Source organism: Variovorax sp. 22077, assembly GCF_052044195.1.
Lineage (GTDB): Bacteria > Pseudomonadota > Gammaproteobacteria > Burkholderiales > Burkholderiaceae_C > Variovorax > Variovorax atrisoli.
The window spans coordinates 110,660-164,879 of the sequence record NZ_JBQEQC010000012.1 but is presented as its reverse complement, the minus strand read 5'-3'; the positions used below and the strand labels follow the sequence as shown (position 1 = coordinate 164,879).

The window sequence follows — 54,220 nt, the reverse complement described above, 5'->3', positions numbered from 1 at the left end:
CCCCTCGCTTCCATTGAATCTGACGCTGCTCAAAGGCGCCTCGCTGGTCGGCGTGTTCTGGGGCGATTTCGCCAAGCGCGAGCCCCAGGCCAATGCGCAGATGATGGCCGAATTGGCTCAGTGGTACGGCCAGGGAAAGATCAAGCCGGTCATCGACAGCACGATGCCCATGGCGGAATTGAAGGCCGCTTACGCTCACATGGGCTCGCGCGGAGTCAAAGGAAAACTGGTGATGGTGAACTGAGCGCGCTGCTCGGCCACACAATAAAAAAGCCCGCTCATGCGGGCTTTTTTATTGGGCATCTGCCCAACGAAAACGAGGCGGGTTACTTGATCTCGTAATCGGAAAGCGACTTGCCCGCAGCCAATGCCTCGGTCACCCAGCGCGGCTTGCGGCCACGGCCGCCAGACCAGGTTTCGCCCGTCGGGCTGCGATATTTGGCGGCTGCTTTTGCCGGAGCGGCGCTGGCGCCGCGCTTGACGGAAGCTGCACGACCGGTCAGTTTGAGGTCGGAGGCAGTCAAACCATATTCCGCGATCTTGCGGCGGACCTCTTCGATCACGCCAGAGCGTTCCTGGTTGCGCAGGTCTTCGGCCTGCTTGCGCAATTGCGCAATCTGCTCGTCGTGCTTCTTGATCTGGGAATTGATATCGGCGAGGGTCGAAGCCATTCTTGGACTCCAGAAAATTGAAAACGGGGCGATTTTAATTCAGTTTACATTTGACACAAGTGCCCCGGCAGCCGAAAAAAACGACGGGACATTGCATTAATGCAACAACTCGCAACGTAAAGCGAGATGCCAAGAGGCGATCGCTTATGTAGAGACTGGGGAGAAAAAGAGGCTTCAGCCTGAAGATCGCAGCGCGTGCGATGGCTGAAAATGACAACGCCGGGACAAACCCGGCGTTTTTTGTTCCTTTGAATGTGCTATTGAGCAATAGCACAAAGGAGATATTTTGGGGTGGCTGATGGGACTCGAACCCACGACGACCAGAATCACAATCTGGGACTCTACCAGCTGAGCTACAGCCACCGAAGAGCCTACGATTATAGCGTTAAAACTCGGCGTTTCGGCGAAAACAATCTTGAGAGGGCTCAAAAGCCACATTTCATCCCGCTACCGCCGACCTGCCCGACGCCGCAGCGTCGGGAATGCTGACCGAGCCGTCGGACCTTTCGTAGGTGCCGACAAGCAGGCCGCTCGCCAGCGCATGCTCGCGCAGGGCATCCACGATCTCGTCTCTTCCGGGACTTTCGGAAAACGCAGCAGGTTCGCCTCCAAGCGCGAACAACTGGAACGCGTACCGGTGAACGCCGTGCCCAGGCGGCGGATCGGGCGGCAGCCACACCGCCTGCAGGGCGGAGTTGCGTCCCACGTGCGTCCCGGGCGCGCCTTCGTTGTCCTGGCTCGGCAAGGCCCCTTCTGCAAGCGTGCCGTTTTCCGGCGCCAGATCCACCACGATGGCGTGCACCAACGGGTTCGGCGTGGGCGAGTCGGCATCTTCCACGATCAGCACCAGCGATGACGCCCCCGACGGGAGGCCACTCCATTGAAGCGGTGGAGATACCCCTTCGCCGTCGGCGGTACAACGCTGCGGCAAGGGCGCATGGTCGGCGAAGGCCATGCTCGCGAGTTCGATCGAACCCATCCCCTCGCGCATGCCCAGCGTGTTGAAGACGATGTTGTCCAGGCCAGCGCGCACGCCCTGCAGCGCCTGGCCGATGACTTCAGGCAGTTTTTCCAGCATCCATAGGGTGTACTGCCACGCCGGGAGCGAACATGTAGGACGCCACGCAGCACCTGCGTCGCGAGCCCCGGCATAAATTCTCGGGCGCTCGGCTCGATGTGCCGCAGCATCCCCGGCGCACGCACCGCTCCGCTATCATGAATGCGCCCCGCGCGGACGGGCCTCGGCTCAGCGCCGGTTCCCCCTTCACCACTCCAAAGGAATATCTTCATGAGCATCGTCTGGACTATCCTGATCGGGTTCGTCGTGGGTCTCGTGGCACGGGCAGTCAAGCCGGGCGACGACTCCGCCGGTTTCATCGTCACGACCATCATCGGCATCGCCGGCTCGCTGATCGTCACGTACGTCGGCCAATCGCTGGGCTGGTACACCGCCGGGCAGGGTGCAGGCTTCATCGCCTCGGTGCTCGGTGCGATCGTGCTGCTCTTCATCTACGGCATGATCAAGCGCAAGAGCTGACCGGCCGGCGCAAAAAAAGAGCAGCAAGGAGACAAGGCCGTGCCGACTCGCGCGCACGGCCTCAGGTGATGCCCCGCAAAGCACGCGCCAAGCATCATGTGTATGTGGTCGAGCTGGATGACCGCGTATGGAACAACGGCCGCTTCAGGCGCGCCAATCCCGACTACCAGCTCGGCAAGCCCTTCGTCTATGTCGGCATGACCGGCCTGGACCCCGACATCCGATTCGACAAGCACAAGGCCGGCATCCAGGCCAACAGCTTCGTGGAGGAATTCGGGCTGCGCCTGCTGCCCGCGCTCTACGAACGCTACAACCCCATGACCTACGAGGACGCGCGCCTCATGGAGGTCGACCTCGGCATCGCGCTGCGCAAGGCCGGCTACGGCGTGTGGCAGGCCTGATACCCGACCCACCCAACCCGGCGATCGGCCGGCACCTCTTCAGGAATAGGTGACCCAGTCCTCATACGCCGGCCCATCCAGGTGCGGCAGCGTGTTGTAGGTGACGAGCATGTGCCGCTTCGGCGTGAACGCGAACTCGGTCACCGAGGTATTGCGGATGCGCAGGTTGAGTTCGATCGTCGTCTCGGCGCTCGTGCCCAGCACGTGGCCCACTGCGGTGCTGATCGGCCCACCGCTCGACACCACCAGCACCTTCGCGCCGTGGTGCCGGTCGCGCACATGGTCGAGCGCCGTCGTCACGCCCGCCAGAAAGTCGACATAGCTGGGCATGCCCGCCGGCGCGGTTCTGCCCTGCATCCATGCGCTCAAGCCTTCACGCAGCAGCCGGAAATGATGGCGGTACATCTCGGGCGTGTCGGGCTTCTGCAGCTTGCCTTCGTGGATGGTCGCGATGACCGCCTCGCTGTCGTACTCGTTGAGGCCCGGCCAGGGCAGCACGTCGTTGCGCTCCAGCCGAAGCCCCTTGGCGATGCCCTCCCACGTCTGGCGATGGCGCTTCAGCGTACCGGTGATCACGGCATCGAACTTCATGCCACGCTCGCGCCAGTACTCGCCGAGGCGAACGGCCTGCCGATGCCCGAGCTCGCTCAGGTTGTCGTAGTCGGCAGCGCCGAAGCTGGCCTGCCCGTGGCGCACGAGATAGAGGGTTCCCATGGCCGGAATTCTGGCAAGAAGCGAACGCACGAGTTGTCCCTCGTGCGACCTGCGTGCGCGTCCGCGGGCACGGGCACGGGCACGTCGACATGAAAAAGGCCCGAGCCATCGGCCCGGGCCTTGTCATGTGCGACTCGCGAAGACGCGATGCGCGTGTCAGCGGCCTGCTGCGACCGGCAGCGTGTCCGCTGGCTTCGGCACGAGGATCTCTGCCTTGTAGCGATCCTTCAGCATGTTGTAGTACGCGGCGTCTTCGGCAGCAGCCACGGACTGGCCCACCTGGGACTGCTCCTGCTTGGCGAGTTCGGCCGGGGGCGGCGTGCGCGGAACGACCTTGGTCACGCGGACCACCGTGTAGCCCTGCGCACCCAGGTCCACGCCCACGAGCGCCGGCAGCTTGGAAGGGTCTGCACGCAGCGCTGCGTCGATGACGGGCAGCGGCTGCGATTGCGCATCGCGGCGCGACACCGTCACAGGCGCACCGAAGGTGGCACCGTCAGCCTTCGCGGTCCACGCGGCGAGCTTTGCTTCGCCTTCGGTCTTCGCCAGCACCGCGGCGCGTTCCGCGACGAGCTGCGCACGGATCTTGTCCTTCACGTCGGCCAGCGGCACAGGGTGCGCCGGCGAGTACTTCGTCACGCGACCGGACGCCAGCTGGCTGGGACCGACCTCGATGGCCTCGGTGTTCTGCTTGCGCTCGAGCGAGTCGGCTGCGAACAGCGCGTTCAGGAAGTTGCGGTTCGCCAGCGGGCCGGTCGCGCCCGGTGCAGGCGTGCGCGGCACGTTGTCGGCCGTGCGGATCGTGAGCTTCAGCTTGTCGGCTGCCGGCTTGAGGCTGTCGGGCGTCTGGTAGACCGCATCGGTGAAGGTCTCGGCAGCCTTCGCGAATTCCTGCGTGGCCTGCTGCGAGCGCATTTCGTTCTCGATGGTCGCGCGCACCTGCTCGAAGGGCGGAACCACTGCCGGCTTGATGTCGGTCAGGTGGATGATGTGATAGCCGAACTCGGTTTCGACGACACCGCTGATCTCGCCCTTCTTGAGAGCGAACATCGCATCTTCGAAAGGCTTGACCATCGCGCCCCTGGTCACGAAGTCGAGGTCGCCGCCCTTCTCCGCCGAGCCTGGGTCCTGCGAATTCTTGCGTGCCACCTCGGCGAAGGTGTTGGGCGCCTTCTTCACTTCGGCGAGAAGCTGCTCGGCCTTGGCCTTGGCCTTCTCGCGGTCCGCTGCCGGCGCGCTCGCCGGGGCGGTGATCAGGATGTGGCTGGCGCGGCGCTCTTCCTTGGTGCCGAAGCGCGATGCGTTCTGCTCGTAGTAGGTCTTGAGATCGGCCTCGTTCACGACCACGCTCTTCTTCGCCGCATCGAGGTCGAGCACCAGGTACTCGATGCTCGCCTGCTCGGGAGCCTGGAACTGCGCCGTGTGGTCCTTGTAGTAGGTCTCGATGTCGGCATCGCTCACCGTCACCTTGGAGGCGAAGGCATCGGGTGCGAAGCGGGCGACCTGGATCTCGCGCGTGTCGTAGAAGGCGTTGATGGTGGTCGCGGCCAGCGCGGGCGGCGTGAAGGCGGTGCTCGAGATGCCCAGCAGCACCTGCTGCGTCGCCATCTCGGCGCGCACGGATGCCTCGTACTGCTCGGGCGTGCGGCCGGTCACGCGCTGGAAGGTGTCGCGGTCGAACTTGCCGTCGGGCGTGCGGAAGGTGGCGAGGCCCGGGTCCTGCGCGAAGATGCGCGAGAGGCGCTCTTCGGAGACGGTCATGTTGGCCTTGGCTGCCGCTGCGGCCAGCACGCGGTCGCGCACCATGCGCTCGAGCGTTGCGTAGCGCATGGCATCGGACTCGAGCAGCGTCGGATCGACGTTGGGCGACTGCTGGCGGATGCGGTCCGTCTCGACGCGGTGCTGCTGATCCCACTCGGGCTTCGTGATGTCGTGTCCTTCGACGCGCGCGACCTTCTCGTCGCGACCGAAGCCCTGATAGCGCTCGACGCCGAACAACACGAACGACGGAATGATCAGCAAGAACAAGATGATCATCACGATCTTGTTGTACTTGCGGAAGGTATCAAACATGCTTGAACACTCTTTTTCGACAGCAGTCGGACGGCAATAAAAAAGGCGAACTTGTGGTTCGCCTTTGCATCGGGTGGTGGTGGGTGCTGAGGGGTTCGAACCCCCGACCTACGCCTTGTAAGGGCGCCGCTCTACCAGCTGAGCTAAGCACCCCACCGGGAATACTCTCCGAGTCTAACGCCTCAGTTCAGCGCGTCTTTCAGCGCCTTGCCGGGACGGAACTTCGGGATCTTGGCTGCCTTGATTTTAATCGCGTCGCCGGTGCGGGGATTTCGGCCGGTGCGGGCCGCGCGTTTGCCTACTGCGAAAGTGCCGAAACCGACGAGCGAAACGGAGCCGCCCTTCTTGAGCGTGGTACGAATGGCGCCGATCGTGGATTCGAGCGCGCGGGTCGCAGCAGCTTTGGAAATGTCGGCGTTCTTTGCGATGTGCTCAATCAGTTCGGTCTTGTTCACAAGGGCCCCTTGTAGAAAAAAAGTTGGTCGGCTTCCGTCAGCTGCGACCTGGCCGCAGACGGTGCGACACAAGAACCCGGCAGGCCTGACGCCTCGGCAGCGCGCTGCCAGCGAGGATTACAACCACTGGTCTGCAGGGTGTCAATAAGACACGAGGCCATGCCGAGCAGCGGAGCGCGCGATTTTAGGGGCGTTTCGTGAAGTCCTTTTTCAAAGGCTCTCAAAGCGCATCGGCGATGGCCCGGCCCAGGTCGGAGGTGCTCGCGTTGCCGCCGATGTCGGGTGTGCGCGGCGCTCCGCTTTGGGGCGCGAGCACCTTCTCGATGGTCGAAAGGATGGCGTCGTGCGCCTGCTTGTGGCCCAGGAACTCCAGCATCATCGCGCCGCACCAGATCTGGCCGATCGGGTTTGCGATGCCCTTGCCGGCGATGTCGGGCGCCGAACCGTGCACCGGTTCGAACAGCGACGGCATGGTGCGGTCGGGATTGAGGTTGGCGCTGGGCGCGATGCCGATGGTGCCGGTGCACGCTGGGCCGAGGTCGGACAGGATGTCGCCGAACAGGTTGCTCGCCACCACCACGTCGAAGAAGTCCGGCCGCTGCACGAAGTGGGCGGTGAGGATGTCGATGTGGAACTTGTCGAGCTTGATGCCGGGATAGCTCTTGCCCATCTCCGCCACGCGCTCGTCCCAGTACGGCATGGTGATGGAGATGCCGTTCGACTTGGTCGCGCTCGTGAGGTGCTTCTTCGGCCGCGACTGCGCGAGCTCGAACGCGAACTTCAGCACCCGGTCCACACCCAGGCGCGACATCACGGTTTCCTGCACCACGATCTCGCGCGGCGTGCCCTGATACATGCGCCCGCCGATGCTGGAGTATTCGCCCTCGGTGTTCTCGCGCACGATGTACATGTCGATCTCGCCGGGCTCGCGCGGCGTGCCGTCGCGGCGCACCACGGGCGCGATGATGCCGGGCATCAGGCGCGCCGGACGCAGGTTGATGTACTGGTCGAACTCGCGGCGGAACATCAGCAGCGAGCCCCAGAGCGACACGTGGTCCGGGATCTTCTCGGGCCAGCCCACCGCGCCGAAGAAGATGGCGTCATGGCCGCCGATCTGTTCCTTCCAGTCGTCGGGCAGCATCTGGCCGTGCTTCTCGTAGTAGTCCCAGCTCGAGAAGTCGAAGTGGTCGAACTTCAGGTCGATGCCGAACTTGCGCGCCGCGGCGTCGAGCACGCCCAGCCCTTCTGGCACGGTTTCCTTGCCGATGCCGTCGCCGGCGATGACTGCGATTCTGTGGGTGCTCATGGCGTGTCTCCTGCGGGTGCGTGTTGCGAAGGTGGAAGAAGAAGAGAGAAGAAAGCCAGGGCTTCGGCGAGCAGTTCGTCAGGGGCCTCTTCGGGAACATAGTGGCCGCAGGGCAGCGCCCGGCCCGACACCTCGGCGGCGCGCTCGCGCCACAGCGCGAGCACGTCGAAGGCCTTGCCGACCGCGCCATGCTCGCCCCACAGCACGCGCAATGGCTGCTCGAGCCGCAGGCCGGCTGCGATGTCGGCGCGGTCGTGCACGAGGTCGATGGTGGCGGATGCGCGGTAGTCCTCGCAGATGGATTCGGCGGTACCCGCGATGGCGGCGCAGCGCTCGTATTCGGCCAGCACCTCGGGCGCGAACGGCGCAAGGCCGGCGTGCCGACCACCCATCACACTGCGCACGTAGCGCGCCGGGTCCGAGGCGATCAGCGCCTCGGGCAGCGGCGGCGGCTGGATCAGGAAGAACCAGTGCCAGTAGGCCTTGGCGAATGCCTCGGAGGTCTGCTCGTACATCGCGAGCGTGGGCGCGATGTCGAGCAGCAGCATGCGCTCGACCGCCCCGGGGTGGTCCATCGCCAGCCGGTGCGCGACGCGGGCGCCGCGGTCGTGCGCGAGGATGCCGAAGCGCTCGAAGCCGTGGTGCCGCATCGCGGCGAGCGCGTCGAGCGCCATCTCGCGCTTGCTGTAGACGGCATGCTCGGCATCCGCCGCCGGCCGGCCCGAATCGCCGTAGCCGCGCAGGTCGACCGCGACCACGGTGAACCGCTCGGCCAGCGCCGGTGCCACGCGATGCCAGATCGCATGCGTCTGCGGATGACCATGGAGCAGCAGCAAGGGAGCCCCCTGCCCGCCGACGCGTCCGTGGATGCGCACGCCGTCGCGCTCGATGTCGAAGGTGGGAAAGGAAAGAAAGGAAGAAGCCGTCACGGCGACGATTGTGCGTTGCGCCCCTCACACCATCAAGCAACAATCGACCAATTCATACTTTCCAATATGGCATGAATCCACCCTCGATGGAAAGAAGCGACCTGGCGCTGGTGCTCGCCATCCGCGACCAGGGCAGCCTCGCGGGCGCGGCTGCCACGCTGGATGTGGTGCCCTCCGTCGTCACCAAGCGGCTGGGCGCGCTCGAAGCGCGGCTGGGCCAGCGCCTGTTCGAGCGCACCACGCGGCGCCTGAGCGCCACGGCCGAAGGCGAGGCGGTCTGCCTGCATGCACGGGCATTGCTCGACGGCTTCGCGGCGCTGGAAAGCGAACTCGGCGAGCGGCAGAACGAGTTGACCGGCACGGTCCGGCTGGCCGCCACCTTCGGCTTCGGTCGGCTCTGGCTCGGGCCGGCGCTGGCCGCCTTCCAGGCTCGGCACCCGGCGCTGCAGATCGAACTGCTGCTCACCGAGCAGTTGCCCGACCTGGGCGCCGAGGGCTATGACGGCGCGGTCTGGCTCTGGGCCGTGCAACAGCGCCACGCAGCCGACTGGATCTCGCGTCGCATCGCGCGCAACCAGCGCGTACTCGCCGCCTCGCCCGACTACCTGAAACGCCGGGGCACGCCTGCCACCATCGAGGCGCTGTCTTCGCACGACTGCCTGGTCGCGCGCGAGAACGGTGACGCCGGCGGCCAGCGCCAACATGCGGTCTGGACCTTGCGCCACGCGCGCGACGGCAGCACGGCCCGCGTGCGCGTGCAGGGGCCATTGGCCAGCAACTCGGGCGAGATGGTGCGCGACTGGTGCATCGCCGGCCACGGCATCATGTTGCGCAGCCTCTGGGACATCGCACCACAGCTCGCAAGCGGCGAACTCGTGCGGCTGCTGCCGCAGTACGCGATGACGGAAGCCGACATCCACTGGATCGCGCCCTGGCGGCCGAAGACTCCGCGCCGTGTGCGACTGCTGGTCGACCACCTCGTCGAGCAGTTCCGAAGCGAGCCCTGGAAGCCGGGCAGGAGCGGAGCGCGCTAGATAGAAGAAGACGACTCAGCGCCCGCCGCTGCGCACCACCAGGCTCACGCCGGCCGCCGTGAGCCCGATGCCCAGCACCGTCACCAGCGTGATCGGCTCGGAGAACAGCAGCCACGCCATCACGGCCGTGCAGGGCGGCACCAGGTAGAGCAGGCTGGTGACGGCAGTGGCGGTCCCGCGCTGGATCAGCATGTAGAGCAGCGAGCTGCCGCCCAGCGACAGCGCCAGCACCGACCAGGCCATGGCGCCACCCGAATACAGGTTCCAGTGGATGCTGTCCGTCTCCAGCGCCGCGAACGGCAGGGTGACGAGCACGGCAGCCGCCATCTGCACGGCGCTCGCGCTGCGCACGTCGCAGGGCGCGACGAAGCGCTTCTGGTACAGAGTGCCTGCGGTGATCGACAACAGCGCCATCAGCGCGAGCGCCATCGTCTGCACGCTGACCTCCCCGCCCTGCCCCAGCTTGCGCAGCACCACCAGCACCAGGCCCGCGAAACCCAGCCCCAGCCCGATCCACTGGCGCCCGGTGATGCGCCCGCCGGTGAAGGAAAGCCAGACCGCCGTCAGCACCGGCTGGATGCCGACCAGCAGCGCCACCAGCCCCGCACCCATGCCCTCGCGCACCGCGGCCCAGACACCGCCGAGGTAGCCTGCGTGCATCAGGACGCCGGTGACGGCCAGGTGCGTCCACTGGGCCCGCTGCTTCGGCCACTCGACCCGCGCGAGCGCGACCCATGCACCGAAGCAGGCCAGAGACAGCGCGAAACGCACGGCGAGGAACTTGAGGGGCGGCGCATACGGCATGCCGTAGCGCGCGACGATGAAGCCCGTGCTCCAGATCAGCACGAAGACCACGGGCATCGCCCGCAGCCAGCCCGAGCCGCCGGCCGGGGTCGCGGGCGTCATTTGGTTCTGGCCCGGATTTCCGGAATGGCCTTCTGCAGGTAGTACACCATCGACCAGATGGTGAGCACGGCGGAGATCCAGATCAGCCACTGGCCCCAGGCGCCAGTGTCGATCACGCCGAACAGGCGCCCGTCATAGAGCAGGAAGGGAATGGCGACCATCTGCACGGTCGTCTTGACCTTGCCGATCATGTGCACTGCCACGCTCTTGCTGGCGCCGATCTGCGCCATCCATTCGCGCAGCGCCGAGATGGCGATCTCGCGGCCGATGATGATCAGCGCCACGAACACGTCGGCCCGGTTCAGGTGCACCAGCACCAGCAGCGACGCGCACACCAGGAACTTGTCGGCCACCGGATCGAGAAAGGCCCCGAAGGCCGAGGTCTGGTTGAGCCGGCGTGCCAGGAAGCCGTCGAGCCAGTCGGTGGCGGCGAAGACGATGAACATGACCGTGGCGATCAGGTTGCGCATCGGCTCGGCCATCGGAAGATAGAACACACCGACGATCAAAGGGATCGCGACGATGCGCGTCCAGGTCATGATGGTCGGCAGGGTCCAGAACATCGCTTGATTGTGTCATGGCCGCGGTAACCCCCTGCGGAGGTCGCGCGATCGATCGGTCAGTGCAGCGCCTTGTAGATTTCTTCCGCAAGGTCGGAGGCGATGCCCTCGACCGACGCGATGTCCTCGATGCTCGCCGCCGCCACGCCCCGGATGCCGCCGAAACGCTGGAGCAGGCGCGCGCGCCGCTTGGGCCCGATGCCCGGGATGTCTTCGAGCTGGCTGCCGCCCACGCGCACCTTGGCACGCTTGGCACGCATGCCGGTGATCGCGAAGCGGTGTGCCTCGTCGCGGATCTGGGCCACCAGCATCAGCGCGGCCGAGTCCTTGCCGAGGTAGACCTTCTCGCGGCCGTCGGCGAACACCAGTTCCTCGAGGCCGACCTTGCGGCCCTCGCCCTTCTCGACGCCCACGATCAGCGACAGCGGCAGCCCCAGTTCGCCGAACACCTCGCGCGCCATCGACACCTGCCCCTTGCCGCCGTCCACCAGCACCAGGTCGGGCATGCGGGCGGTGCGCGGCTTGGGCGGCGCAGCGCTGCCGTCGCTCTCGGCATCGCCCGGAGGCAGGGCATCGGTCTCGGCGGCCATGACCTCGGCCAGCTTGCCGTAGCGGCGGTGCAGCACCTGGCGCATGGCGGCATAGTCGTCGCCGGGCGTGATGCCCTCGATGTTGTAGCGGCGGTATTCCTTGTTCTGCATGGCGTGGTGCTCGAACACCACGCAGGAAGCCTGCGTCGCCTCGCCCGCGGTGTGCGAGATGTCGAAGCATTCGATGCGGAAGTTGTCGAGGTCGTCCGCAGCCAGCTCCAGCGCGTCGGCCAGCGCACGGGTGCGCGCCTGCTGCGAGCCCTCTTCGGCCAGCAGCCGGGCCAGTTGCAGCTTGGCGTTGGTTTCGGCCATCTCCAGCCAGTGGCGGCGCTGCTCGCGCGGCTGGAACACCGCCGTCACGCGCGAGCCGGCCTGCTGCGAGATGGCCTCGATCAGCTCGCGGCTCACCTGCTCGCTGAGCACCAGCGTGGCGGGCACGGGCACGTCGATGTAGTGCTGGGCGATGAAGGCCTCGAGCACCTGCACCTCGACCGGATCCGCGACGGCGGGCGGCGCGCCCTCGTCGTCGTCGAGCTCGCCGTGATGGATCTGCGCCGCGTCTTCCACGTGCACCGGAAAGTAGGGCCGGTCGCCCAGATGCCGCCCGCCGCGCACCATCGCGAGGTTCACGCAGGCCTTGCCGCCCTGCACCTTCACCGCCAGGATGTCCACATCCTTGTCGGACGCGATCTCGATGGACTGCTGGTGCAGCACCCGCGAGATCGCCGACATCTGGTTGCGCAGTTCGGCGGCCTGCTCGAACTCGAGCTTCTCGGCATGCGCCGTCATGCGCTGCTCGAGCTTGGAGAGCACCAGTTGCGTGTCGCCCATCAGGAAGGCCTCGGCGCTGGCGACGTCCTGCGCATAGGCCTCGGGCCCGATGTGGCCCACGCAGGGCCCGCTGCAGCGCTTGATCTGGTAGAGCAGGCAGGGCCGCGTGCGGTTGGCGTACACCGTGTCCTCGCAGGTGCGCAGGCGAAACACCTTCTGCAGCAGCTGGATCGACTCCTTCACCGCCCAAGCGCTCGGGTACGGCCCGAAGTAGCGGTGCTTCTTGTCGACCGCGCCGCGGTAGTAGGCCAGCCGCGGAAACTGGTGCGACGCGATCTTGAGGTAGGGATAGCTCTTGTCGTCGCGAAACAGGATGTTGTAGCGCGGCTTGAGCGTCTTGATGAGGTTGTTCTCGAGCAGCAGCGCCTCGGCCTCCGAGCGCACCACCGTGGTCTCCATGCGCGCGATCTTCGAGATCATGTGCCCGATGCGCGTACCGCCGTGGTTCTTCTGGAAGTAGTTGGCGACCCGCTTCTTCAGGTTGCGGGCCTTGCCCACGTAGAGCACCGCCCCGGCCGCGTCGAAATAGCGGTAGACACCGGGCAGCTGCGGCAGGGCCGCGACTTCGCTGAGCAGTTGTTCGGAATGCACGTCTGACATGGCGGCTATTGTGGCGCGCGCCATGCGGCCCTGGCGGGCGCCTGCGCGCAAACCCCGACACCGACTGGAACGGAATGTGCTGAAGATTGGGTACGGGCGCGAGGAGCGCCCGTGGTTTTCACACATACCTACTCGGGAAATCTCATGAAAGAAAACAACAACAGACGCGTCGTCTGGTGGCCTCTCACATCCGTCGCGCTTTCGCTGAGCCTGGCGGCCTGCGGCGGCGGCTCCGGCAACAACGATGCGCAGAACACGGCGGCCGCCCTCGCGGCCATCGCTGCAATCAATGCCGCCAACCAGCCGGCGCCTGCGCCTGCGCCGGCCGCACCCGATACGGGTTGCCTGATCCCGAGTGGCAATTCGTCCGTGGTAGTCGGCTCCGGCGATGCCGGCGACCCTGCCGCCCCGGAACCGGCTTCAGGCTACGCGCCCGGTCACAAGCTGGTGTACGCCAAGAACTACATGGTGGTCGCCAACCACCCGCTGGCCACACGAGCCGGCTGCGACATCCTCAAGGCCGGCGGCAGCGCAGTCGATGCCGCGGTCGCGGTGCAGGCCGTGCTCGGACTGGTCGAGCCGCAGTCGAGCGGCCTGGGCGGCGGCGCCTTCATGCTTCACTACGACGCGGCGACCAAGAAGGTGCAGGCCTACGACGGCCGCGAGACCGCGCCGGCCGCCGCCAACGAGAACTACCTGCGCTACATCGACCCGACCGGCGCCGACACCACGCAGCCCAAGCCCGGCGGCGCGCGCGCCAGCGGCCGCTCCATCGGCACGCCAGGTGCGGTGCGCATGCTCGACATCGCCTACAAGGACCACGGCAAGCTACCTTGGAAGGACCTCTTCAGCTACGGCATAACGCTCGCATCCGACGGCTTCTCGATCGGCGGGCGCATGGCAGCCGCCATCTCCGCTTCGGCCACCAGCCTCAAGCGTGACACCGAGGCTACGGCCTACTTCCTGAATGCCGACGGCACCCCAAAGGCGTTGGGCACGAAGATCAAGAACCCGGCATACGCGAAGACGCTCAACGCCATTGCCAGCCAGGGCGCCGATGCCTTCTATACAGGCGACATCGCGCAGGGCATCGTCGACAAGATCGGCATCACGACCGCTGCGAACGACGGCTCGGCCATCACGCCCGGCATGACCACGATGGCCGATCTGGCCAATTACAAGGCCAAGCGGCGAGACCCGGTCTGCGGCACCTACCGCGACTACTACGTTTGCAGCATGTCGCCGCCGTCGTCCGGCGGCATCGCCGTGGTGGCAAGCCTGGGCATCCTCGAAACCTTCAATCTGGGACTGTACAAGCCGACCGCCATCGACATCGAGGGCGGCAAGCCCACCGTGATGGGCGTGCACCTGGTGAGCGAGGCCGAGCGCCTGGCCTACGCCGACCGCGACAAGTACGTGGCCGATACCGACTTCGTTCCACTCCCCGGAGGCTCCGTCGACACGATGATCAATAAGCCCTACCTGCAGGGCCGCGCAAGCCTCATCAGCCTGACAAAGAGCATGGGCCTGGCGAAAGCTGGCGACCTCGGCTCGGTGCCGCTGGGCATCGACAAGACCGAGGAGCACGGCACCACACACTTCACCATCGTCGACAAGCAGGGCAACGTGGTCTCTATGACCACCACGGTGGAGTCCACGCTCGGCTCGTATCACATGACTCAGGGCTTCATGCTGAACAACCAGCTGACCGACTTTGCGTCCAACCCCGACGACACCAGCGTGACTCCGAGCGTCAAGGTAGCGAACCGCGTAGCGCCGGGCAAGCGCCCGCGCAGCACGATGGCGCCGACGCTGGTGTTCAGGAAGAACACCGACGGCAGCATGGGCGAGTTCGTCATGGGCACGGGCTCTCCAGGCGGCGGGACCATCATCCAGTACGTGGTCAAGACGCTGGTGGGCGCGCTCGACTGGGGTCTGGATGCGCAGCAGGCCACGTCGCTGGTCGACTTCGGCGCCACCAACTCCCCCGCCACCTCGGGCGCCACCTACAGTGCCACCAACGTGGGCGGAGAGCATCCCAACGTGAATACCGGCAACAACGGCAACGACGACCCGCTGATCGTCGGCCTGCGCGCCCTGGGTCACACCGTGAACTTCGGTGCCCAGTCGAGTGGCGTGAGTACCGTGATCCGCACCAACGTCGGCGGCAAACCGGTCCTGACCGGCGGTGCCGACCCACGGCGCGAAGGCATCGTGCTGGGCGACACCTTCACGCCCTGAGGTTCCGCAGGGCCCTTGCGGCCCTGAGGGCTCCCCTGCTAGTTACTTCGCGAGCTCGCTGACCAGGCGATACAGGAACTCGCGTCCGTCGTACAGGCGCTGGATCTCGATGCGCTCGTCCAGCCCGTGGGAGCGCGCGTCGGAGGGCTCGACGAAGAGGCCGCTCACGCCGTACATCGGGATGCCGGCGTTGCGCATGAACCGGCTGTCGGTGGCGCCGGTGCTCATGGCGGGAATGACGGGTACGCCGGGCCACATCTGCTGGGTGATCGACTCCACCGTCTTGACGAGGTCGCCGTTCAGCGGCGAGGCAGGGCTGCGCAGCGGCTTGCCCATGTTGCGCACCACGATCTTGTCGTTGCCCACGGCCTGGGTCAGCTGGCGCTCGACCTCGTCCGGATCGTCGTGCGGCAGGATGCGGCAGTTGACCGTGGCCTTGGCCGACTGCGGCAGCGCGTTCTCGGCGTGGCCGGCCTGCACCATCGTCGCCACGCAGGTGGTGCGGAACTGGGCGTTGTAGGCCGGGTTGGCCGACATGCGCTCGATCACCGACGGGTCGGGGTTGCCGCTGCCCACGGCGCGCATGTCGTCGGCGAGCTGGCCTGTGGCGAAGGGTGCGCTGCGCGCGAAGTAGGTCTTGGTGACGTCGGCGAGCTTCACCGGGAAGCTGTAGTTGCCGAGCCGCTCCAGCGCGGCCGAGAGTGCGTAGATGGGGTTGGTCCTTGTCGGCACCGAGCTGTGCCCGCCCACGTCGCGCGCCTCCAGCATGTAGGTGGTGTACATCTTCTCGGCCACCTGCATGCGGTGCAGGTTGGGCTTGCCGCCGCGCAGCTCGCCGCCGCCGCCTTCGTTGATGCCGAACTCGGCCTGCAGCAATTCGGGCTTGTTGTTGATGAGCCAGAAGGCGCCGTTGCTCAGCGCGTCGCCGCGCTCCTCGTCGGCGGTCAGCGCGAGGATGACGTCGCGCCTCGGCTTGAAGCCCTCCTGCTTCAGCTGGCCCACCACGGAGACCAGCGCCGCGGCCATGGCCTTGTCGTCGATGGCGCCGCGCGCGGTGAAGTAGCCGCCGGTCTCCTGCAGCTTGAAGGGATCGGTCTTCCAGTCCTCGCGCCGGGCCTCGACCACGTCGATGTGGGCCAGCAGCAGCAGCGGCTTCTTGCTGCCGTCGCCCTTGAAGCGCAGCACGAGGTTGCCCTTCTTGGGGAAGGGCTCGAATATCTGGATGTCGCCGGGAGCGAAACCCGCTTCGATCAGACGCTTCTCCATGGCCCGCGCCGCCGCGGTGTTGTCGCCGACCGAGTGGGTGGTGTTGATCTCGATCAGCTCTTTATAGATGTCGTGGAAACGCTGCTGCTGCGGCGTGAGCGACTGCGGCGTCTGCGGCTGCGCCGCGGCGGAGGTCATGCCGCAGATGCCGCAAAGCGCCAGCGAGAAGGCGAGCACGGTCTTGGCGGCATGGAAGGTCTGCATCCTCATGGGTTCTCTCTCTCCGGTGGTTGTCGTCCGGTCAGCATAGCAAGCGCCGCGTGCGAACACGGGCACACTCGCGACCATGCAATCCAGCCAATCGAAGCAGTGGGACATCTTCTGCAAGATCATCGACAACCACGGAGACCTCGGCGTCTGCTGGCGCCTGGCTCGCCAGTTGGCCGCCCTGGGCGAACGCGTGCGGCTGTGGATCGACGACGCGGCGGCGCTGGGCTGGATGGCGCCCGATGCGCGCACCGGCCGCGACGGCGTGGAGGTGATCGACTGGCTGGACGCCGCCTCGCTTCGGGCAGCCGTCGCAGGACCGGCGCCCGACGTGCTGATCGAAGCCTTCGGCTGCGACCCGGCGCCGGAGCTGATCGCCCGTTTTGCCGAGGGGCCGGGCCTGGCTTGGATCAATCTCGAATACCTCTCGGCCGAACCGTATGTCGAGCGGCTGCATGGCCTGCCCTCACCCGTCTTCAAGGGGCCTGGCTCGGGCCTGACGAAGCACTTCTTCTACCCGGGGTTCACGCCCGCCACGGGAGGGCTGCTGAGAGAACCCGACCTGATGGAGCGCAGGACCGCCTTCGACCGCGCTCAGTGGCTGGCGGCCCGGCAGATCCCGTGGCGCGATGGCGAGCGCCTCGTCTCCCTCTTCTGCTACGAGCCCGCCGCGCTGGCCAACCTGCTGGAGCGGCTCGCCGCGTCCGGCCAACCCACTCGCCTGCTGGTGACGGCGGGCCGCGCCGCGCAGGCGGTCCGGGCCCTGCGGGGAAGCGCGCCGGTGCCGGACGACCGCGGCGCGCTATCAATTTCATACCTGCCTTATCTCACCCAGCCCGACTTCGACCACCTGCTGTGGTCCTGCGACCTGAACTTCGTGCGCGGCGAGGATTCGCTCGTGCGCGCGCTGTGGGCGGGCGCGCCGCTGGTCTGGCAGATCTACCCGCAGGACGACGACGCCCACCACGAGAAGCTGAACGCCTGGCTCGACTGGATCGGCGCCCCGCCCTCCCTGCGGCTTTTTCACCACGCCTGGAACGGCTTCGGCAATGCGCCGCTGCCCGAGCCGGAAATGCAGGGCCCCTGGCTGCAAACCGCCCTGGAGGCGCGCGCCCGGCTGCTCGCGCAGGACGACCTGGTGACCCAACTGCGGGAATTCGTCACCCAAAAAAGCTAAAATAGTGGGCTTTGCGGATTTCGACCCGGATTTCACCGATCCGGAATGTCTTTCGCTAAACCTGCCGCGGGACATGTACCGCGGGGCCAGCCGACTTGGCAGACGTCCGGACAAGCATCGCGACGACGACCGAACGGCAACCGAAGGCCCCGTGCACCGAGCGGCCAACATCCAGAGACCCTGTTATGAAAATCGCTCAAGAAATCCGCGCCGGCAACGTCATCATGCACGGCAAGGACCCGATGGTCGTCCTCAAGACCGAATACAGCCGCGGCGGCCGCAACTCCGCCACCGTGCGCATGAAGATGAAGAGCCTGATCGCCAACTTCAACACCGAAGTGGTCTTCAAGGCCGACGACAAGATCGACCAGATCGTGCTCGACAAGAAGGAGTGCACCTACTCCTACTTCGCAGACCCGATGTACGTCTGCATGGACACCGAATACAACCAGTACGAAGTCGAAGCCGAGAACATGGGCGACGCCCTGAACTACCTCGAAGACGGCATGGCCGTCGAAGTGGTGTTCTACGAAGGCAAGGCCATCTCGGTCGAACTGCCCACCAGCGTCGAGCGCGAAGTCACCTGGACCGAGCCGGCCGTCAAGGGCGACACCTCGGGCAAGGTCATGAAGCCTGCCAAGATCTCCACCGGCTTCGAAGTGCCCGTTCCCCTGTTCGTCTCGCAGGGCGACCGCATCGAAATCGATACGCGCACCGGCGAATACCGCAAGCGCGTCTGAGCGCCGGTCCAACCGGTCGACCACCACCCCGAAAGAGGCTCCGCAAGGAGCCTTTTTCGTTTCCGGCCCATGACGGGCATGATGGTTGCGACACTGCACAATCAACCCGGTCAATCAGTCCGCTTTCCCATGAACAACACGCACAACCTTCACGACAAGCGCCTGGCCGACGCCTGGGCCACGCTCCACGCCCATGCGGACCAAGGCCTCCCGCTCGACCCCGATCCCTCGCGCATCGCCTTCGCCGATCCCGAGTTCCTGCTGCGCCGCGAAACGCGCGGCATCCGCATGCAGCTCGAACTGATGAAGCCCGACATCGAGCAGCGCGCCCACGGCATCGAGAACACGGTGGTGGTCTTCGGCAGCGCGCGCTTCCGCAGCGAGGAAGACGCCTCGGCCATGATCGCGCAGGCCGATCTCAGCGGCGACACGGTCGCGTCCGAGCGCTGGCGCCGGCTGGCGCGCAACTCGCACTACTACGAGAAGGCGCGCGCATTCGGCAAGCTGGTGGCCCAGTACAGCAACGACAAGGAGCCGCAGGACAAGCTCTTCATCTGCACCGGCGGCGGCCCCGGCATCATGCAGGCGGCCAACCGCGGCGCACACGAAGGCGGCGGGCTTTCGGTGGGCCTGGCCATCGCGCTGCCGATGGAAGAGGAAGCCAACCCGTACGTCACGCCCGCTCTGAGCTTCAAGTTCCACTACTTCGCCATCCGCAAGATGCACTTCATGATGCGCGCGAAGGCACTGGTGGCGTTCCCCGGCGGCTTCGGCACGCTGGACGAACTGTTCGAGGTGATCACGCTGGTTCAGACCAAGAAGTCGAAGCCGGTGCCGATCGTGCTCTTCGGCTCCGACTACTGGAAGCGGCTGATCGACTTCGACTTCCTCGTCGACGAAGGCGTGATCTCGCCGGGCGACGTGAAGCTCTTCGAGTACGTCGACGCGCCGGAAGACGCTTGGGGCGCGATCAAGCGCTTCTACAAGCTCTGACCCGTCAGCTCAGTCGGCGCCGTCGTCCTCGGCGGGGTGCAGCGCCTGCTCCAGGAACTTCGTGAGCGCCCGAGCGCGGCGCTTGCGCTCCGCCGCGCTGGTCTGGCCCATCGCGACCGAGTCGTCGGCCACGCCGTGCAGCGCATTGAAGAGGATCACGGCCGTGAGGGCCGGATCTTCCACGTCCCAGAAGCCGGCGCCATCGCCCTGCCTGAGCAGCGCGACCAGCTGCGTGATGACCGCGTTGTCGTTGCGCATGCGGCGGTCTTCGGGCCGGTACTCGTGGAACACCACGTCGTGCAGCGCGACGTTGTCCAGGTAGGTTTCTAGCCCCGTTTCCACCCAGGCCTTCAGGCGCGCGTGGTAGTTGTCGGGCCGATGCCGGTCCATGGCCTCCTGCAGCCGCGTGCAGAAGGTGTCGACGAAGCGCTGCTGCAGCGCGCCGAGCAGCGCCTCCTTCGACGGGAAATACAGATAGAACGTGCCCTTGGCCACCTGCGCACCGGCCGCGATCTCGTCGATGCTGGTGGCGGCGATGCCTTTATCGATGAAGAGGCGCTCGGCGGCATCCATCAGCGCGCCGGCGCGTGTCTCGGGGGCCTTGGTGCGACGGCGCGGCGCGCCTTCTCCTTCGGGGGATGTGGGAGTCGTGCCGGTGCCGTCGCTCGTTGCCATCTGCTGCCTCAGGAAACAACCGCCACGGCCGCGCGGGCCGAGCGGATCGCCGCGCGCACGGCGGCCAGGTCGAAACGCAGGCCGCGGGGCTCCATCACGCGCTCGCCGATCCAGACGAGTGCATCGTCGGCATCGGCGAAGGTACTGGCAGGCACGCCGAAGAGTTTCTCGACATTCATCTTGCGCATTTTCTCGTACTGATCGGCGGGCACCACGCTCGCCATGCCCATCATATGGCGGCGGATGTCGGCACCGCGCTCCTGCAGCCACTGCTTGGCGCTCTGCGCGCTCCCCTCGGGATGGACCAGCGCATCGGCGTCCGAGAACACCCGCAGCGATGCGAAGGGTTCGCCGCGGTCGAGCCAGCGGTTCTAGTCGTCGGTGAAGGCGCGCATGCCCTCGATTGTCTGCAGCCCCGCCGAAACGCTGATGACGAGGGGCCATTGACTGAGTTCGTGATGGATCATGGAAAGCTCCTTGGAAAAAACTGGACGAAGGCGCGTGCGAAGGCGCAACAGCGGCACATGGGCGGCGGGCATGGTGGAACCGCCCTCAGGTCGCGCGCACAGGCAGGGCAGCGGCGCGGGGCCTCACACACAGGAGCAGGCCCGCGGCCAGCAGGCCCACGATGCCGGCGCAGGCCACGGCAGCATGGAAGCCGCCGGCCAGCGCTGCAGCCAGAAGATCGCGAGCAACGGATGCATCGAGCGCGCCCAGCGCGCTCAGCTCGTGCCGCGCGACCGCCGCAACCGCTGCTTGTCGGGCGCCGGGCAGGCCTGCCTGCGCCAGCGCATCCGCCAGCAGCGAGGTGGCGCGCGTGCTCATCAGCGTTCCGAGCAGTGCAATGCCAATCAGCATGCCGGCCTGGCGCAGCGCGTTCATCGTGGCCGAGGCCATGCCGGAGCGCTGTGCCGGCACCAGCGCCATCACCGCCGTGCTGGTGGCCGGCACGGCAAGGCCGGTGCCTGCGCCGAGGAACACGAACACAAGAGCCAGGAAGGCGTAGGGCGTGCCGGCGGAGAACAGCGTCAGCAGCAGCATCGCGCCGCCGATGAGTCCATAGCCGGCGATCATCAGCGTGTGCACGTCGAAGCGCCTTGCCAGGCGGCCGAACTGCGAGGCGACGATGCCGGTCGCGACGAACTGCGGCACCAGCCGCCAGCCCGTGTCGCTGGGTGACCAGCCCTGCACCTGCTGCAGGAACAGCGAGAAGAAGAACAGGCTGGCATAAGCCGAGAACCCGAGCACGAACGAAGCGAAGTTGGCGACCGAGAAGCGCGCGTCGCGGAACAGCCCCAGGGGCAGCAGCGGCCGCGCCACGCGCGCCTCCACCATCAGGAAGAGCGCCAGGCCGATGGCAGCCGCAACCAGCGCGCTCGCCGCCTGCACCGAGCTCCAGCCGTACTCGCCCGCCACGATCAGCCCGTAGGTCAGCGCACCGAGCCACAGCACGCTGAGCACCTGTCCCGCCGGGTCGAGCGCCGCGTGTTCGGGGTGCGACGTCTCGCGGATGCCCCAGAGGCCCAGCCCCACCGTCAGCACGCCGATCGGGATGTTGATGAGGAAGATGCTCTGCCAGCCCGCGTGGTCCACCAGCAACCCGCCGAGCAGCGGCCCGAGGATCAGCGACAGCGCCGTGAAGGAAGACCAGCCGCCGATGACCCGGGCCCGTTCGGCCGGATCCGGAAACGCATGCGCCAGCAGCGACAGCGCACCCGGGATCATCAAAGCGCCGGCGACGCCCTGCACCGCCCTGCCCGCCAGCAGCGTCGGCAGGCTCCCGGCCATCGCGCACATCGCCGAACCCAGCGTGAACACGGCCACGCCAGCCAGCCATGCGCGCTTGCGGCCGTAGCGGTCGCCCAGCGGGCCGGCCGACAGCATGAAGGCCGAGAGGCACAGGGCGTAGATGTCGATCACCCACTGCAGGCCGGCGAGGTCGGTGGAAAGCGCGCGCTGCAGCGTGGGCAGCGCGACGTTGACGATGCTCACGTCGAGCGTGGCGATGAAGCTGCCGAGATACACCGCGGCAATCAGCGCGAGGCGGCGGCGCGGATCGGCCGCTGCCTGGGCCCGAAGAGGAGAGTTCATGGACGCCTTCAAGGTCGTTGAAGAAGGCGCCGATACTGACTTCAGGTCAGTAAATTGTCAATCAGATGAGAATTATTCTTATCTGAAACATGGCTTTCACGCTGCCGTCAAACCTTCAGCCCCCAGGTCGCTCTAGCCCCCACCGCCACGACACCGCCCACCACCCAGAACACGCCGGCGATGCCGATCAGCGCGCCGAGCGAGCCGAACAGCATCGGCATCGCCACGCTCGACGCGTTGATGGTCATGAGCCGAAGCCCCAGCGCCTCGCCGTGTCGGGCGTGCGGCGTGATCTGGTGGAGCATGCTCATCACCATCGGCTGCACCGCGCCCAGCGCGAAGCCGAGCACCACCGAGCAGATGCCCATGGTCCAGGCCGAGTCCAGCAGCGGGTAGACCGCGAAGACCAGCGCCGTGACCGCTGTCGACGCGAGGATCACGTTGCGCTCCGATGCGCGCGAGGCGATCACCGGCAGGATCACGCGGATCGCCGCCGCCGCGATGGCGAAGGCGCCGAGGATCGAGCCGATCACCGAGGCGCTGATGCCCCGGTCGTGGCCCAGGATCGGCAGCACGAAGGCGTGCACGTCCCAGCTCGACGACTGCAGCCAGTTCACGAACAGGAGGCGCCGGAACATCGGCTCGCGCAGCAGGTCCCAGGCGCGCGTCGGCGCGGCACCCGCCACCGGCGGCGCGGGCGGCTGCTCGTGGGCACCCCGCGCGAGCAGCCAGCAAAGAATGGGCAGCGCCGCCATCACGCCGAAGGAGATGCGAAAGGCCAGCATGTCGGCAGGCGCGCGGCCCGCATGGTCGATCAGCATCCCCGCCAGGAAGGGCCCGACGAAATTGGCCACGGCCGGCGCGATGGCCAGCCAGCTGAACACGCGCTTGAGCTGCGTCGGGTTGGTGGCCGAGCGGCCCACGTGCCGCTGCAGCGCGATCACCGTCGCGCCGGTGGCGCCGCCGGTCAGCAGCGCCGCCAGGCACATGACCGGGAACACCGGGAAGATCACCACCAGCCCGGCGCCCACGACCGCGGCGACCACCGACAGCCACAACGGCCGCTTGAAGCCATGCCGGTCGGCGAAGCGGCCCGCCGGCAGCGCGAGGAAGACCTGGGTCAGCGCGAACAGCGAGATCAGCACGCCGACCGCGGCTGCGCTGTAGCCCTGTTGAAGCGCCAGCAGCGGCGTGGCGAGCCGCATGCCGGCCATGGTCGCGTGCAGGCACACCTGGGCGCCGATCACACGCAGCAGTTCGGAACCTTTCACGGGGAGTTCTCGCCCTCTTCTTTCTCGTTGTTGTCGGCGTCGGTGCCGGAGGCGGTGGGCGGCAGCAGCGCCTGGGCCTGCGCCTCGGGCAGTGCCTCGACCTTGCGCAGCGCCAGGCGCATCTGCCGGGCGCGCGTGTCGGCCTTGTCGATGGTGTCGGAGGCCTTGGCCACCTGCTCCTTGATGCGGGCGACCCATTCGCCGTAGCGCTCGAACTCGGTCTTGACCGCGCCCAGCACCTTCCAGACCTCGGACGCCTGCCGCTCCAGCGCCAGCGTGCGGAAGCCCATGTGGAGGCTGTTGAGCATCGCCAGCAGGGTGGTCGGGCCGGCCAGCGTCACGCGGTGCTGGCGTTGCAGCGCGTCCATCAGGCCGGGACGGCGCAGCACTTCAGCGTAGAGGCTCTCCACCGGCAGGAACAGGATCGCGAAATCTGTCGTGTGCGGGGCCGCAAGATAGTTGTCGGCGATGGATTTGGCCTCGGTGCGGATGCGCGCCTCCAGTGCCTTCGCCGCGAGCTCGACGCCCGCCGCGTCGGCGCGCTCGTGCGCGTCGATGAGCCGCTCGTAGTCGTCGCGCGGGAACTTGGCATCGATAGGCAGCCATACCGGTGCGCCGTCGTCGCCGCGGCCCGGGAAGCGGATGGCGAAATCCACGCGCTGCCCGCTGCGCGGCTTGGTCTCGACCTGCCTGGCGTACTGGTCGGCCGTGAGCACCTGCTCGAGCAGCGCCTCGAGCTGCACCTCGCCGAACATCCCGCGCGTCTTCACGTTGGTCAGCACGCGCTGCAGGCTGCCGACGCCCACCGCCAGCGTCTGCATCTCGCCCAGGCCCTTGTGCACCTGCTCGAGCCGCTCGGCCACCTGCCTGAAGCTTTCGCCGAGACGCGCCTCCAGCGTGGTCTGCAGTTTCTCGTCGACGGTCTTGCGCATCTCGTCGAGCTTGGCGGCATTGGTCTGCTGCAGCTGTGCAAGCTGCGCCTCCATGGTGGCGCGCACTTCCGAAAGCCGCCGCGCGTTCGATTCGCTCAGCCCCTGCAGCTGGTTGTTGAGCGTATCGGCCAGCGTCTTCTGCAGCGAGGCGAGCTGCAGCGCGAAGGCGTCGAGCTGCGCGTTCTGCGTGCGCGTGGCCTCGGCGCCCTGCTGCACCAGCGCCTGCTGGAAGGTGGCGAAGGCCTGTGTGGTCTCCTGCCGCGCGCCGCGCGAGCTTTCCGCGATCTCGCGGCGCAGTTCGCGCTCGGTGCGCTCGTTGGCCGCGCCCAGCGTGGCCAGCATGCGAGTCAGGTCGGCGTTGTCGGGCGGAGGCGGCCGGCGCGCGAGCAGCCAGATCACCAGCACGAGCTGGATGAGTGCGAGTACTCCGAGTCCGACAAGGATCAGCGATGGGTCCAAGGTCCGCGTGCGCCCTCTTCTTCTGCTTGCTTAGTTGCCGGCCGCCGGAACCGGCGTCACGGGCGTCAGCGGGCCCTTGCCGCCGAAGTACGCGATCAGGTTGTCCGCCGCGAGGTCGGCCATGGCGCGGCGCGTGGGCACGGTGGCGCTGGCGATGTGCGGCGTGAGCACCACGTTGGGCACGGTCAGCAGGTCGGGATGCACCTTGGGCTCGCCCTCGAACACGTCGAGGCCGGCGGCGGCGATGCGCTTCTCGCGCAGCGCGACGGCAAGCGCCGCGTCGTCGACGATGCCGCCGCGCGCGATGTTGACGAGCGTGGCGGTCGGCTTCATCAGCGCGATCTCGGACGCGCCGATGGTGTGGTGCGACGCTGGCGAATAAGGCACCACCAGCACCACGTGGTCGGCGGTCTTCAGCAGCTCTTCCTTGCTCAGGTAGCTGGCCTTGCATTCGGCCTCGAGCGCAGCGTCGAGCCTGGAGCGGTTGTGATAGACCACCTTCATGCCGAAGCCGTGCGCGCCGCGCTTGGCGATGCCCTGCCCGATGCGGCCCATGCCGATGATGCCGAGCGTGGAACCATGGATGTCGGAGCCCGCGAACATGTCGTAGCTCCACTTCTGCCACTTGCCTGCGCGCAGGAAGTGTTCGCTCTCGGCGATGCGGCGCGCCGTGGCCATCAGCAGCGCGAAGCCGAAGTCGGCCGTGGTCTCGGTCAGCACGTCGGGCGCGTTGGTGCCGAGCACGCCGTGCGCGGCCATCGCGTCGACGTCGAAGTTGTTGTAGCCCACCGCCATGTTGGCGCAAATCTTCAGGTCGGGGCAGGCGTCGAGCACCGCGGCGTCGATGCGCTCGCTGCCGGTGGTGAAGGCGCCCTGCTTGCCCTGCAGCTTCGCGATCAGCTGCTCCTTGCTCCAGCTCTCGTCGGCCTGGTTCGACTCGACCTCGAAATGCTGCGACAGGCGCTCGATGGTCTCGGGAAAGATCGCGCGCGCGACCAGGATCTTGGGCTTGCTCATGATTTGTTTGTCTCTCAGCGGAAGAAGAGGAAGGTGGACAGGACGAACAGCGGGACCAGGATGGCGCACGACCACGCCATGTAGCCGAAGAAGCTCGGCATGCGCACGCCGCGGCTCTCGGCGATGGCCTTGACCATGAGGTTCGGCGCGTTGCCGATGTAGGTGTTGGCGCCCATGAACACGGCGCCCGCGGAGATGGCGGCCAGCGTGCCGGCGTAGGTGGTCATGAGCGCCGCCGGGTCGCCGCCCGCCGTGTTGAAGAACACGAGGTAGGTCGGCGCGTTGTCCAGGAAGGAGCTCAGCACGCCCGTGGCCCAGAAGTACATCGCCGGATCGGGCTGGCCGTCGGCACGGGTCACGGCCGAGACGATGGCGCCGAACGGCCCTTGCGTACCCGCCTTGAGCATCGCGATCACCGGGATGATGGTCAGGAAGATGCCCGCGAAGAGCTTGGCCACCTCGGCCATCGGGCCCCATTCGAACTGGTTGTCGGCATGCACCTTGGGCGAGGTCAGCTTGTATGAGACCACTGCGATCGCGATCAGCCCGACGTCGCGCACCAGCCCCGGCAGGCCGACCTCGGTGCCGAAGACGTCGAAGACCACCGGCGACTTCCAGAAGCCGCTGAGCAGCACCAGCGCGACCACGCCGCCCAGCAGCCAGAAGTTGGCGGCGCCGTCGAAGCCGATCCGGGGCGTATCGGGCGTGGGGTCGAACGGAAGCACGCCTTCCTTGCGGTGGTAGTGGCGATCGATGAAATAGAACAGCGCCAGCAGCACGGCCAGGATGAAGAGCGTTTCAAACAGGATGTTCTGCGCCGTCCAGAAGAAGCCCACGCCCTTCAGGAAGCCCAGGAACAGCGGCGGATCGCCCAGCGGCGTGAGCGCGCCGCCCGCGTTCGACACGATGAAGATGAAGAACACGATCACGTGCACCTTGTGCACGCGGTCGTCGTTGGCGCGTATGAGCGGCCGGATCAGCAGCATCGAGGCGCCCGTGGTTCCCATGAAGCTCGCGAGCACCGCGCCGATGGCAAGAATGGCCGTGTTCAGCCCCGGCGCGCCGCGCAGGTTGCCGCGGATGTGGATGCCACCCGCCACGGTGAAGAGGGCGGTCAGCAGGATGATGAACGGGATGTACTCGGCCACCAGCGCATGCACGAGTTGCACGCCGGCGAAGCCCACGCCGAAGTTCGCCGCGAAGGGCAGCAGGAATGCCAGAGCCCAGGCAGCCGACACCTTGCCGTAGTGGTGGTGCCAGAAGGCCGGCGCGAGCAGCGGCAGCAGCGCGATCGACAGCAGGATGCCCGCGAAGGGCACGCCCCACAGCGGCGAGAGGCTGCCGCCGTCGAATTCGGCGGCCGAGGCCAGCGCGGGGGACAGGATCAGCGACGCCAGCGCGGCCGCCTTCGGTCGGATCTTCTTTTTCTGCATGGGGGCCGTACCGTACCAGAGAGGTCAGTACAGCCTTCAGGCCGGGGGTTGTTCGATCTCGAACACCTGGCGCAGGTAGGCCAGGTATTTCTCGTCCTCGCACATGTTCTTGGACGGCGTGTCCGACAGCTTGGCCACCGGCTGGCCGTTGCACTCGATCATCTTGATGACGATCTGCAGCGGCTCGTAGCCCAGGTCGTTGGTGAGGTTGGTGCCGATGCCGAAGGCCAGCTGGCAGCGGCCGCGGAACTGCTGGTAGAGCTCGATGGTGCGCGGCACCGTGAGGCCGTCGCTGAAGATCAGCGTCTTGGTGCGCGGGTCGACCCGGTTGGCGATGTAGTGCGCCAGCATGCGCTCGCCCCAGACGAAAGGGTCGCCGCTGTCGTGGCGGGCGCCGTCGAACAGCTTGCAGAAGTACAGGTCGAAGTCGCGCAGGAAGGCGCTCATGCCGTACACGTCGGACAGCGCGATGCCCAGGTCGCCGCGGTACTCGCGGGCCCAGCTCTCGAAGCCGAAGATCTGGCTGTCGCGCAGCCGCGGGCCCAGCGCCTGGCAGGCCTGCAGGTACTCGTGCGCCATGGTGCCCAGCGGGATCATGCCGAGCTTCATGGCGTAGAGCACGTTGCTGGTGCCCGCCAGCTGCGGCAGCCGTGCGCCCGGAGGCGCCTGCACCGGCGGCGAGGTGACGGCGCCCAGCCGTGCGGCCGCCGTGCGCAGCACCTCTTCGTGCCAGTCCTTGGAGAAGCGCCGACGCGTGCCGTAGTCGGCGATCTTCAGGTCGCCGAGGCCGGCTTCCTGCAGCTGGCCCAGCTTGGTCTCGAGGCGGCGGCGGCCTTCCTCGAAGTCGGGCTTCTTCTGCGTGTTGCGGAAATAGACCTCGTTGACGATGGCCAGCACCGGGATCTCGAACAGGATGGTGTGCAGCCACGGCCCCTTGATGCGGATCTCGAGCTCGCCCGAGGGCTGGGGAATGATGTTGATGTACTTCTCGTTGAGCCTGAAGAGCCCGAGGAAGTCGACGAAGTCGCTCTTGATGAAGCGCATGGAGCGCAGGTAGGCCAGCTCGGCATCGCGGAACTGCAGCGAGCACAGCCCGCGCACCTCCTCGCGGATCTGCCCGGCGAACTGCGCCAGGTCGACGCCGGGGTTGCGGCACTTGAAGCGGTACTCGACCCGTGCCCCCGGAAAGTGATGCAGGACCACCTGCATCATCGTGAACTTGTAGAGGTCGGTGTCGAGCAGGCTGTGGATGATCATGGTGCTGTGCGCGTTGTCTCAAACTTTCGGCGGCCGTTCGATTATCACGGGACGCGTCGGCGTCTGCCTACGGGGTCCGAACAGCACGTCCTACCGTCAGGGCGAATCGTTGAAGCCACATTGCTTTCACGGCGGCGGACACAGCCCGCCGGATCAACAGTCCCAAAGGAGATTCGCATGAACAAGGACACCATCGAAGGCAACTGGAAGCAGCTCAAGGGCAAGGTCAAGGAGCAGTGGGGCAAGCTCACCGACGACGACTTCGACGTCATCGCCGGCAAGCGCGACCAGCTGCTCGGCCGCATCCAGGAACGCCACGGCATCAGCCGCGACGAGGCCGAGAAACAGGTCAAGGACTGGGAGTCGCGCGACGGCCGTACGCCCGACTCGCTCTGGTTCGAGCGCTATTGAGCGCCCCCCTCCCCTGCTTGCAGCCGAATTCAAATCACCTCGAAGGAGAACTCCCATGAAAAAACACCTTCTCATGCTGGCCCTCGCATCCACCTGCTTCGTGGCCACCCAGGCCAGTGCAATGACCAAGGACGAGTACAAGGTCGCCAAGGAAAAGATCGAAGCCGATTACAAGGTCGCCAAGACCCAGTGCGACACCATGAAGGACAACGCCAAGGATGTCTGCATGAAGGAAGCCAAGGGCAAGGAAAACGTTGCCAAGGCCGAACTCGAGCAGCAGTACAAGCCCAGCGACAGCAACTCCCGCAAGGTCGCCGAGGAAAAGGTGAAGGCCAACTATGAAGTCGCCAAGGAAAAGTGCGACGACCAGAAGGGCGAAGCCAAGACCGCTTGCGAGAAGCAGGCCAAGGCTGACGAAGCTCAAGGCAAGGCCGACATCAAGGCCATGAAGAAGAGCATGTAAGCCCCTTCCAGGCTTGCCAGCAAAGACGGCGCCCTCGGGCGCCGTCTTTCTTTTTTCTCAGGGGGATTCGGCCCGAAGGGCGTCAGGCCTTGAGCGAGTCGACCACCCGCTGCAAGGCCTCGGGCAGCGGCACCGGGCGCTGCGTGGCGCGGTCCACATAGACGTGCACGAAGTGGCCCTGCGCCGCGGCGGTGTCGGAGCCTTCGGCGAACAGGGCGATCTCGTAGCGCACGCTCGAGCGGCCCGCCTGGGCGACCCGCACACCCGCTTCCACCGTCTGGGGGAAGGCGACAGGCGCGAAGTAGTTGCACTGGGTCTCCACCACGAAGCCGATGGTCTGGCCATCGTGGATGTCGAGGGCGCCCCGCTCGATCAGCAGGGCATTCACCGCCGTGTCGAACCAGCTGTAGTAGACGACGTTGTTGACGTGGCCGTACATGTCGTTGTCGGCCCAGCGCGTCGGGATGCTGCGGAATGCGCGGTAGCCGCTGCGCGCATGGGGGGTGGGTTTGGTGGTCGGGGCGCTCATCGCGCGGCATTCTGCCAGCGGCCTGCACGGGAAGGCGGAACCTTCGCGACCTCCCGCGAGAGCACCGGGAACACCGCCGAGGCCGGATTTAGAAGCCCCCTTCTAAATTGCTGCATGGCAGCAAAAACCACTTGATCGCGGGAACCAGCTGCCTATACTTGAGGCCATGCTGCACCGCAACATTGACGGCGAGACAGCGCAAAGTGAACCGACCACTCAATCATCCCTTCTGGAGATCCCAAATGGCCCTGACCGCTGACCAAATCCTCGCCGCTCAAAAAGCAAACCTCGAAACCCTCTTCGGCCTGACCACCAAGGCTTTCGAAGGCGTCGAGAAGCTCGTCGAACTGAACGTGACCGCCTCGAAGGCAGCCCTGGCCGAAGCCCAGAACACCGCCCAGGCCGCCCTGAGCGTGAAGGACGCGCAAGAACTGCTGACGCTGCAAGCCAGCCTGTTCCAGCCCCTGGCCGAGAAGACCGCCGCCTACAGCCGTCACCTGTATGACATCGCCCAAGGCACCGGCGCCGAGTTCACCAAGGCCTTCGAAGCCAAGGCGACCGAAGCCCAGCAAGCCTTCGTCGGTCTGGTCGACAGCGCTTCCAAGAACGCTCCCGCCGGTTCGGAAACCGCCGTTGCCGTCCTGAAGAGCGCCGTGGCCGCCGCCAACAACGCTTTCGAATCGGTCCAGAAGGCCGTCAAGCAAGCCTCGGACGTCGCCGAAGCCAACTTCAACGCCGTGTCGAGCCAGGCCGTCGCCGCCGCCAAGACCGCCACCGCTTCGCGCAAGCGCTAAGCAATCAAGCGACCGACCACCACCAGTTGTCTCCTTGGGTCCTCACGGATCCAATTCAGGGCCTCATCCTCGGATGAGGCCTTTTTTTATGCCTGTTGCGGCCCGGCGGGGGCCGGTTCCGCGGTGTTCCTGGCCTGTGCTTGGCGTCTTCGATAATGAAAGGCTCATCTCAGGAGACTTTTATGCAGATCGACGGCAAGGTTTTTATCGTGACCGGTGGCGCCTCGGGCCTCGGCGAGGGTACGGCGCGCATGCTGGCCGCCAACGGCGGCAAGGTGGTGATCGCCGACATGCAGGCTGAAAAGGGCGAAGCCGTCGCCAAGGAGATCGGCGGCGTGTTCGTCAAGTGCGACGTGAGCCAGGAAGCCGACGGCCAGGCCGCCGTGGCAGCCGCCCTCAAGCTCGGCAAGCTGGTCGGCCTGGTCAACTGTGCCGGCATCGCCCCGGCCGAGAAGACCGTGGGCAAGAACGGCCCGCACGCGCTGGCCACCTTCAGCAAGACCGTCACGGTCAACCTGATCGGCAGCTTCAACATGATCCGGCTCGCCTCCGACGCCATGGGCAGGAACGAGCCCGAAGCCACCGGCGAGCGCGGCGTGCTGATCTCGACCGCTTCCGTGGCTGCCTACGACGGCCAGATCGGCCAGGCCGCCTACAGCGCCTCCAAGGGCGGCGTGGTCGGCATGACCCTGCCGATCGCACGCGACCTCGCGCGCAGCGGCATCCGCAACATGACCATCGCCCCCGGCATCTTCGGCACGCCCATGCTCTTCGGCATGCCGCAGGAAGTGCAGGACGCGCTGGCCGCCAGCGTGCCCTTCCCTTCGCGCCTGGGCACGCCCGAGGACTACGCCAAGCTCGCCAAGCACATCATCGAGAACGACATGCTCAACGGCGAGGTGATCCGCCTGGACGGAGCGATTCGACTGGCTCCCCGCTGAGCCTTCCGGATTCCGGCACCCCGGTGGTGCCGGTGCGGTCCAGGCGCTCGTACTGCGCAATCACCTGGGCCCCCAGCAGCACCAGCGTGGCGGCGATCTCCAGGCTCAGCAGCACCACGATGGCGGTGGTGAGCGAGCCATAGACCACGTTCACCTGCGAGAGCGTCGAGAAGTACCAGATCAGCACCCGCCGCGTGGCCTCCCACAGCAGCGCGGCCGTCACGCCGCCCAGCAGCGCGTGCCGCAGCGACATGCGCCCGGCCGGCATCACGAGGTAGAGCGAGGTCAGCATGAAGATCTCGCCGCCCAGGCCCAGCAGATAAAGCAGCAGCCCCGAGACGCCCGACAGCGACCAGCTGCGCCCCAGCAGGTCGACGCTTTCCTGGCCCACCAGCTGCAGCGCGCCCGACACCAGCGTGACCAGCAGCAGCCCCACGCAGAGGCAGACGATGTAGATGTAGGGCATGGCCACCGACACCAGGAAGTGCCGCTTGTGGTCGGCCTTTCGGTGGTGAAAGATCACCGCCATCGCGCTTTCGAGCACGCTGAAGGCCAGCGAGCTGAAGAAGATCATCGTCACCAGCAGCACCGGCCCCAGCACGTCGCGGTGGTCGAGAAAGCTCGACAGCTCCGCCACGATCGCCTTCGACTGGCCCGGCAGCAGCCATTCGAGATACCGCCCGATGGTGCGCAGCAGCTCGGCCTGCTCGATGACGTGCGACAGCGCGATCACGCTCACGATCAGCAGCGGCACGATGGAAAGCAGCGCGTAGTACGCCACCGCGCCGGCGAGCAGCAGGCCCTGGTTGGCGCGGAACTCCTTGAGGGCTTCCCAGGCGAATCGCAAGGGGTGGCGCAGCAGCGGCGCGGCGTGTTGCAGGGGATTGGGCGTCGTCATGCGTGGATTCCGGTCGCCATTCAGTATGCCGTCCGACCGTGCGGCTTCGGCCGCTTGCGTATGATTTGCCGCTCTTCGCCTACATGACCATCCCCGCTTCATTCATCCAGGAACTCATCGCGCGAGCCGATGTGGTGGAGATCGTCGGCCGCTACGTGCAGCTCAAGAAGGCCGGCGCCAACTTCATGGGGCTGTGCCCCTTCCACGGCGAGAAATCGCCCTCCTTCTCCGTCAGTCCGACCAAGCAGTTCTATCACTGCTTCGGCTGCGGGGCCCATGGCAACGCGATCGGCTTCCTGATGGAGCATGCGGGCATGGGCTTCGTGGAGGCGGTCCACGACCTGGCCGGCCAGTACGGCCTGCAGGTGCCCGAGGACGACGTCTCACCCGCCGAGCGCGCCCGCGCCGCCAGCCAGCGCCAGAAGCAGGCCACCCTGACCGACGTGCTCGAGAAGGCCGGCGAGGCCTACCGCAAGCACCTGCGCAAGGCCCCCGGCGCCATCGAGTACCTGAAGGGCCGGGGCGTCTCCGGCGAGATCGCCAAGCAGTTCGGCATCGGCTATGCGCCGGCGGGCTGGCGCACGCTGGCCAGCGTGTTCCCCGACTATGACGATCCGCTGCTCGCCGAGGCCGGCCTCGTGATCGTCAACAACGAGGAAGGCAAGCTCAGCGAGGAAGAAACCAAGCGCTACGACCGCTTCCGCGACCGCGTGATGTTCCCGATCCGCAACGTGAAGGGCGAATGCATCGGCTTCGGCGGCCGGGTGCTGGGCGACGAGAAGCCCAAGTACCTCAACTCGCCCGAGACGCCGGTGTTCAGCAAGGGCCGCGAGCTCTACGGCCTCTACGAAGCCCGCGCGGCCTTCCGCGACAAGGGCTACGCGCTGGTCACCGAGGGCTACATGGACGTGGTGGCGCTGGCGCAGCTCGGCTTTCCGAACGCGGTGGCCACGCTGGGCACGGCCTGCACGGCCGACCACGTGCAGAAGCTCTTCCGCTTCACAGAGTCGGTGGTCTTCAGCTTCGACGGCGACGCCGCCGGGCGCCGTGCCGCGCGCAAGGCGCTCGACGGCGCCCTGCCCTATGCCACCGACGTGCGCAGCATCAAGTTCCTGTTCCTGCCGGCGGAGCACGACCCCGACAGCTTCATCCGCGAGCACGGCGCCGAGGCTTTCGCCCGCTTCGTGAACGAGGCCACGCCGCTGTCGCGCTTCATGATCGAGGCCGCCCGCGAAGGCTGCGACCTGACCACCGCCGAGGGACGCGCCCACATGACGAGCAATGTGCGCCCGCTCTGGAGCGCCATGCCTGACGGCGCACTCAAGCGGCAGCTGCTGGGAGAGATCGCGACGCTGGTTCAGCTCGACGCATCCGCGCTTTCGGAGCTTTGGGCATCCACGCCCGGTCCGCGCAAGGCGGGCGGCGCTCCGGCGCAGCAGCGGCGCCACGACGAGCCCCCGGGCTATGGCGACGCGGGCGGAGACGACTACTACCCCGACATGCCCCCGCCGCAGGACTACGAGCCTGCGCGCTATGAAAGCGATAGCAAGCCCAGGTTTCAGCAGCGCAAGTTCACGGGCAAGGGCGGCAAGCGCTGGGGCGGCAGGTTCGAGGAGCCGATCGAGCCCCTGCGCGGGCGCGGCGCACCGCCGAGCCGTCCCGACGTGGCGGTGCGGCTGCTGCTGTCGAACATGACCCAGTGGGAAGCGCTGTCGCACGAGCTCCATGTGATGCTGTGCGACCTGCCGGGCCAGCACGGCGCCCTCTTCACCTGGCTCGACAGCCAGCTGCACGAACACGGCGTGCAGCCCTGGGCAGCGCTGCGCGAAGGCCTGCGCGGGCTCGAATTCGAGCCGCTGGCCGAGCGGCTGATGTCCGTCGCCGAAGCCGCGCCCGTTCCCGAGGGCGAGGAAGCGCAGCACCTGGCCGACGCGGCACGCGAATTGGCCAGCGTGCTCGACTTCATGCTCGAGGAACTCTTGAAAAAGCAGGAAAGCGAGGCAATTGCTGCTTTCGGGAAGGATCCGGATGCGCCGGAGCGTTTCAGGGCCATCCAGGCGAGGCGACTCGAATTGCGTGCCAGATTGCGCTCGTCGGGTTCAGAAACTGCTTGAAATTTGCGCAACACGCTATAATGTAGGGCTTCGCAACTGGCGAAATTAGGCAAGAGCGACAGCAGCACCTCCGGGCCGGCCCCCAGCGCAATGCACTCCAACGGTAGATTCCGGCGGAAAGGGCCAATAACCGCAAGGACTGCACACCAAATGTTCGCCCGACATCTTGCCTGTTGAGGAATCACTTCCTCTTTCCCATTTGTTTCCAGTCCGTGCCTGTGCACGGGCTCGGTGGCGCCGTCCGTGCGACGGTGCATCTGTGATTCCGCTTGTCTTTTCTTGTCGTAACGAGGTCGTATGCCCAGTTCAAAGAAGCCTGCTCCTTCACTCGCAAAAAGCGTCGCCACCAAGCCCGCAGCAGAAAAACCGTTGAAAGCCGGCGCGAAACCGGCAACCAAGACGGCCGCCGCCGCATCCAAATCGGCCGCCGCTACGAAAGTGAAAACCGTGCCCACGAAATCGACCTCCCTCGACGATCCCAAGAAGGCAGCCGCTCCGGCCGCCAAGAAGGTCGGCCGCCCGCCCAAGGCCGCCGGCGCCGCCTCGTCCACCACCGGTGCCAAGCGCGGCCGCAAGCCCAAGGCCGACAAGGAAGCCCCCGAGAGCGACGTCGACCTGTCGGACATCGAGGACGACCTGGCGGGTGACGAACCCGCGGTTGCGGCGACCGAAGAGAAGGTCAAGCCGCTTCGCATGAAGATCAGCAAGGCGAAGGAACGCGCCTTGATGAAGGAATTCGGCCTCGACGAGACCGTGCTCTCCGAGGAAGACCTGGCGAAGCGCCGCTCGCGCCTGAAGACCCTGATCACGCTGGGCAAGACCCGCGGCTACCTCACGCACGGCGAAATCTCCGACCACCTGCCCGACAAGCTGGTCGACGCCGAGACCATGGAAGTCGTGGTCACCATGCTCAACGACATGGGCGTGGCCGTGTACGAGCAGACGCCCGACGCCGAGACGCTGCTGCTGAACAACACCGCGCCCACCGCCACCACGGTGGAAGAAGCCGAGGAAGAAGCCGAAGCCGCGCTCTCCACGGTGGACAGCGAATTCGGCCGCACCACCGACCCGGTGCGCATGTACATGCGCGAAATGGGCACGGTCGAGCTGCTGACGCGCGAAGGCGAAATCGAGATCGCCAAGCGCATCGAAGGCGGCCTGATGGCCATGATGGAGGCCATCTCGGCGTCCCCCGCCACCATCGCCGAGATCCTGCGCCTGGCCGGCGAGATCCGTGAAGGCAAGGTCGTCATCTCGACCATCGTCGACGGTTTCTCCAACCCCAACGAGGCCGACGACTACGTGGCCGAGGAAGACTTCGACGAGTTCGACGAGGAAGACGACGACGACGGCAAGGGCGGCTCCAAGGCCCTGACCAAGAAGCTGGAAGAGCTCAAGAACGAGGCCCTCTCGCGCTTCGACCGCATCGCCGAGCTGTTCGAGAAGGTCCACAAGATCTACGACAAGGAAGGCTACGGCACCCCCGCCTACGCCAAGGCCCAGCAGGCCCTGTCGGACGAGCTGATGACCATCCGCTTCACCGCCCGCACCATCGAGAAGCTGTGCGACCTGGTGCGCACGCAGGTGGACGACGTGCGCAAGAAGGAACGCGAACTGCGCCGCATCATCGTGGACAAGTGCGGCTTCCCGCAGGACGAGTTCATCCGCGACTTCAGCGGCTACGACAAGAACGGCAACCGCGTCGCCTCCAACCTGCTGAACCTGAAGTGGGTCGAGAAGCAGGCCGCAGCCGGCAAGCCCTGGAGCGCCGTGCTCGCGCGCAACATCCCGCCGGTCCAGGAACTGCAGCAGAAGCTCGCCGACATCCAGTCGCGCGTGGTGGTGCCGCTGGCCGAGCTGAAGGACATCAACAAGCGCATGAACGAGGGCGAATCGTCCTCGCGCGATGCCAAGAAGGAAATGATCGAGGCCAACCTGCGCCTCGTGATCTCCATCGCCAAGAAGTACACGAACCGCGGCCTGCAGTTCCTGGACCTGATCCAGGAAGGCAACATCGGCCTGATGAAGGCGGTCGACAAGTTCGAATACCGTCGCGGCTACAAATTCTCGACGTATGCAACGTGGTGGATCCGCCAGGCCATCACCCGCTCGATCGCCGACCAGGCGCGCACCATCCGCATCCCGGTGCACATGATCGAGACGATCAACAAGATGAACCGCATCTCGCGCCAGCATCTGCAGGAGTTCGGCTTCGAGCCCGACGCCGGCATCCTGGCCGCGAAGATGGAGATTCCGGAAGACAAGATCCGCAAGATCATGAAGATCGCGAAGGAGCCGATCTCGATGGAAACCCCCATCGGCGACGACGACGATTCGCACCTGGGCGACTTCATCGAGGACAGCAGCAACACGGCCCCGATCGAGGCCGCGATGCAGGCCGGCCTGCGCGACGTGGTCAAGGACATCCTCGACTCGCTCACGCCGCGCGAAGCCAAGGTGCTGCGCATGCGCTTCGGCATCGAGATGAGCACGGACCACACGCTGGAAGAAGTCGGCAAGCAGTTCGACGTGACCCGCGAGCGCATCCGCCAGATCGAGGCGAAGGCCCTGCGCAAGCTCAAGCATCCGTCGCGTTCGGACAAGCTGCGCAGCTTTATTGATACGCTCTGATCCGGTCTCCCGGTATTTCCCCGACGAGGAGGCGCCCGCAAGGGCGCTTTCTTTTTTGGTACTCGCAGTACCTGCGGTACATGCAATAAGAACAATGGAGCAACCCTGACCATGAATCCCGACGCAGACAAACTCTGGCAGGCCCCGCGCTGGGCGCTTGCCGTGCTGCTGGCCGTGCTGGGCATGCTCGGGCCCTTCTCCATCGACACCTACATACCGGCCTTCTCGGGCATCGCGCGCTCCATCGGCGCGACGCCGGCCGAGATGCAGCAGACGCTCTCGGCCTACCTCTTCGGCTTCGCGTTCATGAACCTGTTCCACGGTGCGCTGTCCGACAGTTTCGGCCGCCGCCCCGTGGTGCTTTGGGGCCTGGCGGTGTTCACGCTGGCCTCGCTGGGCTGCGCGCTCTCGCAGAACATCACGCAGCTGGTGCTGTTCCGCGGGCTGCAGGGCCTGTCGACCGGCGCGGGCATCGTGGTCTCGCGCGCGGTGATCCGCGACATGTTCCCGCCGGCCGAGGCGCAGCGGGTGATGAGCCAGGTCACGATCTACTTCGGCGTCGCGCCGGCCATCGCGCCCATCGTGGGCGGCTTCCTCTTCGTGCATGCGGGCTGGCACGCGGTGTTCTGGTTCCTGGTGGCGGTGGGCGTGGTGCTGTTCGCGGCCAACTACAAGCTGCTGCCCGAGACGCTGCACAAGGACCACCGCCAGCCCTTCCAGGTGCGGCACCTGATGCGCGGCTACTGGAGCCTGTGCTCCGACCCGCGCTTTCTGCTGCTGGCCTTCGCCAGCGGCGTGCCCTTCAACGGCATGTTTCTCTACGTGCTGGCCGCGCCGGCCTTCCTGGGCGACCACCTCGCGCTGCAGCCGCAGCAGTTCTTCTGGTTCTTCCTGCTGACCATCGGGGGCATCATGCTCGGCGCGCGCGCCAGCGGGCGCATGGCCGGCAAGGTGGCGCCCAAGCGGCAGATCCGCGACGGCTTCGTCATCATGCTGGCCACCTCGGTGGTCAACGTGGTGGCCAACACCTTCTTCCAGGCGCACGTGGCCTGGGCGCTGTGGCCGCTGGCGGTGTTCGCCTTCGGATGGGCGCTGATGGTGCCGGTGGTCACGCTGCTGGTGCTCGACCTGCACCCCGAGCGCCGCGGCATGGCCTCGTCGCTGCAGGCGGTGATCGGCTCCACCGCCAACGGCATCGTGGCCGGCGCGGTGGCGCCGCTGGTGATGCATTCCACGCTCGCGCTGGCGCTGACCTCCATGGGCATGCTGGGGATCGGCCTCGTCGCCTGGGTGTGGCTGCACGGGCGCTGGCCCGACATCGGGCGGAAGGTGGCGCACGAGGGCTGAGGGCGAGCATGCGCCTCGAGGCCCTCCTCACCCACGCGCGGGCCTGGCTGCCGGGCCGCACCACCGTCGATGCGCGCGAGCGGCTGCGCGCCGTCGTGGGCGCGGGCATCGGCCTGCTGCTCGCCGCACTGCTGTCGCACTGGCTGGCCGGCCCCCTGCATGCATCGGTCTGGCTGATCGCGCCGCTGGGCGCGAGCGCGGTGCTGGTGTTCGCGGTGCCGGCGAGTCCGCTGGCGCAGCCCTGGCCGGTGATCGGCGGCAACACGCTGTCGGCGGTGGTGGGCATCGCGGCGGCCAACTGGATTCCGAGCCCCGAGCTCGCCGCCGCCGTCGCCGTGGCGGGCGCCATCGGCCTGATGTTCAGCGCGCGCTGCCTGCACCCGCCCGGCGGCGCCGCGGCGCTGCTTGCGGTGCTGACGCACACCACGCATTTCTCGTCGGCGCTCTTCCCCTTCTTCACCAACTCGCTGCTGCTGGTGCTGGCGGGCGTGGTCTACAACACGCTGACCGGGCGGCGCTATCCGCACGTGCAGGTGGCGGCGCGCCCGCCGGGCCCGGATGCGCGCTTCAGCCAGGCCGACATCGACGCCGTGCTGGCGCGCTACAACCAGGTGCTCGACATCAGCCGCGACGATCTCGAATCGCTGATCCGCGAGACCGAGCTGGAGTCGTACAAGCGCCGCCTGGGGACGCTGAGCTGCGCCGACATCATGTCGAAGCAGCCCGTCTCGGTGGAGTTCGGCACGCCGCTGCAGGAAGCCTGGGCGCTGATGCACGAGCGCCGCATCAAGGCCCTGCCCGTCACCGACCGCACGCGCCGCGTGGTGGGCATCGTCACGCAGGCCGACTTCTTCCGCCAGCTCGACCTGCAGCACCACGAAGGCATCGCGGCCAGGCTGCGCGACCTGATCCGCGCGACGCGCACCGTGATGTCGAGCAAGCCCGAGGTGGTGGGCCAGATCATGACGCGCCAGGTGCGCGTGGCCAGCGCCGACCGGCCGGTGGTCGACCTGGTGCCGCTCTTCTCCGAGGGTGGGCACCACCACATTCCCATCATCGACGACGAGAAGCGGCTGGCCGGGATGATCACCCAGTCGGATTTCGTGCGCGCCCTCTACCGCGCCGTGCGGCCGGAAAACTGAAGCGAAAGGAGCACGCACATGGCGTGGATCGTGTTGTTCATCGCAGGCCTGCTGGAGACGGGCTGGGCCATCGGCCTCAAGTACACCGAGGGCTTCACCAGGTTCTGGCCGTCGGTGGGCACCGCGATCTCGATGGTGCTCAGCGTGGTGCTGCTGGGCTGGGCGATGCGCTCGCTGCCGGTGGGCACGGCCTATGCGGTGTGGACAGGCATCGGCGCGGTGGGCACCGTGGCGCTGGGCATCGTGCTGTTCGGCGAGCCGGCCAATGCGGCGCGGCTCGCGTGCGTCGCGCTGATCGTGGCCGGCATCGTCGGGCTCAAGTTCACGAGCGCTGCCTGAGCCCCATTCCCGAGCCCTACTCGAGCGTCACGTTCGCCTTCTTCACCAGCGCCGCATAGCGCGCGGCCTCGCTGCGGAAGTAGCTCGCAGCCTGCTCCGATGTCGTCGGCCTGACGACGTTGCCCTGCTTGTCCATCGCCTCGCGCACCTCGGCGCTGTTGAACGCGGCGACCACCGCGTCGTGCACGCGCAGCACATCCGCCGGCTGCATCTTCGCCGGGCCGATCACCGCGAACCAGCCTTCCACCGCGTAGTTGGGCAGGCCCTGCTCGGCGATGGTGGGAATGTCGGGCGCGGCCGGCGATCGCTGGGCGCCGCACAGGCCGATGGCGCGCAGCGCGCCGCTCCTGATGTGCTGCTGCACCGCCGGCAGCGCCACCACGCCCAGCTCGACCTGCCCTCCGATCATGTCGGTCATCATCGGCCCGGTGCCCTTGTACGGGATGTGCCGTGCCTTCACGCCGGCCTCGTCCATGAACATCTCGCCTGCAAGGTGGATGATGGTGCCGTTGCCCGAGGAGGCGTAGTTGTAGGCGCCCGGCTTCGCGCGAAGCAGCGCGACCAGCTCGGGCACGTTCCTCGCCGGCAGCTTCGGGTTGGCCAGCAGCACCAGCGGCGTCGCACCCACCACGCTGATCGGCGTGATGTCGTTGATCGCGTCGAAGGGCATCTTCCTGAACACCGCCGGGTTGATGACGTGGTTGTTCGACACCATGCCCAGCGTGAGCCCGTCCGGCGCCGCCTTGACGATGGCCGCCGCGCCGGTGATGCCGCCCGCGCCTGGCAGGTTGTCGATCACCACCGGCTGGCCGAAGGCCTTGCCCAGCGCGGGCGCTGCGGCGCGCGCGATGGTGTCCACGCCCGAGCCGGCGCTGATCGGCAGGATCAGGCGAATGGGCTTGTCCGAGCCCTGCGCGAGCGCTGGGCATGCGGCCATCGCAGCGGCGCTGGCGCCGAGGCCGAGCAGCGCGCGGCGGTTCATCTTCAGGGAAGTCTTCAGGGAAGGCGTGTCGTTCGTCGTCATGGTCTTGTCTCTCTTCTTTATGGTTGGGGAGGCGCCTCGTTCAGGCCACCGCCGATTCGGCTCGCATCGCATCGACCTGCTCGGGTGCATAGCCCAGTTCCGCCAGCAGCTCGCGGGTGTGTTCGCCCAGCGTGGGCGGATGCAGCCGCACGCCCAGCCGCTCGCCGTCCAGCGTGATCGGAAAGAGCGTGGTCTGCGCGATCTCTCCGGCGCGTTCGCCGTCGGGCAGGCGGATGTCGGCGAGGCCGCCCGTGGCCTTGAGATGCGGATCGGCGTAGAGGTCCTCGGGCCGCGTGATCGGCGCGAACGGCAGGCCCTTCGCCTCGAAGATCGCCGACAGCTCCGCCGCCGGGCGCTGCGCGAGGCGCTGGCGCAGGTCGGCCAGCAGCGTGGGGCGCATGCGCACGCGGTCGTTGTTGGTGGCCAGCGCCGGGTCGGCCTTCAGGTCGTCGAAGCCGAGTGCGTCGCAGAAGGTCTTCCACTGCGCGTCGCTCACCGCGGCCAGGAAGATCTGCTCGCCGTCCTTCACTGTGAACACGTCGTACAGCGCCCAGGCCGAGATGCGCTCGGGCATCGGCGCGGCCGCCTGGCCGGTGATGGCGTACTGCAGCATGTGCTGCCCGACGAGGAACACGTTGTTCTCGAACAGCGCGGACTTCACCTCCTGCCCCTTGCCGGTCTGCATGCGCTGCATCAGCGCGGCGATCGCGCCGATGGCGCCGAACATGCCGCCCATGATGTCGTTCACGCTGGTGCCCGCGCGCAGCGGATCGCCCGGGCGCCCGGTCATGTAGGCGAGGCCGCCCATCATCTGCACCACCTCGTCGAGCGCGGTGCGGTGCTCGTAGGGGCCGGGCAGGAAGCCCGCGTGATCCACGTACACGAGGCGGGGGTTGAGCTTGCCCAGCGCGGCGTAGCCAAGCCCGTACTTGTCCATGGTGCCGGGCTTGAAGTTCTGCGCCACCACGTCGGCGCTCACGCACAGCCGCAGCGCTGCTTCCAGCCCCTGGGGATTGCGCAAGTCGAGCGCGATGCTCTTCTTGTTGCGGTTGAACATCGGGAAGAAGCCCGCGCCCGCGCCCAGCAGGTGCCGCGTGCGGTCGCCGTCGATGGGCTCGACCTTGATCACTTCCGCGCCCAGGTCGGCCAGCACCATGCCGCAGGTCGGCCCCATGACCATGTGCGTGAACTCGACCACGCGGATGCCGGCGAGCGGCAGGCGCCTGGCTTGCGTATCGCTCGTGCTCATGCCGCGACGCCTTCCGTGGCCGTGAAAGTCTTCGGAAAACCCGCCCGCCAGACGGTGCCCTGCAGCGTCTCGCCTTCGAGCCAGCCGGCCACGCGCCCGCGCAGGTCGAGCAGCCTGGGCAGGTCGACGCCGGTGGCGACGCCCATGCTCTCGAGCATGAAGACCAGGTCTTCCGTGTCGACGTTGCCGCTGGCGCCGGGCGCGTGCGGGCAGCCGCCGATGCCAGCGAGGCAGGCGTCGAAGCGGGTGATGCCGACTTCGAGCGCGGCGTAGACGTTCGCGAGCCCCATGCCGCGCGTGTCGTGGAAGTGGCCGCACCACAGCCGGTCGCCCGCGATGCGCAGGGCTCGCTCGAACAGGCTGCGCACCATCGCCGGATCGGCGTAGCCCACGGTGTCGGCGAGGCTCACGCGGTCGGCGCCGGCATCGAGCAGCGCCTGCATCAGCCGCAGCACCTCCTCGGGATCGACGTGGCCCTGCAGCGTGCAGCCGAAGGCCGTGCCCACGCCGCCGTCGATCAGCGTCTTCGAGCCCGCGGCATCGCGTGCCGCACGGATGCGGCCGACCTCGGCCACCACCTCGTCGGGCGTCTTGCGCAGGTTGGCCAGGCTGTGCGCATGGCTGGCCGACAGCGGCACCACCATCAGGTCGGCCCCGCCATCGATGGCGCGCTCTGCGCCCTTGAGATTGGGCACCAGCACCGAGGCGAAGAGGCCGGGCAGCGTCTTCGCATAGGCCAGAAGCTCGGCGGTGTCGGCCAACTGCGGCAGCAGCCGCGCCGGCACGAAGGAGCCGACCTCGATCTCGCGCTGGCCGGCGGCGTGGGCGCCGCGGATCCATTCGAGCTTGTGGTCGGTGGAGAGCACGCGCGCAATGCTCTGGAGGCCGTCGCGCAGGCCCACTTCGCGGACGACCGCGCGCGGCGGCAGGAAGGCGTGAATCAAGTCTTGTCTCCGTGGTGATGCTGGCTATGGCATCGATGGTAGGAGTTCCGATTCGACTCAGAAGGTATATTTTGGAAGCCATCCGATTCCAAAACGGAACACCATGCGAGACCTCGACCTCACCACCCTTCGCCTCTTCGTCGCCGTCTGCGAGACGCGCAGCATCGCGCGCGCCGGCGAGCAGGCCAGCATCGTCGGCTCGGCCATCAGCAAGCGGCTGGCCCAGCTGGAGGAAACCGTGGGCACGCCGCTTCTGCTGCGCAAGCGCCGGGGCGTGGTGCCCACCCCGGCCGGAGAGACGCTGCTGGAGCACGCCCGCGCGATGCTCGGCAGCGTGAACCGCATCGAGCGCGACATGGCCGCCTATGCCGGCGGCGTGCGCGGGCATGTGCGAATCCTGGCCTCGGCCTCGGTCATGGCCGAGTCGCTGGCGGAGGACGTGGCCGACTTCCTGCAGGACCCGGCGCACCGCAACATCCGCGTCGACATGGAAGAGCGCGTGAGCCCCGAGATCGTGCGCGGCATCCGCGAGGGCAGCGCCTCCATCGGCCTGTGCTGGGACGCGGCCGACCTCGAAGGCCTGGAGCGGCGCGACTACCGCTGCGACCACCTCGCCGTGGTGGCCCATCCCTCGCATCCGGTGGCGCAGCGCGAGAGCGTGCGCTTCGAGCAGGTGCTGAGCCACGAATTCGTCGGCATGCCGGCGCTGAGCGCCGTGCAGCTGATGCTCGCGCGGGAGGCGGCGGTGGCCGGCAAGCCGCTGGTGTACCGGGTGCTGGTGTCCAACTTCGACGCCGCCTTGCGGGTGGTGCGCGCAGGGCTGGCGATCAGCGTGGTGCCGGCGGAGGTGGCGCGGCCTTTCGCAGAAGCCTTCGGGCTGCGGCTGATGCCGCTGACGGACGCCTGGGCGCGGCGGCGCTTCGCGATCTGCTTCCGGGGCGACACGGAGCTGTCGCCCTCGGCGCAGCTGCTGGTGGCACATCTGCAGCGGCGGGCCACGGACTGATTCGATCGAATCCAGAAACTATCCGTTGTCGGTCCTCGGGTTTTTGTTTCGATTCGCGCAACCTAACATTCGAGGCATTCAGCGCTGTCACGCATCCATCCCGAATCGAATCACGCACGGAAAGAACGCCGCCATGCTCCGCAGAACCCTCCTCGCCTCCGCTCTCGCCATCGGTTCCAGCCTCGTCGCACCGCTGACCGCGCAGGCCGCGCAACCGCTCAGGCTCGACGTCTACAACCCCGGCGCGAAGTCGATGTTCCCGGTCTCCTCGGAGATCGTCACCGGCCAGGCCGACGCGGTGCTGATCGACGCCCAGTTCCAGCGCAACGACGCCGAGGCGCTGGTGCAGAAGATCAAGGCCACGGGCAAGAAGCTCACCACGGTCTACATCAGCCACAGCGACCCCGACTACTACTTCGGCCTCGACGTGATCCAGGCCGCCTTCCCCGACGCGAAGATCGTCGCCACGCCGCAGACCGTGGCCGCCATCCAGGCCTCCAAGGACGGCAAGCTCGCGCACTGGGGCCCGATCCTGAAGGACAACGCGCCCAGGGCGCTGGTGGTGCCGCAGCCGCTGGCCGGCGACAGCATCGAGCTCGAGGGCCGCAAGATCCAGGTCGTCGGCCTCGACGGCCCCACGCCCGAGCGCAGCTTCGCGTGGATTCCCTCGCTGAAGGCGGTGGTTGGCGGCATCCCGGTGTCGGCCAACATCCATGTGTGGGTGGCCGACACGCAGACGCCCGAGTCGCGCCGCGACTGGATCAAGACGCTGGGCCGCATCGAGGCGCTGCATCCGAAGACCGTGGTGCCCGGCCACTACCTGCCCAACGCGAACGGCAGCGCGCCCTACTCGCTCGCGTCGGTGAAGTTCACGCGCGACTACCTCAGGGCCTTCGAGGCCGAAGCCGCCAAGGCCAAGGATTCGACCGCGCTCATCGCCGCGATGAAGAAGCGCTACCCGACGCTGCAAGACGTTTCCTCGCTGGAACTCGGCGCGAAGGTGATCAAAGGAGAAATGAAATGGCCGCAATGAACGACGCCCGACACGCAGACGCCACGCTGCACTACATCTTCGATCCGCTGTGCGGCTGGTGCTACGCCGCCGCGCCGCTGGTCGAAGCGGCGCGCGAAGTGCCGGGCCTGAAGGTCGAGTTCCACGGCGGCGGCATGATGACCGGCGCGAACCGCCGCTCGATCACGCCGCAGTGGCGCGACTACGTGATGCCGCACGACCACCGCATCGCCGAGATGACCGGCCAGCCCTTCGGCGAACGCTACTTCGAGGGACTGCTGCGCGACACCGGCGCGGTGATGGATTCCGAACCGCCGACCACCGCCGTCCTCGCTGCCGAGTCGCTGCGCCCCGGTGGCGGGCTGGACATGATCCACAGCCTGCAGCGTGCGCACTACGTCGACGGCCGCCGCATCGCCGACGTGCAGGTGCTGAAGGCCATCGCCTCCGAACTCGGCTTCGAGGCGCAGGCCTTCACATCGGCCTTCGAGCGCCAGTCGGGCGAAGCCACTTCGCGCCACATCGCCGAGAGCCGCCAGTTCCTGCAACGCGCGGGCGGCCAGGGCTTTCCGACCTTCGTGCTCGTGCAGCCCGACGGCAGCGCCGGCCGCGTCGACATCGGCCCATGGCTCGGCCGTGCGGAGGAATGGAAGAAGCAGCTAGCCGCCGTGGCCGAAGCCTCGAAGCCGGCCCCGGCTGCAGCGGACGCGCCGGCGCCGGCCTGCGGCCCCGACGGCTGCGCGATCTGAAGGAAAGGCTCCCGATTACCGCGCCACGCCCAGCAGCCGGTCGAGCACCTGCGGCTGGGAGCGCAGCGAAGCCGCGCTGTCGGTGTGCACGATGGTGCCGTGGTCGAGCACCACCGCCTCGTCGGAGATCGCGAGGATCGCCTGCGGGTGCTGCTCCACGATGATCGCGGCCAGGCCCTCGTCCTGCGTGATGCGGCGGATGGCGCGCAGCAGCTCTTCCACGATGATGGGCGCCAGGCCTTCGAGCGGCTCGTCGAGCAGCAGCAGCCTGGGGTTGAGCACCAGTGCGCGGCCCACGGCCAGCATCTGCTGCTCGCCGCCCGAGAGCTGCGTGCCGAGGTTGGTCTTGCGCTCGGCAAGGCGCGGGAACATCTCGTAGACGCGCTGCGGGTTCCACTTGCCGGGCCGCTCCACCGCCGTGAGGTTCTCGTGCACGGTGAGCGACTTGAAGATGTTGCGCTCCTGCGGCACCCAGCCGATGCCGGCCGCCGCGCGCAGGTGCGGCGCGATCTTGTGCAGTGCCTGCCCGCCCAGCGAGATGCTGCCGCCGTGCTGGCGCGTCGCGCCGGCGAGCGTGTTGATCAGCGTGGTCTTGCCCGTGCCGTTGCGGCCCAGCAGCGCCAGCGTCTGGCCCTCGCCGAGCGTGAAGGCCACGTCGTGCAGCACCACGGCCTCGCCGTAGCCGGCGCTCAGGTTCTCTATTCTCAGCAGCTCAGACATGGGCAGCCTCTCCATGGCCCAGATAGACCTCTTTCACCTTCGGATCGTTGGCGATGGTCTCGGGGTCGCCCTCGGTCAGCAGGGTGCCGTTGACCAGCACGGTCATCCGGTCGGCGAAGCTGAACACCAGGTCCATGTCGTGCTCAATCAGCAGCACCGACACGTCGGCCGGCAGCGCGGCCACGGTCTGCAGCAGCTCCTCGCGCTCTCCCGCGGGCACGCCCGCCACCGGCTCGTCGAGCAGCAGCACGCGCGGCTCGCAGGCCAGCGCGATCGCGATCTCGAGCAGCCGGCGCTTGCCGTAGGCCAGGTGCTTCACCTGCTGCTGCGCCACGTCACTCAGGTGGAACTGCTCCAGCAGCTGAGCCGCGCGCTCGGCGATGGCCTTGCTCGAACCCAGCGGCTTCCACCATTGCGCGCCCGCGCCCTGGTGCTGCGACACCACCAGCGCCAGCGTCTCGAGCGGCGTCATGGAATCGAACAGCTGGTTGATCTGGAAGGTGCGCACCAGCCCGCGCGCCACGCGCTTGTGGGGCGCGAGCCGGGTGATGTCCTCGCCCATCAGCGTGATGCGGCCCTCGGTGGGCGTGAGCACGCCGGTGAGCTGGTTGATCAGCGTGGTCTTGCCCGCGCCGTTGGGGCCGATGAGCGCATGGCGCGCGCCGCGCCTGAGCTCCATCGACACGTTGTTGGTGGCCGTGATGCCGCCGAAGCGCATCACCAGGCCGTGGGTGGAAAGCACGGTGTCGCTCATGCCGCACCGCCCTTCTTGCCGCCTGCGCCGATCCAGGTCCAGGGCTTGAGCAGCCGGTCGCGCCCGACAAGCACCAGCAGCACCAGGATCAGGCCGATCCAGAACATCCAGTACTGCGGCGTCACGGCCGACAGCCAGGTCTGCAGCAACTTGAAGACGATGGCGCCCGCCACGCCGCCATAGAGCCAGCCCACCCCGCCGATGACCAGCATCAGAAGCACGTCGGCCGAGCGGTCGAAGGCCAGCACGTCGAGCGAGGCGAAGCCGGTGGTCTGCGCCAGCAGCGCACCCGCAGCACCGGCGATGCCCGCCGCCACGGTGTAGATCACCACCAGCCGCGACACCACCGGGATGCCGATGGCCATGGCGCGCAGCCGGTTGTCGCGGATGGCCTTCAGCGTGGCGCCGAAGGGCGAATGCACGAGGCGGCGCATCAGCAGGAACAGCACCAGCATCACCGCCAGCGAGTACCAGGCCGCCGTGCGGCCGAAGAGGTCGAACTCGAACATGCCGAGCACCGGCCCCATGACCACGCCCTGCAGGCCGTCAGCGCCGCCGGTGAGCCAGTCGAGCTTGTTGGCGAGTTCGAGCAGCAGCAGCGCCGTGCCCAGCGTCACCATCAGCCGCGTGAGGTCGCTGCCGCGCAGGATCGTCACGCTCGCCACCATGCCCAGCAGCGCGGACAGCACCGTCGCGAACAAGAGGCCGACGATCGGGTCGGGCATCACCAGCTTGGCGAACAGCGCCGCCGCATACGCGCCGAAGCCGAAGAAGGCGGCGTGGCCCAGCGACACGATGCCGGTGTAGCCCAGGATCAGGTCGAGCGACATCGCGAACAGCGCGACGATGGCGATCTCGTTGACCAGCAGCGAGTGCGAGGGCATCACCAGCGGCAGCGCGAAGGCCGCCGCCCAGACGACGAATTCGAGCGGGCGCCAGCGCGCCTTGCGCAGCAGGGCCGACTGGAAATTCGCAACAGAGTTGAGATCGGTCATTTCAGCCTCCGATCCATGCGTGGAACACCGCGGAACCGGCTTTGCCGGCCCGCTGGTGCTGCCCCCCGCAGGGGGGTTGGCGAAGCGACACGAAGTGCGCGAAGACTGGGGGGAGACTCATTTATCTGCCTCCCTTGCGCGTAAAGAGGCCCTGCGGGCGCCACATCAGGATCAGGATCATCAGCAGGTAGACGGTGAACGCGCCCATCTTCGGAATGAAGTACTTGCCCGCCACGTCGGCGATGCCCAGCAGCAGCGCCGCCGCGAGCGGCCCGGTGATCGACGAAGTGCCACCGACGGACACCACGATCAGGAAATAGATCATGTACTTGAGCGGGAAGGTCGGATCGAGCCCCAGGATCTCCGCGCCCAGCGCGCCGCCGAGGCCCGCGAGCCCCGAGCCCACTGCGAAGGTCAGCAGGAACACCACGTTCACGTTGATGCCCAGCCCCGCCGCCACGCGCGGATCATCGACCGCTGCACGCAGCCGGCTACCGAAGCGCGTCTTCGACAGGATCAGCTGCAGCACCACCGTGAGCACCGCGCACACGCCGATGATGAAGAGCCGGTAGTGCCCCATGCCCAGCAGCAGCGCACCGTCGCCGATCTCGGTGCGGCCGCGCAGCCATTCGGGCAGCTGCACGTTCTGCTGCGAGGAGCCCACGAAATAGTCGACCGCCGCCACCGCCATGAAGGCAAGGCCGATGGAGAAGAGCACCTGGTCGAGGTGCGGCTTGCCGTACATCGGCCGGTAGAGGGTTCGCTCCAGCAGCGCGCCGGCCAGCGCGACGACGATGAACGCGAGCGGCAGGCACGCCAGGAACGGCACGCCCAGCTTCTGCATGGCGAACACGGTGAGATAGCCGCCCGCCATGGCGAAGGCGCCGTGCGCGAGGTTGATGAAGTTCATCAGCCCCAGAGTCACGGCCAGCCCGACGGCGAGCACGAACAGCAGCATGCCGTAGGCGATGCCGTCGAAAAGAATGGTCAACATATGAGCGACTCAGCAGCTTGCCGCACGGCGCGACGCCTTCGGGAAACACCCAGGACCCGGCTTTGACGGGCCTGCGGTGTTTCCCCCGGTAGGTGGTTGGCGAAGCGACACGAAGTGCGCGCAGCCTGGGGGCGAGCCTTTATTTTGCTTTGCCGGGGTCCTTGACGCCCTTGATCACGTCGAACTCGACGTTGTAGAGCTGCCCGTCCTTCTTCTCGACCTTGCGCAGGTACACGTCCTGCACGATGTCGCGGGTCTGCGCATCGATCAGCACCTGGCCGCGCGGGCTCTCGAAGACCTGGCCCTTCATGGCGCCCAGCAGCGCCTCGCCGCCGCCCTGGCCCTTGGTGGCCTTGAGCGCCTCGTAGATGATGCGCATGCCGTCGTAACCGCCCACGGCCATGAAATTGGGGCGCATCTTGGGGTTGGCCTTCTCGAAGGCCTCGACGAACTTCTTGTTCAGTGCCGAAGGATGCGCCGTCGAGTAATGGTGCGAGGTGACCACGCCCAGCGCGCCGTCGCCCATGTCGTTGAGCTGGTCGTCGTCGGTCACGTCGCCGGTCGCGATCATCTTGATGCCGGCCTTGTCCATGCCGCGCTCCAGGAACTGCTTCATCACCGCGGCGCCTGCGCCCGAGGGCACGAAGACGAAGAGCGCATCGGGCTTCACGTCGCGCACCTTCTGCAGGAACGGAGCGAAGTCGGGGTTGCGCAGCGGCACGCGCAGCTTGTCGAGCACCTTGCCGCCGTTGAGCTGGAAGCGCTCGGTGAAGAACTTCTCCGCGTCGTTGCCCGGGCCGTAGTCGGCCACCAGCGTCACGACCGTCTTCACGCCGTTCTTCGGCGCCCAGTCGCCCATGGCCACCGACACCTGCGGCAGCGTGAAGCTCGAGCGGATGATGTAAGGCGATGCCTCGGTGATGCTCGACGTGGCGGCGGCCATCACCAGCTGCGGCGTCTTCGACTGGGTGGCGATGGGCGCCACCGCGAGGGCCAGGGGCGTCAGGCCGAAGCCGGCGAGCACGTTGACCTTGTCGTTCACCACCAGTTCCTGCGCGAGGCGCTTGGTCACGTCGGGCAGGCCGGTGTCGTCCTTGACGATCAGCTCGACCTTCTTGCCGGCCACGGTGTCGCCGTTCTGGGCGATGTACAGGCGGGCTGCGGCTTCGATCTGGCGGCCGGTGGAGGCCGACTGGCCCGTCATCGGGAGGATCAGGCCGATCTTGAACTTGTTGTCCTGGGCACTGGCCAGCGACATCGAAAGTGCAAGCGCCGACAGGGCGGCGGTCTGGATGAGATGGCGTCTTTGCATGTATTTTCCTTTGAGGGGCGGAACGCGAACCGGCGCTATTTTCAACACTTTGCAACATCCGGCGCAGCAGGCAATCACCTAGCCGGGCACAGTCGCTGACCTTTGTTGCGCGATTGCCAAATGAACTGCGCGATCATCGCGCAATGCAGTCTTCGACCCGTCACGGGCCGCTTGCATCGGTTGCCGTCAGCTCTCAGCGCGGTAGGCGGAATCGAGCGTGAGCGTACCCACGGCGCGTGACACGCAGGCGCAGATGCGCGTGGCCGACTTCTTCTCGTGCTCGCTGAGGAACACGTCGCGGTGGTCGACTTCGCCGTCGACCGCGATCACGTCCATGGCGCACAGGCCGCATTCGCCGCGCCTGCAGTCCGACAGCGTCTGCACGCCCGCCGCGTCGAGCGCGTCGAGCAGCGTGCAGTCGGCCGGCACGGTGATGGTCAGGTCGTGCCGCGGAATGCGCACCTCGAAGGACTGAGTGGCCAGCCGGCCGCTGCTGCCGAAGGTCTCGAAGCGCAGGTCCGCGATCGGACGGCCCGCCGCCTGCCAGGCGCGCTTGAGGGCTTCGAGCATCGGCACCGGGCCGCACGTGTAGAGCTGCCCGCCAGGCGGCAGCGCGGCGATGGCCGCGGCGAAGTCGATGGGCGCGGCGCCCTCGTGCGCTTCGACGCCCTCGTCTCCCAGCGCCTCGCGCAGGTGCGGCAGGTAGCCGAACTCGTCGGCGTTGCGCGCGCCATAGAGCATCTTCACCGGCGCGCCGGTGCGCTTCGCGTGCGCGGCCAGGCGCTGCGCCATCAGCACCAGCGGCGTGATGCCGATGCCGCCGGCCACCAGCAGGTAGCCCGGCGCGGAAAGGTCGAGCGGAAAGTGGTTCTGCGGCGCGCTCACCTGCAGGCGGTCGCCCACCGCGAGCCGCCACATCGCGAGCGAGCCTCCGCGGCCGTCGTCCAGGCGCTTGACTGCGATGCGCCAGCAGCTGCCGTCGCCTTCGCCCACCAGCGAGTAGGAGCGTGTCTGCACCCTGCCCTGCGCGGTCAGCACCTGAACCTGGAGGTGGGCGCCGGGCTCATGGGCGGCGGCGAATCCGCTGTCGGGGCGCAGCTCGAACTCGCGCACGGTGGGCGTCACGTCGCGCAGCGCGACGACCTGCGCATTCATCCATTGAAGATCGCTTTTCATCGGGAAACACCAGGGGAGAAAAAGAAAGAAGAGAAATCAGCCGCGCCGGCGGATCAGCTGCACGCCCGGCAGCGGACGCTGCTCGGCGGTGGGCGTGCCGTGCAGCGCCTCGCGCAGGTTGCGCCGTGCGATGCGGCTGTGCTCGCGCATCAGCGCCTCGGCGCGCGAGCCCTCGCCGGACTCGATGGCGTCGAGCACCTGCACGTGCTGGTCCTGCGCGACCACGAGCATGTCGCGCGCAGCCGGCGAATTTGCCTGCACCACGACGAAGCCCGAGGGCGATGCGAAAGGCAGGTTGATCACGCGCTCCAATTGCTGCGCGATGACGGGGCTGCCCGCCATCTCGCACAGCAGCGCATGGAAGCGCTCGTTGTGCGTCACGTAGCGCGAGAAGGCGGCGTCGTCGAGCGCAGGTTCGCGCAGCAGTTCGTCGATGCGCTGCAGGCAGGCGCGCGCCTCGCGCAGCACCACCGGCGCTGCGCCGCGCTCGGCGGCGAGCCGGGCGACCAGGCCCTCGAGCGTGCCGCGCAGCTCGATGGCGTCGGCCACGTCGCGCTCGGAGAAGGTGCGCACCGCATAGCCGCCGTTGGGCAGCGCCTCGAGCAGGCCTTCCTGTTCGAGCCGCATGAGCGCGGTGCGCACCGGCGTGCGCGACACGCCGAGCTGCTCGGAGATCGCGACCTCGGCGATGCGCGCGCCGCCGGGCAGCTCGCCCGCGAGGATCATCTCGCGCAGCCGCAGCTGCGCCTTCACGGCCTGCGAGCTGCCGCTGTCGCCGGGCTCGGCGGCAGCGGAGACGGCCGCGACCTTCACACGGCTCACGCGGCCTCCTTCTGGGCCGGACGGATCGGAATCGCCGCGCGCGCGGGCTTCTCCTTCTCGATCATGCGGTCGATGAGCTTGCGTGCCCACATCGAGCCGGCGTCGATGTTGAGGTTGTAGAACTGGTGGTCCGGGTGCTCGTCGATGGCCTTCTGCTGAGCTTCGAGCACGAGCTCGTCCTCGCGGAAGATGCCCGAGACGCCTTCGCGCAGCTCGTGCGTGAGACGCTGCTCGCCCAGGCAGTAGTTGCGCGCGAAGGCCCAGAAGTAGAGGCAGGTCTTGTCGGTCTCTGGCGTGATGGTGTTGAGCACGTAGCCGTTGACGCCCTTGCTGCGGTCGCCGGGGTTTCCGTCGGAGGGCACCGCGCCGCTGCCGGCCTCGGCCACGCCGACGTCGATGTTCACCGTGCACGGGCCTTCGAAGCGGATGATCTGCCAGCGGTCGACCTTGCCGGTGTAGCCGCGCGCATGGCGGATCTGGCTGCCCCAGAAAGGCGGCGGATCGATGTTCTCCATCCAGCGCGTGACGGTGGCCGAGCGGTCGCCGTGCGTGGCGACGAAGGGCGCCTCGGCCACTTCGCGGTTGCCGATGGAGGAGCCGTGCACGAAGGTCTCGTGCGTCAGGTCCATGAGGTTGTCGACGACGAGGCGGTAGTCGCAGTGGACACGGATCATCTTGCCGTCGCCGGCCCAGGCGGGGTCGTCGTTCCAGTGCATGTCGGGGATGAGCGCCGGGTCGGCCTTGGCCGGGTCGCCGGGCCAGATCCACACGAAGCGGTGCTTCTCCGCCACCGGGAAGCTGCGCACGCAGGCCGAGGGGTTCAGCGTCTCCTGGCTGGGCATGTGGATGCAGCGGCCCTGGCTGTTGTAGACGAGGCCGTGGTATCCGCAGACCACCTCGTCGCCTTCGAGGCGGCCGAGCGACAGCGGCATCAGCCGGTGCCAGCAGGCGTCCTCGAGCACGGCGACCTGCCCGTCGGTACGACGGAACAGCACCACTTTCTGGTTGCAGATGGTGCGTGGCAGCAGCGTGTGTCGCACTTCGACGTCATAGGCGGCGGCGTACCAGGCGTTCAGGGGGAAGGCGGTCGTGGGCGTTTTCATGAATACTCAATGTATACAGAAACGGTGAAATTTCCAGCGTTTTCGATCGATTCGAGGGTAAACACCGAGGCCGCTGTATACAGTCATCGTGGTTTCGATGGCGATACGATGCTCCGTTCGTTTCCCCAGATCACGATCACGACGGAGCCATCCATGACACAGCACGCCGCCTTGCCCGCCCGCTACGACCACGTGGGCAGCTTCCTGCGCCCCAAGTACCTGCTCGAAGCACGCGAGCAGAAGGCCAAGGGCGAGATCACGCCCGAGCAGCTTCGCCTCGTCGAGGACAAGGCGATCACCGAGATCGTCAAGTTCCAGGAAGACATCGGCCTGAAGAGCATCACCGACGGCGAGTTCCGCCGCACGTACTTCCACATCGACTTCC

General features: G+C 67.2%; 53 protein-coding genes, 2 tRNA genes and 1 pseudogene (2 of these 56 cut by a window edge). 21 read left to right on the top strand and 35 right to left on the bottom strand.

The genetic code is table 11. The features are described from left to right. Window positions 1–244, top strand: partial view of an NADPH:quinone oxidoreductase family protein gene (locus ACTJLF_RS18895; protein ID WP_440883703.1) — the final stretch only. The gene continues 743 nt to the left of window position 1, outside the view; the window shows 244 of its 987 coding nt (coding positions 744–987); its start codon lies off the left edge, out of view; it ends in the stop codon at window positions 242–244. Window positions 245–326: 82 nt separating this feature from the next. Here the strand turns inward: ACTJLF_RS18895 and ACTJLF_RS18890 are convergent, their stop codons facing one another. The 3 genes from ACTJLF_RS18890 to ACTJLF_RS18880 form a co-directional block, all read right to left on the bottom strand. Next, entirely contained in the window at window positions 327–671 is a 345-nt protein-coding gene (locus ACTJLF_RS18890; RefSeq protein WP_132751610.1) for an H-NS histone family protein, read from the bottom strand. Window positions 672–958: 287 nt separating this feature from the next. Beyond that, window positions 959–1,034 (bottom strand) — tRNA-His (locus tag ACTJLF_RS18885). Between the two features lie 76 nt (window positions 1,035–1,110). Continuing rightward, a complete protein-coding gene (locus ACTJLF_RS18880; protein ID WP_440883688.1) occupies window positions 1,111–1,749 on the bottom strand; it encodes a YbhB/YbcL family Raf kinase inhibitor-like protein in 639 nt (212 codons plus the stop codon). Between the two features lie 210 nt (window positions 1,750–1,959). Between ACTJLF_RS18880 and ACTJLF_RS18875 the strand changes: the two genes are divergently transcribed. After that, entirely contained in the window at window positions 1,960–2,208 is a 249-nt protein-coding gene (locus tag ACTJLF_RS18875) for a GlsB/YeaQ/YmgE family stress response membrane protein (RefSeq protein WP_019655888.1), read from the top strand. Between the two features lie 68 nt (window positions 2,209–2,276). Beyond that, window positions 2,277–2,609 (top strand): hypothetical protein, encoded by a 333-nt coding sequence (locus tag ACTJLF_RS18870; protein WP_354410019.1) that lies wholly within the window; start codon window positions 2,277–2,279, stop codon window positions 2,607–2,609. Window positions 2,610–2,648: 39 nt separating this feature from the next. Here the strand turns inward: ACTJLF_RS18870 and ACTJLF_RS18865 are convergent, their stop codons facing one another. From ACTJLF_RS18865 to ACTJLF_RS18840, 6 genes are all read right to left on the bottom strand, one after another. Continuing rightward, window positions 2,649–3,323 (bottom strand): histidine phosphatase family protein, encoded by a 675-nt coding sequence (locus tag ACTJLF_RS18865; protein ID WP_354324234.1) that lies wholly within the window; start codon window positions 3,321–3,323, stop codon window positions 2,649–2,651. A gap of 156 nt (window positions 3,324–3,479) precedes the next feature. Next, entirely contained in the window at window positions 3,480–5,396 is a 1,917-nt protein-coding gene (locus ACTJLF_RS18860; RefSeq protein ID WP_440883687.1) for a SurA N-terminal domain-containing protein, read from the bottom strand. Window positions 5,397–5,473: 77 nt separating this feature from the next. Next, window positions 5,474–5,549: transfer RNA gene (locus ACTJLF_RS18855), tRNA-Val, on the bottom strand. A 29-nt stretch (window positions 5,550–5,578) separates the two neighbouring features. After that, on the bottom strand, window positions 5,579–5,851 hold the full coding sequence (locus tag ACTJLF_RS18850; protein WP_007830705.1) for an HU family DNA-binding protein: 273 nt from the start codon (window positions 5,849–5,851) through the stop codon (window positions 5,579–5,581). Window positions 5,852–6,071: 220 nt separating this feature from the next. Further along, window positions 6,072–7,157 carry a tartrate dehydrogenase gene (locus ACTJLF_RS18845; RefSeq protein WP_132751677.1) on the bottom strand — a complete coding sequence of 362 codons (1,086 nt, stop codon included), beginning with the start codon at window positions 7,155–7,157 and terminating at the stop codon, window positions 6,072–6,074. Next, a complete protein-coding gene (locus ACTJLF_RS18840; protein WP_132751678.1) occupies window positions 7,154–8,086 on the bottom strand; it encodes an alpha/beta fold hydrolase in 933 nt (310 codons plus the stop codon). The genes ACTJLF_RS18845 and ACTJLF_RS18840 overlap by 4 nt, the downstream gene beginning before the upstream one ends. 86 nt (window positions 8,087–8,172) lie before the next feature. Here ACTJLF_RS18840 and ACTJLF_RS18835 point away from each other — a divergent pair, with 86 nt between their 5' ends. Beyond that, window positions 8,173–9,120, top strand: a complete 948-nt coding sequence (locus tag ACTJLF_RS18835; protein ID WP_440883686.1) for a LysR family transcriptional regulator — start codon at window positions 8,173–8,175, stop codon at window positions 9,118–9,120. Window positions 9,121–9,135: 15 nt separating this feature from the next. On the opposite strand, the gene ACTJLF_RS18830 is transcribed toward ACTJLF_RS18835, so the two are convergent. From ACTJLF_RS18830 to uvrC, 3 genes are read right to left on the bottom strand one after another with little or no spacing between them, the layout of a single operon-like run. Further along, the gene (locus ACTJLF_RS18830) at window positions 9,136–10,026 is read right to left on the bottom strand and encodes a DMT family transporter (protein ID WP_440883685.1); all 891 of its coding nucleotides are present in this window, start codon (window positions 10,024–10,026) and stop codon (window positions 9,136–9,138) included. Beyond that, on the bottom strand, window positions 10,023–10,589 hold the full coding sequence (pgsA, locus tag ACTJLF_RS18825) for a CDP-diacylglycerol--glycerol-3-phosphate 3-phosphatidyltransferase (RefSeq protein ID WP_019655880.1): 567 nt from the start codon (window positions 10,587–10,589) through the stop codon (window positions 10,023–10,025). The genes ACTJLF_RS18830 and pgsA overlap by 4 nt, the downstream gene beginning before the upstream one ends. 56 nt (window positions 10,590–10,645) lie before the next feature. Further along, entirely contained in the window at window positions 10,646–12,607 is a 1,962-nt protein-coding gene (gene uvrC / locus ACTJLF_RS18820) for an excinuclease ABC subunit UvrC (protein WP_440883684.1), read from the bottom strand. Between the two features lie 144 nt (window positions 12,608–12,751). On the opposite strand from uvrC, the gene ACTJLF_RS18815 reads away from it, so the two are divergent. Beyond that, window positions 12,752–14,848, top strand: a complete 2,097-nt coding sequence (locus ACTJLF_RS18815; protein ID WP_295981799.1) for a gamma-glutamyltransferase family protein — start codon at window positions 12,752–12,754, stop codon at window positions 14,846–14,848. 42 nt (window positions 14,849–14,890) lie between these two features. On the opposite strand, the gene ACTJLF_RS18810 is transcribed toward ACTJLF_RS18815, so the two are convergent. Next, a complete protein-coding gene (locus tag ACTJLF_RS18810) occupies window positions 14,891–16,324 on the bottom strand; it encodes a M20/M25/M40 family metallo-hydrolase (RefSeq protein WP_440883683.1) in 1,434 nt (477 codons plus the stop codon). A gap of 76 nt (window positions 16,325–16,400) precedes the next feature. Here ACTJLF_RS18810 and earP point away from each other — a divergent pair, with 76 nt between their 5' ends. The 3 genes from earP (at window position 16,401) to ACTJLF_RS18795 (ending at window position 19,231) form a co-directional block, all read left to right on the top strand. Continuing rightward, entirely contained in the window at window positions 16,401–17,498 is a 1,098-nt protein-coding gene (gene earP / locus ACTJLF_RS18805; RefSeq protein WP_440883682.1) for an elongation factor P maturation arginine rhamnosyltransferase EarP, read from the top strand. A 185-nt stretch (window positions 17,499–17,683) separates the two neighbouring features. After that, window positions 17,684–18,238 carry an elongation factor P gene (efp, locus tag ACTJLF_RS18800; protein ID WP_019655875.1) on the top strand — a complete coding sequence of 185 codons (555 nt, stop codon included), beginning with the start codon at window positions 17,684–17,686 and terminating at the stop codon, window positions 18,236–18,238. A gap of 129 nt (window positions 18,239–18,367) precedes the next feature. Continuing rightward, window positions 18,368–19,231 (top strand): TIGR00730 family Rossman fold protein, encoded by an 864-nt coding sequence (locus ACTJLF_RS18795; RefSeq protein ID WP_132751684.1) that lies wholly within the window; start codon window positions 18,368–18,370, stop codon window positions 19,229–19,231. Between the two features lie 9 nt (window positions 19,232–19,240). Here ACTJLF_RS18795 and ACTJLF_RS18790 read toward each other — a convergent pair whose 3' ends face one another. From ACTJLF_RS18790 to pncB, 9 genes are all read right to left on the bottom strand, one after another. Next, window positions 19,241–19,906, bottom strand: a complete 666-nt coding sequence (locus ACTJLF_RS18790; protein WP_126184985.1) for a TetR/AcrR family transcriptional regulator — start codon at window positions 19,904–19,906, stop codon at window positions 19,241–19,243. 8 nt (window positions 19,907–19,914) lie between these two features. After that, the gene (locus tag ACTJLF_RS18785; protein WP_440883681.1) at window positions 19,915–20,235 is read right to left on the bottom strand and encodes a hypothetical protein; all 321 of its coding nucleotides are present in this window, start codon (window positions 20,233–20,235) and stop codon (window positions 19,915–19,917) included. A 42-nt stretch (window positions 20,236–20,277) separates the two neighbouring features. Beyond that, window positions 20,278–20,445 (bottom strand): hypothetical protein, encoded by a 168-nt coding sequence (locus ACTJLF_RS18780; protein ID WP_440883680.1) that lies wholly within the window; start codon window positions 20,443–20,445, stop codon window positions 20,278–20,280. Between the two features lie 13 nt (window positions 20,446–20,458). Then, entirely contained in the window at window positions 20,459–21,997 is a 1,539-nt protein-coding gene (locus ACTJLF_RS18775; protein WP_132800515.1) for an MFS transporter, read from the bottom strand. A 107-nt stretch (window positions 21,998–22,104) separates the two neighbouring features. Then, complete coding sequence (locus ACTJLF_RS18770; protein WP_019655870.1) at window positions 22,105–23,268, bottom strand: MFS transporter; 1,164 nt, start codon at window positions 23,266–23,268, stop codon at window positions 22,105–22,107. Beyond that, window positions 23,265–24,659, bottom strand: a complete 1,395-nt coding sequence (locus tag ACTJLF_RS18765) for a DNA recombination protein RmuC (protein ID WP_440883679.1) — start codon at window positions 24,657–24,659, stop codon at window positions 23,265–23,267. The genes ACTJLF_RS18770 and ACTJLF_RS18765 overlap by 4 nt, the downstream gene beginning before the upstream one ends. 30 nt (window positions 24,660–24,689) lie before the next feature. Beyond that, the gene (locus ACTJLF_RS18760; protein ID WP_132751687.1) at window positions 24,690–25,676 is read right to left on the bottom strand and encodes a 2-hydroxyacid dehydrogenase; all 987 of its coding nucleotides are present in this window, start codon (window positions 25,674–25,676) and stop codon (window positions 24,690–24,692) included. 14 nt (window positions 25,677–25,690) lie between these two features. Then, on the bottom strand, window positions 25,691–27,109 hold the full coding sequence (locus tag ACTJLF_RS18755; protein WP_440883678.1) for a sodium:proton antiporter: 1,419 nt from the start codon (window positions 27,107–27,109) through the stop codon (window positions 25,691–25,693). A gap of 36 nt (window positions 27,110–27,145) precedes the next feature. Further along, window positions 27,146–28,366 carry a nicotinate phosphoribosyltransferase gene (gene pncB, locus ACTJLF_RS18750; RefSeq protein ID WP_019655866.1) on the bottom strand — a complete coding sequence of 407 codons (1,221 nt, stop codon included), beginning with the start codon at window positions 28,364–28,366 and terminating at the stop codon, window positions 27,146–27,148. A 177-nt stretch (window positions 28,367–28,543) separates the two neighbouring features. On the opposite strand from pncB, the gene ACTJLF_RS18745 reads away from it, so the two are divergent. Further along, a complete protein-coding gene (locus ACTJLF_RS18745; protein WP_019655865.1) occupies window positions 28,544–28,777 on the top strand; it encodes a CsbD family protein in 234 nt (77 codons plus the stop codon). A gap of 55 nt (window positions 28,778–28,832) precedes the next feature. Then, entirely contained in the window at window positions 28,833–29,240 is a 408-nt protein-coding gene (locus ACTJLF_RS18740; protein WP_019655864.1) for a hypothetical protein, read from the top strand. Window positions 29,241–29,322: 82 nt separating this feature from the next. On the opposite strand, the gene ACTJLF_RS18735 is transcribed toward ACTJLF_RS18740, so the two are convergent. Continuing rightward, a complete protein-coding gene (locus tag ACTJLF_RS18735; protein WP_126184993.1) occupies window positions 29,323–29,769 on the bottom strand; it encodes an acyl-CoA thioesterase in 447 nt (148 codons plus the stop codon). 242 nt (window positions 29,770–30,011) lie between these two features. Here ACTJLF_RS18735 and ACTJLF_RS18730 point away from each other — a divergent pair, with 242 nt between their 5' ends. Together ACTJLF_RS18730 and ACTJLF_RS18725 are read left to right on the top strand one after the other, a co-directional pair. Then, on the top strand, window positions 30,012–30,563 hold the full coding sequence (locus ACTJLF_RS18730; protein WP_019655862.1) for a phasin family protein: 552 nt from the start codon (window positions 30,012–30,014) through the stop codon (window positions 30,561–30,563). A 182-nt stretch (window positions 30,564–30,745) separates the two neighbouring features. Then, the gene (locus ACTJLF_RS18725) at window positions 30,746–31,504 is read left to right on the top strand and encodes a 3-hydroxyacyl-CoA dehydrogenase (protein ID WP_440883677.1); all 759 of its coding nucleotides are present in this window, start codon (window positions 30,746–30,748) and stop codon (window positions 31,502–31,504) included. Here the strand turns inward: ACTJLF_RS18725 and ACTJLF_RS18720 are convergent. Beyond that, window positions 31,452–32,402, bottom strand: a complete 951-nt coding sequence (locus tag ACTJLF_RS18720) for a YihY/virulence factor BrkB family protein (protein WP_440883676.1) — start codon at window positions 32,400–32,402, stop codon at window positions 31,452–31,454. The genes ACTJLF_RS18725 and ACTJLF_RS18720 overlap by 53 nt on opposite strands. An 83-nt stretch (window positions 32,403–32,485) precedes the next feature. Here ACTJLF_RS18720 and dnaG point away from each other — a divergent pair, with 83 nt between their 5' ends. From dnaG to sugE, 5 genes are all read left to right on the top strand, one after another. Further along, a complete protein-coding gene (dnaG, locus tag ACTJLF_RS18715; protein WP_440883675.1) occupies window positions 32,486–34,516 on the top strand; it encodes a DNA primase in 2,031 nt (676 codons plus the stop codon). A 297-nt stretch (window positions 34,517–34,813) separates the two neighbouring features. Then, entirely contained in the window at window positions 34,814–37,147 is a 2,334-nt protein-coding gene (gene rpoD / locus ACTJLF_RS18710) for an RNA polymerase sigma factor RpoD (protein ID WP_019655858.1), read from the top strand. A gap of 111 nt (window positions 37,148–37,258) precedes the next feature. Further along, on the top strand, window positions 37,259–38,494 hold the full coding sequence (locus tag ACTJLF_RS18705) for a multidrug effflux MFS transporter (RefSeq protein WP_019655857.1): 1,236 nt from the start codon (window positions 37,259–37,261) through the stop codon (window positions 38,492–38,494). 8 nt (window positions 38,495–38,502) lie between these two features. Then, entirely contained in the window at window positions 38,503–39,636 is a 1,134-nt protein-coding gene (locus ACTJLF_RS18700; RefSeq protein ID WP_132751690.1) for an HPP family protein, read from the top strand. Between the two features lie 18 nt (window positions 39,637–39,654). Continuing rightward, the gene (sugE, locus tag ACTJLF_RS18695) at window positions 39,655–39,975 is read left to right on the top strand and encodes a quaternary ammonium compound efflux SMR transporter SugE (protein ID WP_440883674.1); all 321 of its coding nucleotides are present in this window, start codon (window positions 39,655–39,657) and stop codon (window positions 39,973–39,975) included. Between the two features lie 16 nt (window positions 39,976–39,991). Here the strand turns inward: sugE and ACTJLF_RS18690 are convergent, their stop codons facing one another. The 3 genes from ACTJLF_RS18690 to ACTJLF_RS18680 are packed head-to-tail and all read right to left on the bottom strand — an operon-like array spanning window position 39,992 to window position 43,192. Then, on the bottom strand, window positions 39,992–40,999 hold the full coding sequence (locus tag ACTJLF_RS18690) for a tripartite tricarboxylate transporter substrate binding protein (protein WP_440883673.1): 1,008 nt from the start codon (window positions 40,997–40,999) through the stop codon (window positions 39,992–39,994). 40 nt (window positions 41,000–41,039) lie between these two features. After that, window positions 41,040–42,248 carry a CaiB/BaiF CoA transferase family protein gene (locus tag ACTJLF_RS18685; protein WP_145758920.1) on the bottom strand — a complete coding sequence of 403 codons (1,209 nt, stop codon included), beginning with the start codon at window positions 42,246–42,248 and terminating at the stop codon, window positions 41,040–41,042. Then, window positions 42,245–43,192, bottom strand: coding sequence for a hydroxymethylglutaryl-CoA lyase (locus ACTJLF_RS18680; protein ID WP_132751694.1), 948 nt, complete (start codon window positions 43,190–43,192; stop codon window positions 42,245–42,247). The genes ACTJLF_RS18685 and ACTJLF_RS18680 overlap by 4 nt, the downstream gene beginning before the upstream one ends. Window positions 43,193–43,295: 103 nt before the next feature. On the opposite strand from ACTJLF_RS18680, the gene ACTJLF_RS18675 reads away from it, so the two are divergent. The 3 genes and pseudogenes from ACTJLF_RS18675 (at window position 43,296) to ACTJLF_RS18665 (ending at window position 45,959) form a co-directional block, all read left to right on the top strand. Continuing rightward, window positions 43,296–44,198: a LysR family transcriptional regulator gene (locus ACTJLF_RS18675; protein ID WP_126185000.1), complete on the top strand. Its 903-nt coding sequence runs from the start codon at window positions 43,296–43,298 to the stop codon at window positions 44,196–44,198. Window positions 44,199–44,331: 133 nt separating this feature from the next. After that, a pseudogene (locus tag ACTJLF_RS18670) lies at window positions 44,332–45,225 on the top strand (MBL fold metallo-hydrolase); the annotation flags it as partial. Beyond that, window positions 45,219–45,959 carry a DsbA family protein gene (locus tag ACTJLF_RS18665; protein ID WP_440883672.1) on the top strand — a complete coding sequence of 247 codons (741 nt, stop codon included), beginning with the start codon at window positions 45,219–45,221 and terminating at the stop codon, window positions 45,957–45,959. The pseudogene ACTJLF_RS18670 and the gene ACTJLF_RS18665, both read left to right, overlap by 7 nt. Window positions 45,960–45,974: 15 nt before the next feature. Here ACTJLF_RS18665 and ACTJLF_RS18660 read toward each other — a convergent pair whose 3' ends face one another. The 8 genes from ACTJLF_RS18660 to ACTJLF_RS18625 form a co-directional block, all read right to left on the bottom strand. After that, a complete protein-coding gene (locus ACTJLF_RS18660) occupies window positions 45,975–46,679 on the bottom strand; it encodes an ABC transporter ATP-binding protein (RefSeq protein WP_019655848.1) in 705 nt (234 codons plus the stop codon). Next, window positions 46,672–47,433 (bottom strand): ABC transporter ATP-binding protein, encoded by a 762-nt coding sequence (locus ACTJLF_RS18655; protein WP_132751698.1) that lies wholly within the window; start codon window positions 47,431–47,433, stop codon window positions 46,672–46,674. The genes ACTJLF_RS18660 and ACTJLF_RS18655 overlap by 8 nt, the downstream gene beginning before the upstream one ends. Further along, complete coding sequence (locus tag ACTJLF_RS18650; RefSeq protein ID WP_132751699.1) at window positions 47,430–48,428, bottom strand: branched-chain amino acid ABC transporter permease; 999 nt, start codon at window positions 48,426–48,428, stop codon at window positions 47,430–47,432. Before ACTJLF_RS18650 ends, ACTJLF_RS18655 begins: the two co-directional genes overlap by 4 nt. A gap of 121 nt (window positions 48,429–48,549) precedes the next feature. Continuing rightward, window positions 48,550–49,422 (bottom strand): branched-chain amino acid ABC transporter permease, encoded by an 873-nt coding sequence (locus ACTJLF_RS18645; RefSeq protein ID WP_019655845.1) that lies wholly within the window; start codon window positions 49,420–49,422, stop codon window positions 48,550–48,552. Window positions 49,423–49,561: 139 nt separating this feature from the next. Beyond that, a complete protein-coding gene (locus ACTJLF_RS18640) occupies window positions 49,562–50,734 on the bottom strand; it encodes an ABC transporter substrate-binding protein (protein WP_132751700.1) in 1,173 nt (390 codons plus the stop codon). Between the two features lie 186 nt (window positions 50,735–50,920). Then, window positions 50,921–51,910 carry a PDR/VanB family oxidoreductase gene (locus ACTJLF_RS18635; RefSeq protein ID WP_132751701.1) on the bottom strand — a complete coding sequence of 330 codons (990 nt, stop codon included), beginning with the start codon at window positions 51,908–51,910 and terminating at the stop codon, window positions 50,921–50,923. A gap of 36 nt (window positions 51,911–51,946) precedes the next feature. Continuing rightward, a complete protein-coding gene (locus ACTJLF_RS18630) occupies window positions 51,947–52,723 on the bottom strand; it encodes a GntR family transcriptional regulator (RefSeq protein ID WP_020723182.1) in 777 nt (258 codons plus the stop codon). A 5-nt stretch (window positions 52,724–52,728) separates the two neighbouring features. Next, entirely contained in the window at window positions 52,729–53,835 is a 1,107-nt protein-coding gene (locus tag ACTJLF_RS18625; RefSeq protein WP_019655841.1) for an aromatic ring-hydroxylating dioxygenase subunit alpha, read from the bottom strand. Between the two features lie 153 nt (window positions 53,836–53,988). On the opposite strand from ACTJLF_RS18625, the gene ACTJLF_RS18620 reads away from it, so the two are divergent. After that, window positions 53,989–54,220 carry the beginning of a 5-methyltetrahydropteroyltriglutamate--homocysteine S-methyltransferase gene (locus ACTJLF_RS18620; RefSeq protein ID WP_132751703.1) on the top strand. The gene runs 890 nt beyond the window's last position, so the window shows 232 of its 1,122 coding nt (coding positions 1–232); the start codon lies at window positions 53,989–53,991; its stop codon lies beyond the right edge, outside the window.

Bases quoted from the DNA above. Each gene is read 5' to 3' on its own strand.
- ACTJLF_RS18655 (WP_132751698.1), bottom strand. From the start codon at position 47,433: ATGAGCGACACCGTGCTTTCCACCCACGGCCTGGTGATGCGCTTCGGC.
- ACTJLF_RS18725 (WP_440883677.1), top strand. From the start codon at position 30,746: ATGCAGATCGACGGCAAGGTTTTTATCGTGACCGGTGGCGCCTCGGGC.
- uvrC (WP_440883684.1), bottom strand. From the start codon at position 12,607: ATGTCAGACGTGCATTCCGAACAACTGCTCAGCGAAGTCGCGGCCCTG.
- ACTJLF_RS18875 (WP_019655888.1), top strand. From the start codon at position 1,960: ATGAGCATCGTCTGGACTATCCTGATCGGGTTCGTCGTGGGTCTCGTG.
- ACTJLF_RS18665 (WP_440883672.1), top strand. From the start codon at position 45,219: ATGGCCGCAATGAACGACGCCCGACACGCAGACGCCACGCTGCACTAC.
- ACTJLF_RS18795 (WP_132751684.1), top strand. From the start codon at position 18,368: ATGAACAACACGCACAACCTTCACGACAAGCGCCTGGCCGACGCCTGG.
- dnaG (WP_440883675.1), top strand. From the start codon at position 32,486: ATGACCATCCCCGCTTCATTCATCCAGGAACTCATCGCGCGAGCCGAT.
- pncB (WP_019655866.1), bottom strand. From the start codon at position 28,366: ATGATCATCCACAGCCTGCTCGACACCGACCTCTACAAGTTCACGATG.
- ACTJLF_RS18635 (WP_132751701.1), bottom strand. From the start codon at position 51,910: ATGAAAAGCGATCTTCAATGGATGAATGCGCAGGTCGTCGCGCTGCGC.
- ACTJLF_RS18735 (WP_126184993.1), bottom strand. From the start codon at position 29,769: ATGAGCGCCCCGACCACCAAACCCACCCCCCATGCGCGCAGCGGCTAC.
- ACTJLF_RS18830 (WP_440883685.1), bottom strand. From the start codon at position 10,026: ATGACGCCCGCGACCCCGGCCGGCGGCTCGGGCTGGCTGCGGGCGATG.
- ACTJLF_RS18685 (WP_145758920.1), bottom strand. From the start codon at position 42,248: ATGAGCACGAGCGATACGCAAGCCAGGCGCCTGCCGCTCGCCGGCATC.
- ACTJLF_RS18865 (WP_354324234.1), bottom strand. From the start codon at position 3,323: ATGGGAACCCTCTATCTCGTGCGCCACGGGCAGGCCAGCTTCGGCGCT.
- ACTJLF_RS18815 (WP_295981799.1), top strand. From the start codon at position 12,752: ATGAAAGAAAACAACAACAGACGCGTCGTCTGGTGGCCTCTCACATCC.
- ACTJLF_RS18690 (WP_440883673.1), bottom strand. From the start codon at position 40,999: ATGACGACGAACGACACGCCTTCCCTGAAGACTTCCCTGAAGATGAAC.
- ACTJLF_RS18720 (WP_440883676.1), bottom strand. From the start codon at position 32,402: ATGACGACGCCCAATCCCCTGCAACACGCCGCGCCGCTGCTGCGCCAC.
- ACTJLF_RS18790 (WP_126184985.1), bottom strand. From the start codon at position 19,906: ATGGCAACGAGCGACGGCACCGGCACGACTCCCACATCCCCCGAAGGA.
- sugE (WP_440883674.1), top strand. From the start codon at position 39,655: ATGGCGTGGATCGTGTTGTTCATCGCAGGCCTGCTGGAGACGGGCTGG.
- ACTJLF_RS18640 (WP_132751700.1), bottom strand. From the start codon at position 50,734: ATGCAAAGACGCCATCTCATCCAGACCGCCGCCCTGTCGGCGCTTGCA.
- earP (WP_440883682.1), top strand. From the start codon at position 16,401: ATGCAATCCAGCCAATCGAAGCAGTGGGACATCTTCTGCAAGATCATC.
- ACTJLF_RS18835 (WP_440883686.1), top strand. From the start codon at position 8,173: ATGGAAAGAAGCGACCTGGCGCTGGTGCTCGCCATCCGCGACCAGGGC.
- efp (WP_019655875.1), top strand. From the start codon at position 17,684: ATGAAAATCGCTCAAGAAATCCGCGCCGGCAACGTCATCATGCACGGC.
- ACTJLF_RS18675 (WP_126185000.1), top strand. From the start codon at position 43,296: ATGCGAGACCTCGACCTCACCACCCTTCGCCTCTTCGTCGCCGTCTGC.
- ACTJLF_RS18860 (WP_440883687.1), bottom strand. From the start codon at position 5,396: ATGTTTGATACCTTCCGCAAGTACAACAAGATCGTGATGATCATCTTG.
- ACTJLF_RS18745 (WP_019655865.1), top strand. From the start codon at position 28,544: ATGAACAAGGACACCATCGAAGGCAACTGGAAGCAGCTCAAGGGCAAG.
- ACTJLF_RS18705 (WP_019655857.1), top strand. From the start codon at position 37,259: ATGAATCCCGACGCAGACAAACTCTGGCAGGCCCCGCGCTGGGCGCTT.
- rpoD (WP_019655858.1), top strand. From the start codon at position 34,814: ATGCCCAGTTCAAAGAAGCCTGCTCCTTCACTCGCAAAAAGCGTCGCC.
- pgsA (WP_019655880.1), bottom strand. From the start codon at position 10,589: ATGTTCTGGACCCTGCCGACCATCATGACCTGGACGCGCATCGTCGCG.
- ACTJLF_RS18845 (WP_132751677.1), bottom strand. From the start codon at position 7,157: ATGAGCACCCACAGAATCGCAGTCATCGCCGGCGACGGCATCGGCAAG.
- ACTJLF_RS18890 (WP_132751610.1), bottom strand. From the start codon at position 671: ATGGCTTCGACCCTCGCCGATATCAATTCCCAGATCAAGAAGCACGAC.
- ACTJLF_RS18755 (WP_440883678.1), bottom strand. From the start codon at position 27,109: ATGCAGAAAAAGAAGATCCGACCGAAGGCGGCCGCGCTGGCGTCGCTG.
- ACTJLF_RS18645 (WP_019655845.1), bottom strand. From the start codon at position 49,422: ATGTTGACCATTCTTTTCGACGGCATCGCCTACGGCATGCTGCTGTTC.
- ACTJLF_RS18880 (WP_440883688.1), bottom strand. From the start codon at position 1,749: ATGCTGGAAAAACTGCCTGAAGTCATCGGCCAGGCGCTGCAGGGCGTG.
- ACTJLF_RS18730 (WP_019655862.1), top strand. From the start codon at position 30,012: ATGGCCCTGACCGCTGACCAAATCCTCGCCGCTCAAAAAGCAAACCTC.
- ACTJLF_RS18760 (WP_132751687.1), bottom strand. From the start codon at position 25,676: ATGAGCAAGCCCAAGATCCTGGTCGCGCGCGCGATCTTTCCCGAGACC.
- ACTJLF_RS18775 (WP_132800515.1), bottom strand. From the start codon at position 21,997: ATGAACTCTCCTCTTCGGGCCCAGGCAGCGGCCGATCCGCGCCGCCGC.
- ACTJLF_RS18740 (WP_019655864.1), top strand. From the start codon at position 28,833: ATGAAAAAACACCTTCTCATGCTGGCCCTCGCATCCACCTGCTTCGTG.
- ACTJLF_RS18625 (WP_019655841.1), bottom strand. From the start codon at position 53,835: ATGAAAACGCCCACGACCGCCTTCCCCCTGAACGCCTGGTACGCCGCC.
- ACTJLF_RS18780 (WP_440883680.1), bottom strand. From the start codon at position 20,445: ATGCCCGCCGCCCATGTGCCGCTGTTGCGCCTTCGCACGCGCCTTCGT.
- ACTJLF_RS18810 (WP_440883683.1), bottom strand. From the start codon at position 16,324: ATGAGGATGCAGACCTTCCATGCCGCCAAGACCGTGCTCGCCTTCTCG.
- ACTJLF_RS18870 (WP_354410019.1), top strand. From the start codon at position 2,277: ATGCCCCGCAAAGCACGCGCCAAGCATCATGTGTATGTGGTCGAGCTG.
- ACTJLF_RS18660 (WP_019655848.1), bottom strand. From the start codon at position 46,679: ATGTCTGAGCTGCTGAGAATAGAGAACCTGAGCGCCGGCTACGGCGAG.
- ACTJLF_RS18700 (WP_132751690.1), top strand. From the start codon at position 38,503: ATGCGCCTCGAGGCCCTCCTCACCCACGCGCGGGCCTGGCTGCCGGGC.
- ACTJLF_RS18650 (WP_132751699.1), bottom strand. From the start codon at position 48,428: ATGACCGATCTCAACTCTGTTGCGAATTTCCAGTCGGCCCTGCTGCGC.